The 57,671-nt window shown below is 31.9% G+C and carries 57 protein-coding genes and 1 tRNA gene (2 of these 58 running past the window's edge); 42 read left to right on the plus strand and 16 right to left on the minus strand.

The genetic code is table 11. The features are described 5' to 3' along the window. Positions 1–244, plus strand: partial view of a GAF domain-containing protein gene (locus tag DIS18_RS07470; protein WP_109352368.1) — the 3' portion only. Its footprint begins 215 nt before the window's first position; 244 of the gene's 459 nt are visible here — the last part of the coding sequence; its start codon lies off the left edge, out of view; the stop codon is at positions 242–244. A gap of 238 nt (positions 245–482) precedes the next feature. After that, positions 483–2,015, plus strand: a complete 1,533-nt coding sequence (gene purH / locus DIS18_RS07475) for a bifunctional phosphoribosylaminoimidazolecarboxamide formyltransferase/IMP cyclohydrolase (protein WP_109352369.1) — start codon at positions 483–485, stop codon at positions 2,013–2,015. A gap of 192 nt (positions 2,016–2,207) precedes the next feature. Here the strand turns inward: purH and DIS18_RS14930 are convergent, their stop codons facing one another. The 4 genes from DIS18_RS14930 to DIS18_RS07490 form a co-directional block, all read right to left on the minus strand. After that, complete coding sequence (locus tag DIS18_RS14930) at positions 2,208–2,372, minus strand: hypothetical protein (protein ID WP_181363999.1); 165 nt, start codon at positions 2,370–2,372, stop codon at positions 2,208–2,210. A gap of 191 nt (positions 2,373–2,563) precedes the next feature. Next, complete coding sequence (locus DIS18_RS07480) at positions 2,564–3,310, minus strand: LytR/AlgR family response regulator transcription factor (RefSeq protein WP_109352370.1); 747 nt, start codon at positions 3,308–3,310, stop codon at positions 2,564–2,566. Between the two features lies 1 nt (position 3,311). After that, positions 3,312–5,033: an ATP-binding protein gene (locus DIS18_RS07485; RefSeq protein ID WP_245925605.1), complete on the minus strand. Its 1,722-nt coding sequence runs from the start codon at positions 5,031–5,033 to the stop codon at positions 3,312–3,314. 103 nt (positions 5,034–5,136) lie between these two features. Further along, on the minus strand, positions 5,137–5,583 hold the full coding sequence (locus DIS18_RS07490) for a hypothetical protein (RefSeq protein ID WP_109352372.1): 447 nt from the start codon (positions 5,581–5,583) through the stop codon (positions 5,137–5,139). A 307-nt stretch (positions 5,584–5,890) separates the two neighbouring features. Between DIS18_RS07490 and DIS18_RS07495 the strand changes: the two genes are divergently transcribed. Genes DIS18_RS07495 through DIS18_RS07530 form a run of 8 tightly spaced genes read left to right on the plus strand, consistent with a single transcriptional unit; the run spans position 5,891 to position 13,256 of the window. Then, positions 5,891–6,919, plus strand: coding sequence for a rod shape-determining protein (locus tag DIS18_RS07495; RefSeq protein WP_109352373.1), 1,029 nt, complete (start codon positions 5,891–5,893; stop codon positions 6,917–6,919). Positions 6,920–6,930: 11 nt separating this feature from the next. After that, a complete protein-coding gene (gene mreC, locus DIS18_RS07500; protein WP_109352374.1) occupies positions 6,931–7,746 on the plus strand; it encodes a rod shape-determining protein MreC in 816 nt (271 codons plus the stop codon). Further along, positions 7,747–8,253: a rod shape-determining protein MreD gene (locus DIS18_RS07505; protein WP_109352375.1), complete on the plus strand. Its 507-nt coding sequence runs from the start codon at positions 7,747–7,749 to the stop codon at positions 8,251–8,253. It begins immediately after the preceding gene. Continuing rightward, entirely contained in the window at positions 8,250–10,187 is a 1,938-nt protein-coding gene (gene mrdA, locus DIS18_RS07510) for a penicillin-binding protein 2 (RefSeq protein ID WP_109352376.1), read from the plus strand. Before DIS18_RS07505 ends, mrdA begins: the two co-directional genes overlap by 4 nt. After that, positions 10,187–11,464, plus strand: coding sequence for a rod shape-determining protein RodA (gene rodA / locus DIS18_RS07515; protein ID WP_109352377.1), 1,278 nt, complete (start codon positions 10,187–10,189; stop codon positions 11,462–11,464). Before mrdA ends, rodA begins: the two co-directional genes overlap by 1 nt. Before the next feature lie 31 nt (positions 11,465–11,495). Then, entirely contained in the window at positions 11,496–12,125 is a 630-nt protein-coding gene (def, locus tag DIS18_RS07520; RefSeq protein WP_109352378.1) for a peptide deformylase, read from the plus strand. Positions 12,126–12,182: 57 nt separating this feature from the next. Continuing rightward, positions 12,183–12,659, plus strand: coding sequence for a hypothetical protein (locus tag DIS18_RS07525; RefSeq protein WP_109352379.1), 477 nt, complete (start codon positions 12,183–12,185; stop codon positions 12,657–12,659). Positions 12,660–12,671: 12 nt separating this feature from the next. Then, positions 12,672–13,256: an outer membrane protein gene (locus DIS18_RS07530; protein ID WP_109352380.1), complete on the plus strand. Its 585-nt coding sequence runs from the start codon at positions 12,672–12,674 to the stop codon at positions 13,254–13,256. Positions 13,257–13,270: 14 nt separating this feature from the next. Here DIS18_RS07530 and gldC read toward each other — a convergent pair whose 3' ends face one another. After that, positions 13,271–13,606, minus strand: coding sequence for a gliding motility protein GldC (gene gldC, locus DIS18_RS07535; protein WP_109352381.1), 336 nt, complete (start codon positions 13,604–13,606; stop codon positions 13,271–13,273). 2 nt (positions 13,607–13,608) lie between these two features. Further along, positions 13,609–14,571 carry a gliding motility lipoprotein GldB gene (gene gldB / locus DIS18_RS07540; protein WP_109352382.1) on the minus strand — a complete coding sequence of 321 codons (963 nt, stop codon included), beginning with the start codon at positions 14,569–14,571 and terminating at the stop codon, positions 13,609–13,611. 92 nt (positions 14,572–14,663) lie between these two features. Between gldB and nadE the strand changes: the two genes are divergently transcribed. Together nadE and DIS18_RS07550 are read left to right on the plus strand one after the other, a co-directional pair. After that, the gene (gene nadE / locus DIS18_RS07545; protein ID WP_109352383.1) at positions 14,664–15,452 is read left to right on the plus strand and encodes an NAD(+) synthase; all 789 of its coding nucleotides are present in this window, start codon (positions 14,664–14,666) and stop codon (positions 15,450–15,452) included. Positions 15,453–15,548: 96 nt separating this feature from the next. Continuing rightward, positions 15,549–16,178 (plus strand): response regulator, encoded by a 630-nt coding sequence (locus DIS18_RS07550; RefSeq protein ID WP_109352384.1) that lies wholly within the window; start codon positions 15,549–15,551, stop codon positions 16,176–16,178. Between the two features lie 5 nt (positions 16,179–16,183). Here the strand turns inward: DIS18_RS07550 and dnaG are convergent, their stop codons facing one another. Next, entirely contained in the window at positions 16,184–18,142 is a 1,959-nt protein-coding gene (gene dnaG, locus DIS18_RS07555; protein WP_109352385.1) for a DNA primase, read from the minus strand. 169 nt (positions 18,143–18,311) lie between these two features. Here dnaG and DIS18_RS07560 point away from each other — a divergent pair, with 169 nt between their 5' ends. Continuing rightward, positions 18,312–18,662, plus strand: coding sequence for a ribose-5-phosphate isomerase (locus DIS18_RS07560; RefSeq protein WP_109352621.1), 351 nt, complete (start codon positions 18,312–18,314; stop codon positions 18,660–18,662). A 63-nt stretch (positions 18,663–18,725) separates the two neighbouring features. On the opposite strand, the gene groL is transcribed toward DIS18_RS07560, so the two are convergent. The 8 genes from groL to miaB all read right to left on the minus strand — a co-directional run bounded on the left by groL (position 18,726) and on the right by miaB (position 25,827). Beyond that, positions 18,726–20,360: a chaperonin GroEL gene (gene groL, locus DIS18_RS07565; protein WP_109352386.1), complete on the minus strand. Its 1,635-nt coding sequence runs from the start codon at positions 20,358–20,360 to the stop codon at positions 18,726–18,728. 97 nt (positions 20,361–20,457) lie between these two features. Then, on the minus strand, positions 20,458–20,733 hold the full coding sequence (locus DIS18_RS07570; protein ID WP_109352387.1) for a co-chaperone GroES: 276 nt from the start codon (positions 20,731–20,733) through the stop codon (positions 20,458–20,460). A 147-nt stretch (positions 20,734–20,880) separates the two neighbouring features. After that, complete coding sequence (gene secG, locus DIS18_RS07575) at positions 20,881–21,240, minus strand: preprotein translocase subunit SecG (protein WP_109352388.1); 360 nt, start codon at positions 21,238–21,240, stop codon at positions 20,881–20,883. Next, positions 21,240–22,181: a hypothetical protein gene (locus DIS18_RS07580; RefSeq protein ID WP_109352622.1), complete on the minus strand. Its 942-nt coding sequence runs from the start codon at positions 22,179–22,181 to the stop codon at positions 21,240–21,242. The genes secG and DIS18_RS07580 overlap by 1 nt, the downstream gene beginning before the upstream one ends. Before the next feature lie 2 nt (positions 22,182–22,183). Continuing rightward, positions 22,184–22,693, minus strand: coding sequence for an LPS assembly lipoprotein LptE (lptE, locus tag DIS18_RS07585; protein ID WP_109352389.1), 510 nt, complete (start codon positions 22,691–22,693; stop codon positions 22,184–22,186). 50 nt (positions 22,694–22,743) lie between these two features. Beyond that, positions 22,744–24,015: a sigma-54 interaction domain-containing protein gene (locus DIS18_RS07590; RefSeq protein ID WP_109352390.1), complete on the minus strand. Its 1,272-nt coding sequence runs from the start codon at positions 24,013–24,015 to the stop codon at positions 22,744–22,746. 15 nt (positions 24,016–24,030) lie between these two features. Next, positions 24,031–24,372, minus strand: a complete 342-nt coding sequence (locus tag DIS18_RS07595) for an avidin-fold protein (protein WP_109352391.1) — start codon at positions 24,370–24,372, stop codon at positions 24,031–24,033. 6 nt (positions 24,373–24,378) lie between these two features. Then, a complete protein-coding gene (gene miaB, locus DIS18_RS07600) occupies positions 24,379–25,827 on the minus strand; it encodes a tRNA (N6-isopentenyl adenosine(37)-C2)-methylthiotransferase MiaB (RefSeq protein ID WP_109352392.1) in 1,449 nt (482 codons plus the stop codon). A 166-nt stretch (positions 25,828–25,993) separates the two neighbouring features. On the opposite strand from miaB, the gene DIS18_RS07605 reads away from it, so the two are divergent. From DIS18_RS07605 to DIS18_RS07660, 12 genes are all read left to right on the plus strand, one after another. After that, positions 25,994–26,446, plus strand: a complete 453-nt coding sequence (locus tag DIS18_RS07605; protein WP_146191809.1) for a hypothetical protein — start codon at positions 25,994–25,996, stop codon at positions 26,444–26,446. Between the two features lie 32 nt (positions 26,447–26,478). Continuing rightward, positions 26,479–27,696, plus strand: a complete 1,218-nt coding sequence (locus DIS18_RS07610) for an LVIVD repeat-containing protein (protein ID WP_245925607.1) — start codon at positions 26,479–26,481, stop codon at positions 27,694–27,696. A 107-nt stretch (positions 27,697–27,803) separates the two neighbouring features. Next, positions 27,804–28,574 carry a hypothetical protein gene (locus DIS18_RS07615; protein WP_109352395.1) on the plus strand — a complete coding sequence of 257 codons (771 nt, stop codon included), beginning with the start codon at positions 27,804–27,806 and terminating at the stop codon, positions 28,572–28,574. An 18-nt stretch (positions 28,575–28,592) separates the two neighbouring features. Next, the gene (locus tag DIS18_RS07620) at positions 28,593–29,360 is read left to right on the plus strand and encodes a hypothetical protein (protein WP_109352396.1); all 768 of its coding nucleotides are present in this window, start codon (positions 28,593–28,595) and stop codon (positions 29,358–29,360) included. Positions 29,361–29,500: 140 nt separating this feature from the next. Next, on the plus strand, positions 29,501–30,442 hold the full coding sequence (locus tag DIS18_RS07625; RefSeq protein ID WP_109352397.1) for a lipid A-modifier LpxR family protein: 942 nt from the start codon (positions 29,501–29,503) through the stop codon (positions 30,440–30,442). A 110-nt stretch (positions 30,443–30,552) separates the two neighbouring features. Next, the gene (gene topA, locus DIS18_RS07630) at positions 30,553–33,060 is read left to right on the plus strand and encodes a type I DNA topoisomerase (RefSeq protein ID WP_109352398.1); all 2,508 of its coding nucleotides are present in this window, start codon (positions 30,553–30,555) and stop codon (positions 33,058–33,060) included. Positions 33,061–33,067: 7 nt separating this feature from the next. Beyond that, a complete protein-coding gene (locus DIS18_RS07635) occupies positions 33,068–34,234 on the plus strand; it encodes a formimidoylglutamase (RefSeq protein WP_109352399.1) in 1,167 nt (388 codons plus the stop codon). A 164-nt stretch (positions 34,235–34,398) separates the two neighbouring features. Then, on the plus strand, positions 34,399–35,763 hold the full coding sequence (porK, locus tag DIS18_RS07640; RefSeq protein WP_483860581.1) for a T9SS ring complex lipoprotein PorK/GldK: 1,365 nt from the start codon (positions 34,399–34,401) through the stop codon (positions 35,761–35,763). Between the two features lie 94 nt (positions 35,764–35,857). After that, positions 35,858–36,493 carry a type IX secretion system motor protein PorL/GldL gene (gene porL / locus DIS18_RS07645; RefSeq protein ID WP_109352400.1) on the plus strand — a complete coding sequence of 212 codons (636 nt, stop codon included), beginning with the start codon at positions 35,858–35,860 and terminating at the stop codon, positions 36,491–36,493. Between the two features lie 57 nt (positions 36,494–36,550). Beyond that, entirely contained in the window at positions 36,551–38,113 is a 1,563-nt protein-coding gene (gene porM / locus DIS18_RS07650; protein WP_109352401.1) for a type IX secretion system motor protein PorM/GldM, read from the plus strand. Positions 38,114–38,179: 66 nt separating this feature from the next. After that, positions 38,180–39,070 carry a type IX secretion system ring subunit PorN/GldN gene (gene porN / locus DIS18_RS07655; RefSeq protein WP_109352402.1) on the plus strand — a complete coding sequence of 297 codons (891 nt, stop codon included), beginning with the start codon at positions 38,180–38,182 and terminating at the stop codon, positions 39,068–39,070. 153 nt (positions 39,071–39,223) lie between these two features. After that, complete coding sequence (locus tag DIS18_RS07660; protein ID WP_109352403.1) at positions 39,224–40,261, plus strand: NAD(P)/FAD-dependent oxidoreductase; 1,038 nt, start codon at positions 39,224–39,226, stop codon at positions 40,259–40,261. 119 nt (positions 40,262–40,380) lie between these two features. Here the strand turns inward: DIS18_RS07660 and DIS18_RS07665 are convergent, their stop codons facing one another. Beyond that, positions 40,381–40,764: a DUF983 domain-containing protein gene (locus DIS18_RS07665; protein WP_109352404.1), complete on the minus strand. Its 384-nt coding sequence runs from the start codon at positions 40,762–40,764 to the stop codon at positions 40,381–40,383. A gap of 86 nt (positions 40,765–40,850) precedes the next feature. Between DIS18_RS07665 and DIS18_RS07670 the strand changes: the two genes are divergently transcribed. From DIS18_RS07670 to xylA, 17 genes are all read left to right on the plus strand, one after another. Next, positions 40,851–42,761, plus strand: a complete 1,911-nt coding sequence (locus DIS18_RS07670) for an ABC-F family ATP-binding cassette domain-containing protein (RefSeq protein WP_109352405.1) — start codon at positions 40,851–40,853, stop codon at positions 42,759–42,761. A 99-nt stretch (positions 42,762–42,860) separates the two neighbouring features. Further along, entirely contained in the window at positions 42,861–43,685 is an 825-nt protein-coding gene (locus tag DIS18_RS07675) for a leucine-rich repeat domain-containing protein (RefSeq protein ID WP_109352406.1), read from the plus strand. Positions 43,686–43,759: 74 nt separating this feature from the next. Then, complete coding sequence (locus DIS18_RS07680) at positions 43,760–43,942, plus strand: CPXCG motif-containing cysteine-rich protein (protein ID WP_109352407.1); 183 nt, start codon at positions 43,760–43,762, stop codon at positions 43,940–43,942. Positions 43,943–44,061: 119 nt separating this feature from the next. Then, a tRNA-Met gene (locus DIS18_RS07685) sits at positions 44,062–44,134 on the plus strand. Positions 44,135–44,511: 377 nt separating this feature from the next. After that, a complete protein-coding gene (locus DIS18_RS07690; RefSeq protein ID WP_181364000.1) occupies positions 44,512–45,345 on the plus strand; it encodes an SDR family oxidoreductase in 834 nt (277 codons plus the stop codon). 18 nt (positions 45,346–45,363) lie between these two features. After that, positions 45,364–46,332: a Gfo/Idh/MocA family protein gene (locus tag DIS18_RS07695; protein WP_109352408.1), complete on the plus strand. Its 969-nt coding sequence runs from the start codon at positions 45,364–45,366 to the stop codon at positions 46,330–46,332. A 9-nt stretch (positions 46,333–46,341) separates the two neighbouring features. Then, positions 46,342–47,517: a mannonate dehydratase gene (gene uxuA / locus DIS18_RS07700; protein WP_109352409.1), complete on the plus strand. Its 1,176-nt coding sequence runs from the start codon at positions 46,342–46,344 to the stop codon at positions 47,515–47,517. 20 nt (positions 47,518–47,537) lie between these two features. Continuing rightward, on the plus strand, positions 47,538–48,380 hold the full coding sequence (kduI, locus tag DIS18_RS07705; protein WP_109352410.1) for a 5-dehydro-4-deoxy-D-glucuronate isomerase: 843 nt from the start codon (positions 47,538–47,540) through the stop codon (positions 48,378–48,380). A gap of 3 nt (positions 48,381–48,383) precedes the next feature. After that, the gene (locus tag DIS18_RS07710; RefSeq protein ID WP_181364001.1) at positions 48,384–49,178 is read left to right on the plus strand and encodes a gluconate 5-dehydrogenase; all 795 of its coding nucleotides are present in this window, start codon (positions 48,384–48,386) and stop codon (positions 49,176–49,178) included. Positions 49,179–49,180: 2 nt separating this feature from the next. After that, entirely contained in the window at positions 49,181–50,359 is a 1,179-nt protein-coding gene (locus DIS18_RS07715; protein WP_245925609.1) for a DUF4861 domain-containing protein, read from the plus strand. Positions 50,360–50,368: 9 nt separating this feature from the next. Beyond that, positions 50,369–51,778, plus strand: coding sequence for a glucuronate isomerase (gene uxaC, locus DIS18_RS07720; protein ID WP_109352412.1), 1,410 nt, complete (start codon positions 50,369–50,371; stop codon positions 51,776–51,778). Between the two features lie 2 nt (positions 51,779–51,780). After that, the gene (locus DIS18_RS07725; protein WP_109352413.1) at positions 51,781–52,752 is read left to right on the plus strand and encodes a TRAP transporter substrate-binding protein; all 972 of its coding nucleotides are present in this window, start codon (positions 51,781–51,783) and stop codon (positions 52,750–52,752) included. 2 nt (positions 52,753–52,754) lie between these two features. After that, positions 52,755–53,246 (plus strand): TRAP transporter small permease, encoded by a 492-nt coding sequence (locus DIS18_RS07730; RefSeq protein ID WP_109352414.1) that lies wholly within the window; start codon positions 52,755–52,757, stop codon positions 53,244–53,246. Positions 53,247–53,248: 2 nt separating this feature from the next. Next, a complete protein-coding gene (locus DIS18_RS07735) occupies positions 53,249–54,553 on the plus strand; it encodes a TRAP transporter large permease (RefSeq protein WP_181364002.1) in 1,305 nt (434 codons plus the stop codon). Between the two features lie 10 nt (positions 54,554–54,563). Then, the gene (locus DIS18_RS07740) at positions 54,564–55,565 is read left to right on the plus strand and encodes a Kelch repeat-containing protein (RefSeq protein ID WP_109352415.1); all 1,002 of its coding nucleotides are present in this window, start codon (positions 54,564–54,566) and stop codon (positions 55,563–55,565) included. A gap of 314 nt (positions 55,566–55,879) precedes the next feature. Next, entirely contained in the window at positions 55,880–57,367 is a 1,488-nt protein-coding gene (locus DIS18_RS07745; protein WP_109352416.1) for a xylulokinase, read from the plus strand. A 146-nt stretch (positions 57,368–57,513) separates the two neighbouring features. Beyond that, positions 57,514–57,671 carry the 5' portion of a xylose isomerase gene (gene xylA, locus DIS18_RS07750; protein WP_109352417.1) on the plus strand. Its footprint extends 1,159 nt past the window's final position, so only the first 158 of its 1,317 coding nucleotides appear in the window; the start codon lies at positions 57,514–57,516; the stop codon falls past the right edge of the window.

Here is a 57,671-nt window from a genome sequence, read left to right on the forward strand (position 1 = left end):
AAAAGGAATTTGTGGGCAAGTGGCTGTTAGTAATGAAAACTTTGTAGTACCAGATGTAGCTGCTCAAGATAATTATATTGCTTGTAGTATTGATGTTAAGGCAGAAATTGTGGTGCCTATTTTTGTTAACGGAGAAAATATAGGACAGATAGATATAGATTCTAATACACCAGATCCGTTCACTGAAGCTGATGAACGTTTTTTGGAATTTGTTTGTGCTGAAATTGCTGGAATACTTTCTTAAAACTTCTTTAACACTCCTGAATTCTCTCAGGTAGGCAAAGATACTTTTGAAAAAGTAAACACTAGCAAGCCTATTTTTTTGAAATTAAATTTTCTTGTTAACAACTTCGCTTTTTAGTTAAAAAAACACCTTCTTTTTTGAGAATTCCTAAGCTTATTTTTTAAAAGGAATAACTACTTTTGCATTTATTAAAAGTTTAAGCTAAACGTATTTATATTTCTTTAAAGAACACAACAAGATGAGCAACGAAAAAACTATTAAATCGGCATTAATATCTGTATTTAGTAAAGATGGTTTAGAGCCTATTGTAAAAGAACTTGACAAACAAGGTGTAACCATTTATTCTACTGGTGGTACAGAAAAATTTATTAACGATTTAGGTGTTAATGTTGTTCCTGTCGAGGATGTTACTTCGTATCCTTCTATTCTTGGAGGTCGTGTAAAAACATTACACCCAAAAGTATTTGGTGGTATTTTAAATAGACAAAACCATGACGGTGATGTTGCTGAATTAGCAGAATATGACATTCCACAAATTGATGTGGTAATTGTTGATCTATATCCGTTTGAAAAAACAGTAGCTTCTGGAGCTAGTAATCAAGATATTATTGAAAAAATTGATATTGGAGGTATTTCTTTAATTAGAGCTGCTGCTAAAAATTATGCAGATGTTATTTGTGTATCTTCTGTTGATGATTATGCAGAGTTTTTAGAATTGATTTCTGAAAACAATGGGGTTATTTCTGAGGAAAACAGAAAACGTTTTGCTGGTAAAGCTTTTAATGTATCATCTCATTATGATACGGCTATTTTCAACTATTTTAATACAGACCACAATGAAGCTGTTTTGAAAATTAGCGAAACTAATGGAAAAGTTTTACGTTATGGCGAAAATCCACATCAGAAAGGATTTTTCTTTGGAAATTTTGATGAACTGTTTACGAAACTTCATGGTAAAGAATTAAGTTATAACAACCTTTTAGATGTTGATGCTGCTGTAAACTTAATGTTAGAATTTAAAAACGATGCACCAACCTTTGCAATTTTAAAACACAACAATGCTTGTGGGTTAGCGCAACGTAACACATTACACGAAGCTTATGTAGATGCTTTAGCTGGCGATCCTGTTTCGGCTTTTGGTGGCGTTTTAATAAGTAACAAAGAAATTGATATAGCCACTGCTCAAGAAATTCACAAGTTGTTTTGTGAAGTGGTTATTGCACCTTCTTTTTCAGCAGAAGCTTTGGAAGTATTAAAAGGCAAAAAGAATCGTATTTTATTAGTAATTCATGATATAGACATGCCAAAAACAAATGTAAGAAGTTGTTTAAATGGTGTTTTGGTTCAAGACAGAAATAGCATTACTGATAAAGCTGAAGATTTAAAGAATGTAACTAACATAGCACCTACTCAGGCTCAAATTGATGATTTAATTTTTGCTTCTAAAATTTGTAAGCATACAAAATCCAATACGATTGTTTTAGCTAAAAACAAGCAATTATGTGCTAGTGGAACTGGACAAACAAGTCGTGTTGATGCTTTAGAGCAAGCCATCCATAAAGCAGGTACTTTTAAATTTGATTTAAACGGCGCAGTTATGGCAAGTGATGCCTTTTTTCCGTTTCCTGACTGTGTAGAAATTGCTAACAATGCTGGGATAGCAGCAGTGATTCAACCAGGAGGTTCTATAAAAGACCAATTAAGTATTGATTATTGTAATGATAATGATGTGGCTATGGTAATGACAGGTACACGTCATTTTAAGCATTAAACTTTACTTACATATTATAAAAATAAAAGAGCACTAATAAAATAGTGCTCTTTTTTTTGGAAAGGTTCATTAATCCCAAAACTAACAATCTTCCCTCATCTCAACTGAATTCTATGGTTGGTTAATTAGCAGACAATCCAAAAATTAAATTACAAATCCCTTAATTGTGTAATTCAATTTTATATATAGAAATTATAATTGAGCCAAACGGTACACAAGTAATCCTAATTGAATGACTACTGCTATAACTAGTATGAATATGAAATAATCTGATACTTTTTTTCTAGTGCTTTCTAAATCCATTTTTGAATCATTTTTAGAATTTGTTTTATCTGTGTCTTTTTCTTCAGAATGCATACTTTTTTATATTGAAGCGTTCTTTATTCTGATATAAAACTATAACCAAATGCATGGATTTTTTAAGAAATAGGCATGAAACAGGAATTTTTAGGTACGAAAGCCGAAAAAGCAGACATAAGCTTTTTTCAATAATAATTTTTGTCATTTTGATGACAAATGAAACTATGATTTAAAATGAACTATAGAAATTATTTAAGTGTACGTACATTTTTTAAGATGTCTTTATAAGTATCACTTAATGTAGCTTGATGATTTCCTGACAACAGTATTAAATTATCTGCAGGAATAATTTCTATTATTTTTTCAGTATTTACAATGAAGTTTCTATGCGTTTTACTAAAAAGGGTGGCATCTAATAATTTTGAAATTTTTGTTAATGATATAAGAATAACAAATTTTTCTTTTTCAGTAATGATGTTACAGTATTTCTCTTCAACTTCAATATAGATAATATCTGTAATAAGTACCTTTTTTAATGATTTACCTTTTTTTATAAATAAGTATTCTGAACTTATAATGGTGTCTTCCTCTTCGCCTAAAAACACATCGGGTTGCGCATAAAACTTTTCAACAGCCATTTCTAAAGCATAAAGAATTTCGAGGGCATTAAAAGGTTTCATTAAATAGCTAAAAGGTTGTGTAAGTTTAGCGCGCTCAAAAATTTTACGATCTGTAGAACTGGTTAAAAACACAAAAGGTTTTGAGGCGTTTGGGGTAATACTTATTGTTTCAGCAAAGGCAATACCATCTGGATTTCCGTTTAAAAAAATATCTAAAACAACAATATCAATTGCTTTGTTGTAAAAAATGTCTAGTGCAGATTTAAAAGTAGTTGCAACATCTACAACATTATAATTATTTTCTTCTAGTACTTTTATTAAAGCATCACTTTCCTCTGGTGTATCTTCAACTATAAGTACATTTACGTTTTCCATTTTATGCTTTTAAAGGTAAAGATACAATCATTTTTGTACCCTTTCCTAATTCACTTTCAATATCAAATTTGCCTTTATTTTTTTTAATCATGGATTTACATAACTGCAAACCTAATCCTGTTCCAATGCTATTTTTGTTTTCTTTCTTAGAGAGTGAAATGGTATCTTCTAGAAGTTCCAATCGTGTGCTTTCTTGCATTCCAATACCAGAGTCTTCAATGATTAAATCGCAATATTTTTCATTTGTAGATTGTGTATAAACTTTTATGATACCGTTAGGCTCAGAAAATTTAATGGCATTATCCAACAAATTTCTTAAAATGATTTTTAGAGATTCTTGATCTGCAAAAATTGAAACACTTTTTAAAACATCATTTTTAAAATCTATATTGTTTTCCAGCATTAAAGGTTTATAATTATAAGCCGTTTGCTCTACTATAGAAAACAAACGAATGGAAGCAATCTCAAAATAAGATTGGTCGGTTTGCAACAAAGCCCAGTGTAATAAATTATCTAATAAATTATAGGCACCATTTACAATAGCGCTATTATTCTGTAACTGCTCATCTAGAGCATCTAGATTTTTTGCTTCTAGATTATCTAATAATTTATTATTACTAGTTTTTAATGCGTTTACAGAAGAACGCAGATCATGACTTACAATAGAAAAAAGTTTGTCTTTAGTAGCGTTTAGGGCATCTAAATCTTCTTTTTGAGCCACTATAATTTTATTGGCTTTACTTTTTTCTTTATAATAATATAAGGCAACTCCAAGCAAAATAAGAAGTGTTAATGCAGAATATAATAAGCCATTACGCTCTCTAATTTTTGATTTGTTCTCAGCTTCAAGCAGATTAACTTCTTGTTGTTTTTGTTTTACAGCAAATTCTTTTTCTATTTGTGCTACTTCGTAAATTTTATTTTGATCGTTTAGAGAGTCTTTCCACTTTTCATATTCTTTTCTGTATTCTAGTGCTTTTCTTAAGTCTTTACGATTTTCTTCAACAACAGCCATATTAAGCGTTGCAATCCTTTTTGCATCGAAATCTTTTGTGTTTTTTGAAAGTTGGTAAGCTTTTTCAAAATAAGGAATTGCTAAATCATCTTTATACTGCACATAATATAAGTTAGCAATACTTCCATAAGCTGTAATCAAATCTAAAGTATCTTTTAATTGTTCATTAAACTCAACATTTTTAACTAAATAAGATTCAGCTTGGTTAAATTCTTTTAAATGAAGATAGCACAAGCCTAAATTTTGAAAAACTTCGCTTTTTTTGAAATATTTATACTTCTCTAGGGATAATTTTGTTAAAGGCTCTAGATAAGAAACTGCTTTTTTGAATTCATTTTTTTCTAAGGCAATTTCGGCTAAACGTTTTTTAACAATAAAATCAAATTCAAATTCAGGAGATATTTTATTAAATTCATTATTTGCTTCTTGATACAGTTTTTTTTCGTTAAAACTATACCCCCTCATATAATGGGCGTAATTAGCTAAATCAATATTTTGCTTAATAGTATTAAGATGCTGCATTGAATACACCAAAGTAGAATCCCAATTATTTTCTATAAAAAATAATCCAGCCTTAGAAAAATGGGAATAAGATTTATTTAGATTTATCTTTTCTTGAACTTCTAAATCAAATAAATCAGTTTTATGCTTTTCTTGTGAAAAAAGAAGATAACTAGTAAGCATTACTGCTAAAATGATATTTTTCACAATGATTTTGCTTAAATAAAAATGCATAAAAACAAATATATCTAAAAAAAATAACCATTAGTAATTACTAATGGTTATTTCGTTTTTATTTAGATGAAAACTTCTAATCTCCACCTCCTCCAACAGGGGTAACAGTACCTCTAGAAGTCACAGGATCACTATCCCATAGAAAAGTTTCAATTTGCACTAAATCTGCAGGTGGGTTTTCAATAATAAAATCTACGCGATAAGCACTAAAATTTTGGTAGCTTACTTCTGGAGCATCATAGATTATAAAAAAGTCTAATTGCGTTTCTCCTGAATCTGATATTACAGATTCTTGATTTACAGCAGATAAACTTGGTGTTTCTGATGATGCAATAAATACTACTGCACTAACTTGTAAATCACCTTCTGGACTATAACTTACTTGCACAAGTGGTGATAAAGGTTTTAAGCTAGAAGAATTAAAGTTAAACGTAATTTCAGAATTTAAAGGTTTTACCGATACATTACTTGGATCGATAGCTTGTCCCGGAGGTGTAGTAACCTCTAATGTGTTTATACTCATAATTAATTAGGTATTAGGTTAATAGATTTGGTTAAAAATAATTTCCTTGATGAAAATTAAGCAATCAATATTATAAAAATAATCGATAAAATGCAAATAAATAAGATTAAATGTATTATTTTTGTTCCATAAACGAAATTATTATGCAGTAAAAATAATTTTTGTAGAAGAGATTTAGATTTGATTTTTATAGTATAATTTACATTGAAAATTATTTTTTAACTATAAATAATAAACATCTATTTTTTTCTTTACTTTTAGTACTTTTACTGGCATTCAATAATAACTTCATAAATATTATTAATACATGGGATTTTTTGATTTCTTAACTGAAGAAATTGCAATAGATTTAGGTACTGCAAATACGCTTATAATTCATAACGACAAAGTTGTGGTTGATGCTCCTTCTATAGTAGCACGTGACAGGATTTCTGGAAAAATCATAGCTGTTGGACAAGAAGCTAGTTTAATGCAAGGAAAAACTCATGAGAACATAAAAACCATTCGTCCTCTCAAGGATGGTGTTATTGCAGATTTTGATGCTTCTGAGCAAATGATTAGTATGTTTATTAAAAACATACCAGCTCTAAAAAAGAAGTTTTTTACGCCTGCATTACGTATGGTAATTTGTATTCCTTCTGGTATTACAGAAGTAGAGATGCGTGCGGTAAAAGAGAGTGCTGAGCGTGTAAATGGAAAAGAGGTTTATTTAATACACGAGCCAATGGCTGCGGCAATTGGTATTGGTGTAGACATTATGCAACCAAAAGGAAATATGGTGGTTGATATAGGTGGTGGTACTACCGAAATTGCTGTAATTGCGCTTGGTGGTATTGTTTGCGATAAATCTGTTAAAATTGCAGGTGATGTTTTTACTAACGATATTGTTTATTACATGCGAACGCAACATAATCTTTATGTGGGTGAGCGTACTGCTGAAAAAATAAAAATACAAATTGGAGCAGCTACTGAAGATTTAGAGTTGCCGCCAGAAGATATGAGTGTTCAAGGTCGTGATTTATTAACTGGTAAGCCTAAGCAGGTTTCTATTTCTTACAGAGAAATTGCTAAGGCTCTTGATAAATCTATTCTTCGTATTGAGGATGCGGTAATGGAAACATTAGGACAAACGCCTCCAGAGTTAGCTGCAGATATTTACAATACAGGTATTTATTTAGCTGGTGGTGGATCTATGTTACGTGGTTTAGACAAGCGTTTATCTCAGAAAACAGATTTACCTGTTTATATTGCTGAAGATCCTTTACGTGCTGTAGTTAGAGGTACAGGTATTACACTTAAAAATTTACCTAAATACAAAAGTGTATTGATAAAATAGGCAAATAACCCATGCAACAGATTATTAATTTTATAATAAGGAACAAAAACTTTTTGTTGTTCTTGTTGCTGTTTGGTTTTTCGCTTTTATTTACTATCCAATCACATTCTTATCATCGTAGTAAGTTTATAAATTCAGCTAATTTTTTAACAGGTGGTGTTTATAATTCTATAAATAATATTAATAATTATTTCGATTTAAAAACTCAAAACCAATTACTTACAGAAGAAAATAAAAGATTGCGTTCGCTTTTAAGCAACAGTGCTATAGCATTGGATTCTGTGTTTACAGATAGCCTGATGTTTGGTAAATCGTATAATTTTTATACTTCTAATGTTATAAAGAATAGTTACTCGTTACACAACAATATTTTAACGCTTAACAAAGGTAGAAACGATAGTATTAAGCAAGATTTTGGTGTTATTTCTCAAAAAGGTATTATTGGTATTGTAGATAAAACAAGTGCTAATTATGCCACAGTTATTTCTATTTTAAATACCACTAGTAGAATTAGTGCACAGCTAAAAAAAACCAACCACTTTGGTACTTTAACTTGGAATGGGACATCACCTGAATTTAATCAGCTTATTGATATTCCAAAAATTGCACCTGTAGTTAAAGGTGATACCATTATAACTTCAGGGAGATCCTCAATTTTTCCAAAAGGGGTGCCAATTGGTATTGTTGAAGATTTTAAATTAGACCAAGCTGAAAATTATTATGAAATTAATGTGAGACTTTTTAATGATATGACTAGTGTTGAACATGTTTATATCATTGAAAACGCAAATAAAGAGGAAATTAAAAATCTACTAAGCGATAATTAAATGAATAGTATTTTTTCTATACATACCATACGCTTTGTTGCTCTAGTATTTGTTCAGGTTTTAATATTTAATCACATTAACTTCCTAGGCTATATAAACCCATATATTTATATACTTTTTATAGCGCTATTTCCTGTTAGTAATAATCGTGTTATACTTATTATGCTAAGTTTTCTTTTGGGTATAACAATAGATATGTTTTTAGATACTGGAGGTATACATGCAGGAGCATCAGTTTTTATAGCTTATATACGTCCTATAGTTTTAAAATCTTCATTTGGAATGATATATGAACACCAAACCATGAAATTTAATGCGGTAGATTTTGGCTCGAAACTTACCTATTTTACACTACTAACCGTATTACATCATATCGTTTTATTTTCATTGGAAATTTTTAGCATTTCTAAGATACTTTTAATCTTACAAAAAACGTTATTCTCAAGTATATTCACTATTTTATTAAGTGTTGTTATAACAATAATTTTTAGTAGAAAATCTAAATGAGACAATTTTTACTTTTCATTTCCATAATAGCTGTAGGTCTTTTATTTCTTTCAAGATTATTCTATTTGCAAGTCTACGATTCTAATAACTATAGTCTTTTTGAAGATAATGCGATTAGAAAAGTATATGACTATCCTAAGCGTGGTTTTGTTTATGATAGAAACGGGAAATTACTAGTAGCAAATCAACCATCTTATGATGTGATGGTTATTCCGCGAGAAGTGGAACCTTTAGATACTATAGAGTTTTGTTCATTATTAAAAATAGATAAAGAGCAATTCAAAAAAAAGTATAAGAAAGCAAGACGCTATTCACCAAGGTTACCATCTGTATTTGTGTCTCATCTATCCAAAGAAGATTATGCTGTTTTACAGGAAAAAATGCGAAAATATGATGGCTTTTATATTCAAAAGCGTTCATTAAGAAGTTATGAAACTACAATTGGAGCCAATGTTTTAGGAGATATAGGAGAAGTAAATAACGCAATTATTAGAAAAGACCCTTATTATAAAATGGGAGATTTAATAGGGAAACAAGGTGTTGAAGCTTCTTATGAAAAAATACTCAGGGGTGTTAAAGGCATTAAGTTTATTCAAAAAGATAGATTTAATAGAAATATTGGCCCTTATAAAGAAGGGAAGTTTGATACCATTCCTGAACAAGGAAAAGATATTACCATAACCATTGATGCGGAACTTCAAGCTTATGGTGAGTTATTAATGCAAAATAAAAGAGGAGGAGTAATTGCTATTGAACCCTCATCGGGTGAAATTTTAGCTATGGTGGCTGCACCTACTTACGACCCAAATATTTTGGTAGGTAGGGGGCGCTCAAAAAATTTCACTAAACTTTACAACGATTCTATTGCTAAACCTTTATTTAATAGAAGTTTACAAGGTGTTTACGAACCCGGTTCACCTTTTAAACTTATGAATGCTTTAATAGCACTTCAAGAAAATGTTTTAACTCCTGAAGAAACCGTCACTTGTTATGCAGGGTACAAATACGGTAATAGATTTATGAAGTGTCATTGCAATAGAGGTACTAGAAATAATATGACTGGTGGTATACAACGTTCATGTAATGCCTATTTTGCAACTACTTACAGAAAAATTTTAGACAAAAGTGGAAGCGCTTCAGAAGGTATTGATACTTGGAGCAAACATGCTAAAAGTTTTGGTTTAGGTAATTTTTTAGGTTACGATTTAAAGGTAGGTCAAAAAGGAAGAATTCCTGATAGAGCATATTACAAACGTATTTATCCAAGAACATTCTACTCAACATATACCATTTCTAATGCTATTGGACAAGGTGAAGTTGCTACAACACCTATTCAATTAGCCAATATGATAGCTGCTATTGCAAATAGAGGGTATTATTTTACACCACATATTATAAAAAATATTAAAGGCGAAACGCTACCAGAACAATTTACAAAACCAAAGTACACCTCCATTGATAAAGCAAATTTTGAACCTGTAATAGAAGGAATGCTACAGGTTTACAAAAAAGGAACTGCATCATCGTTACAAGTTAAAGACATCGAAATTTGTGGAAAAACAGGAACCGTTGAAAATTTTGTAAAAATAGATAGCGTAAAAACTCAATTAACAGATCATTCCATTTTTGTAGCTTTTGCTCCTAAAGACAATCCTAAAATTGCTATCGCTGTATTTGTTGAAAACGGTTATTGGGGAAGCCGATTTGCAGGTAAAGTAGCAAGTTTAATGATTGAACGTCATATTAAAGGGCATACAACAAGGAAAGATTTAGAAGAATGGCTTTTAAAGCATACACTTGAAAACGAATATGCAAAACCATATTCTGGAGAACCTTTTAAAATTAATGGATATACTACTTTACAAATAGTTGAAGAGCAAGAATATTATCGATTAAAAAAGGAATTAAACCGAATTAATAATACAGAAAATTAATGGTTAGGGATACTAACAAGCATTTTAAATTTGATTGGATTACCATTATCCTATTCTTTTTGTTAGTTGGTTTTGGCTGGTTGAATATTATGTCTGCTTCTCATACGGGTACAGATTTAAACTATTTTGATTTCTCTCAACCATTTGGAAAGCAACTTGTTTTTATTTTTTTAACCTTCGGATTAGTTATTCTATTACTAGCTATTGATGCTAAGTTTTACGAACGCTTTTCTAGTGTTATTTATATTGTTTCCATGCTGTCTTTAGTTGGACTTTTTCTGTTCGGGAAAACTGTAAATGGAGCTACATCTTGGTATGCCATTGGCGGTATGACTCTACAACCCAGTGAATTTGCAAAAACAGCAACAGCTCTTGCTGTAGCAAAATATGTTAGTGATTTAAATACTAATATCAATTCATTTAAAGATCAAATTCGCACCTTTGTAATTATTTTAATACCTGCCTTATTAGTGCTTCTTCAAAACGACACAGGGAGTACTATTGTTTATGGTGCATTCTTTTTTGTTTTATATCGTGAAGGTTTACCAAAATACTATTTATCTATTGGTGTTTCAATTATTTTGCTATCTGTACTGTCGTTAAAATTTGGAGCTATAAAAACATCTATTATTGCTTTGTTATTTTTAATAGGTTTTCATTTTTTAAGTAAAAAAAGATTACGGATTTTTCAATCTATATTTATTCTTTTAGTTTCAATTGCTATTTCGTTTGGTGTAAAATTCTTTTATCAAAGTATTTTAAAGCCTCATCAGCAAGACAGGATAAGCCTTTGGTTACGTTTGGAAAAAGATCCTCAAAAGCTAGAGCAAATGAAACGTACTTTTGCTTATAATTTAAATGAATCTGAAAAAGCAATTAGTTCTGGAGGTTTTACAGGGAAAGGTTTTATGGAAGGCACCAGAACAACTGGTAAGTTTGTCCCAGAGCAACACACAGATTATATTTTTAGTACAGTTGGAGAAGAATGGGGGTTTTTAGGAAGTGCTTTTGTTGTCATTGTTTTTGTTTTACTCTTATTGCGGATTCTACATCTTGCAGAATTACAAAAATCACAGTTTAGTAGAGTTTATGGTTATGGTGTTGCATCCATCATTTTTATTCACTTTTTCATCAATATAGGAATGGTAATGGGACTTATTCCTACGATTGGAATTCCATTACCTATGTTTAGTTATGGAGGATCTGGGCTTTGGGCATTTACTATTCTCATTTTTATTTTTGTTAAATTAGATTCCAATAGAATAAACGAATGGTAACCGATAAACGGTATTTAATTATCTCACTCATATGGGGAAACAATTAATTTTAGTTTTTGGATTGGTTTTAGTTTTTGGATGTTCTAGTTCTAAAAATATTTCTAAAGAATCTTTTTCTATTGAAGAAACTAAACTGATTATGAATGCAGATAGCCTGATGCCTATGCGTGTTTATAAGATTAATAACAAAAAGGATTCCTTATTGTTAAGAACAAAAAGCAGTTATATAAAACCTAATCCAAAAGATCCTATTTTGCAAAATTTTGTGAAGCGTTTATATACTACTGTAAGAGACAGCATGTCTTTAGGTGTTGGTATTGCAGCACCACAAGTAGGTGTTTTGAAGAACATTATTTGGGTACAACGCTTTGATAAAGAGAACTTCCCTTTTGAAGTGTATTTAAATCCAAAAATCACAAAGTATTCTCAAGATTTACAATCGGTTAGAGAAGGTTGTTTGTCTATTCCTGATAGAAGTGATATGTTGAATAGTCGTTCTAAAGAGATTCTTATTGAATATGATACTATGGATGGAGAACATAAATCTGAACGTGTTGAACGATTTACAGCAGTAATATTTCAGCATGAAATAGACCATTTAAATGGTATTTTGTATTTAGACCATTTAGAGAAAGAAATTAACATGGGTAAATCTAAATAGAGTTATTTTTATCTTTGTTTAAGAACGCTTAAGAAGTATAATCCAAATTTGATAAATATGAAAACCAAAATCTTAACCTTAATTATTGTAATTACTACAACTTGTGTCGTTAATGCTCAAAAAATCAATACTGAAAAAGTATTTGGTGGTTATAAATACACACAAAATAATGAGCTCATTTCTATAGGTGATTTAGTATCTATTATGGAAAATAATACAAAAGCTCTTGAAATACTGAAAAAAGGAAGGACAAACCGCAGTTTGTCTGGAGTTCTAGGATTTGCTGGAGGTGCTTTAATTGGATGGCCTATTGGAACCTCAATAGGTGGTGGTGATGCCAACTGGACATTAGCAGGAATAGGTGCAGGACTAGTGGTTGTTGCAATTCCAATATCATCTAGTTCTAACAAAAAAATAAACCAAGCCGTGGAAATGTATAATGCTTCTTTAAGCGGAACTTCCTACAATAACTTTAAACCTGAATTTAAAATTATAGCTAATACTAGCGGTGTTGGATTATCTATGAATTTTTAAGATTATAGTCTCATGACTTCTTTTAAACAAAGCATTATAATTGTACTAATATTATTTTATAGTGCTAACGTGTTCACTCAAGACTCAAGATTAAATCTAGAAGTTAATTACCCAATTCCTATTGATGATAATTTTATTGGAAGAAGCTTTAAAGGTTTTATAGATTTAGGATTAAAATATCATTTCTCTAAAGTGAAACCAATAAACCTTGGTGTTTCTATAAATGCTGGGTTGTTAAAAAATAATAAAGATGATAGAATTCAACCATTTGATGTCAATATGACTATTTTGCAACCTAGACTATTTGCAGAGTTTAGTATAAAATCATTAACAAAGTTTCATCCCTCTGTAGGATTTGGATATAGCTTTATAAGCGCTAAAGCTAGAAATTTTGACAATTTTAACACACAAATTAATACAAGTGAAAACGTAAATGGATTTAACTTAAATTTAGGTATAGCACTTGATGTTTCAGAAAAATTATTTACCCAATTTCAATATGATTTTATAAAAATTAATCTTGATAAAGGTGTCCCAAAAAATAAATACAACTCTAATGTCAATATTCTTAAAATTGGTTTAGGATATCGATTTTAAAACAAGAGTTGGTATTATTTTTTTAACTCTAATTTCTCTGCAAAATAATCGCAAAAATCTTTCATAGTTGCACTCATTTTATCATCTTGAGTTGCTCTGTAAAATGTATCACTCATGGCCACTAAAGTTTGATGAAAAAATACTTTCATTTCATCCACCGGCATATCTTTAGTCCATAAATCTATACGTAAAGCTTCTTGTGTTTTAGAATCCCATACCGCCAACATCATAGCTTTTGCTTCTTCATTTGTAATGCCTCCATCTTGCGCTGTCCAATGTAGTTTTTCTGGAATGCGATTTTCATCCAATTCTATATTGAGCTCTATTTTTGAAGTTTTAGTGTCTGCCATTTCTATTTTCGTGGTTTAAACTTTGAATTGTTAAAAATATCTTCAGTGCTTTTTATAAGCATATCTTTTAAAGTTACATCGTTCTGTTTCATATAAGCGCGTACAATTTGCCAACCTATATATTGTCCAATTCGCCCAGGAGAATCAGCATCAATTTCTTCTAAATAAAATTTAGAAAAAGGAGCAGGGTTTATAAATCTACTTGGTAATTTAGAATCTGTGCTAAATAGTAATTCTTTACTTATAAAAAACCGCCAAATTTGACTTTCGTTTGCTTTAGCCCAATCAAATTTTGCTTCAGTGAAACCTATTCGTTCTGCTTCAGTTTTAAAGGGAATCATTACATCTTTAAAATATAATAGTTTTCCAAAATAAATCATTTCGTCAAGTAATGTTTTACGGTTTGGATGGTAAGTGTATTTTTCAGCATAAGCATTAGCTAGGTCAACTACAATTTGTTCTTTATTTAAATTAGCTTTTAAAAAATTAGCAATCCCTCCATAGAACTCATGATTACTTCCTAAATAAGAATCTAATGCTATTAATGAGATAGTATCAGTTACTATTATTCTGTTTCTAAAATCAACATCACTTGTTGTGGTAATAATCCTTGGGGGGTTAAATTCTGGATAGATGTATTTTAAATGATTGAATAATGATTCAATTTCAGATTCAATGTTCTCAAAGTTTGAAAAAGTTTTATTGACTTCATTAAAAAGTTCAATCTGTAAAGTGTCTTCTTTTTTTGCTAACCAAAATGAATCATCATATTTCTCAGAAAACATAAATGGATATGCCTTTTTTAAGTCTGAGAGTTTTTCTGGTGTAATTTTGGCAAATAACTTATCAAAACGTTCAATTTTTACATCAGTATTTATGTTTGCTATCTCTTGTTCTAAAGCTTTTTCTTTTTTACAAGAAATAACAATTGTTGCAATAAATAAAAACAATAGTATATACTTCATTGAAAACTTAAACGACATAAATTTTTATAAATTGAGTGTATAGGTTATTTTTGTTTGCAAAGGTACTACTATTACATATAAATTCATTTAAAATGCAAACAGAAAAAGTTGTCAATCATATTGTAAATTGGTTAAAAGATTATGCTACAAATGCTGGTGTAAATGGATTTGTTGTAGGAGTCTCTGGCGGAATAGATTCAGCAGTTACATCAACTCTATGTGCAAAAACTGGACTTGGAGTTTTATGTGTAGAGATGCCTATACATCAAGCAGCAAGTCATGTTAGTAGAGCACATGAGCACATAGCACAATTGAAAGAACGTTTTGAAAATGTTGATGATACAAGAGCCGATTTAACACCCGTTTTTGAAGAGTTTAAAACGGAAGTGTTTATGGACGGTGAACAAGCCACAATAGATATGGCTTTAGCTAATACGCGTGCCAGATTGAGAATGACAACACTATATTACTATGCTGGACTATATGGATTATTAGTTGCAGGAACAGGAAATAAAGTAGAAGATTTTGGAGTTGGTTTTTATACAAAATATGGAGATGGAGGTGTGGATTTAAGCCCAATTGCAGATTTAATGAAGTCTGAAGTATACAAGATTGGCGAGTTTTTAGAAGTGCCTGAATCTATTATGAAAGCAGCACCTAGTGATGGTTTATTTGGTGATGCTAGGAGTGATGAAGATCAAATTGGGGCCTCTTATCCTGAATTAGAATGGGCTATGAAAATGGATGATGAAGGAAAGACAATTAATGACTTTTCTGGAAGGGAACAAGATGTATTTAAAATTTACAAACGTTATAATAATAATAACAAACATAAGATGATTCCTATTCCAATTTGCGAAATTCCTAGTGAATTGATGTAACTATTGCAGATTATTTAAAAAAGTCTTACATTTACAGCAAGCTTAATCTCTCAACCTAACTATCTCTCAAATAGTTATTAAAAAAAGCTTCTCATTATGATAAAATTATTAATAGCAGACAATCACCCTATTGCGAGAAAAGGACTAGAAGTTCTATTTTCAGCATCTTCCGACATAAAAATTGTTGGTAGTGTAGACGATGGCGAAGCCATCTTGGATTTTGTAAAGAAAAATCCTGTAGACATTATTTTAACGGAAACTGATTTTCCTAAATTAAATGGATTAACAGTATTACGTCATTTAAAAAATGACCATCCGGACATTAAAACTATTATTTTTAGTGCTCAACCAGAAGAAGTTTATGCCATAAATGCCATTAAAGCTGGTGCTCAAGGCTACTTAAACAAATCTGTTAACGTTATTACTATTAATGAAGCCATCTTGAAAGTGCACGATGGTGGTATTCATTTAAGTAATGATTTAACACAACAACTTGCTTTTGGAACAAGAGTTAATAAAGGCGGTACATTTTACAAAAAGCTTTCTACCCGAGAAGCTGAAGTATTAAAGCTTCTTACCATTGGTAGAAAAAATAAAGAAATTTCTAAGGAATTAGATATAAACGAAAAAACAGTTAGTACGTATAAGGCGAGACTAATGAGAAAACTTAAAGTGACTAATTTAGTTGATTTAGTTAATCAGGCTAAACTTAGCCAACAAGTATAGAGTTTTTAAAGAACTCTGTTTAATTTTCTAGACAACAACATTTTTAGACCCGAATAGTCTTTTACTTCTTCAAGTATATTTCTATTCGAGTCTATTTTATTTTGGAGTGTTTCCTGCTGGAATTCTTTTACCTTTTGGTCAATTAAAAAACACCTTAGACTTAGTATTGTTTCACTCACCAATTGTGCTATAGTATGTTTTTTTTCTTTTGGAAAAATATTCATTCGATTCCAATCATCAAGTGAATAACGTTCATCTTCCATTAAAATAGTTGTAATTTCATTGGCCATATCTTGGTCAACAGAATTCACAAAAGTTTTTAATTCAAACTCTTGGTCTTGATTTAATTTATCTATTATAGTGTAATAAAGCGCTTTAAACCTTTCATTTGTAAATTGCATCTCGTCATCTTGCAAGTCTAAAAACACCTTTTCAAATACTTTAGCTTCATGAATAACAGGTTCTAAAACCAATTCGCTTTTATCATTTTCTTTTAAAACTAAATCTTCAAAATTTTCAATTTTGTTCCCGTAAAGCAATAATATCTCTATTATTTTTCGTTCTAAAACATATTGAATATCAACTTTTTCAACAGGTTGTTGGTGCTTAATAACCTCAAAAGCTTTCTGTTCAGTTTTAAATTTCTTATTCTCCTCTTGAGATTCTTTTTTATTGATTTGTGCCAAAGTACTAAAAAGGACTTCCTCACTTATATCCATAATTCTTGCACATTCTTGGATATATATCTCTTTTTTAATACGGTCTGGGATTTTAGAGATACTGTTTACAATATCTCTTACAGTATCCGCTTTTTTTATAGGATCATTTTTAGATTCTTCAAACAAAACAGAAGCTTTAAATTGGATAAAGTCTTTAGCATTTTCTTCTAAATATTTAGCAAGTTCTTCTAAAGTGTTTTGCTTTGCAAAACTATCAGGGTCTTCTCCTTCTGGAAATGTACATACCTTAACATTCATTCCCTGTTCTAAAATCAAATCAATACCTCTAAGAGAGGCTCTCATTCCAGCAGCATCACCATCAAAAAGTACTGTTATATTTTTTGTAAGTCTGTTAATTAACCTTATTTGCTCTGAAGTTAATGCTGTTCCTGACGAAGACACAACATTTTTTATTCCTGTTTGATGAAACTGAATAACATCTGTATATCCTTCAACTAAGTAACAATTGTCTTCTTTTGCTATGCTTTGTTTTGCATGATAAATACCATACAAAACTTTGCTTTTATGGTAAATATCACTCTCTGGGGAGTTTACATATTTAGCTGCTTTTTTATCAGTGATAAGAATACGTCCGCCAAAACCTAAAACACGCCCACTCATACTTTTAATAGGGAACATAACCCGTCCTTTAAACCTATCAAAACGTTTGTCTTCTTTTACAATGGTTAGTCCTGTTTTTGCTAAATAATCAATGTTATAGCCTTGTTTTAGAGCTTCATCTGTAAAGGCTTGCCATTCATTTAAAGAATATCCTAAATCGAATTTTTTAATAGTCTCTTCAGTAAAACCTCGTTCTTTAAAATAACTTAAGCCTATTGATTTTCCTTGATCTGTTTTATGAAGCACTTTTTGAAAATAGGTGTTTGCAAATTCACTAACTAGATATAAGCTTTCACGTTCGTTTGCTTTTTCTTTTTGCTCATTAGATTGCTCTGTTTCTTCTATTTCAATATTGTATTTTTTGGCTAAGTATTTTATAGCTTCAGGATATGTAAAATGTTCATGTTCCATTAAAAAGGATACAGCTGTACCACCTTTTCCTGTAGAAAAATCTTTCCAAATTTGTTTAACTGGTGATACCATAAAACTTGGAGAACGTTCGTCACTAAAAGGGCTTAAACCTTTAAAATTACTTCCAGCTTTTTTTAACTGAACAAAATCACCAATGACCTCCTCTACTCGGGCGGTGTCAAATACTTGATCTATGGATGATTGAGATATCAATTTGAATTGTTTTTGTAGAATGTAAAAATAAGATAAAATAATACATTAATATATAGCTTTTTGTCTTTGCGAAAGATTTTAATTAATTTAGAAGTAATATATTGGTACGAATAGTATAAAACTATTTTTAATGAAAGTCTTTTTTTAGAGAGATAACTTGGTTTAAATGATGCGTAAAGTGCAATATCAAATTTATGTTATTGAATTATCGAAACGTGTATTTACTGAAAATGCAAAGTTTAGAGCAGCTAATCCTCAATTTAATGGCGTTTTAGAATGTCTTTATGTTGGTATGACGAGTAAGACGCCTAAAGAACGATTCATTCAGCATAAAACAGGTCATAGAAATAAGAAAGGATATAAAATTTCCTCCAGTATAGTAGAAAAGTATGGTTCTTATTTAAGGCCCAGTTTGTATAATCATATCGATCCTGTAAATTCAAGGCAAGAAGCTCTAAAAATAGAAAAACTCTTAGCATTGGAATTAAGAAGAAAGCGCTATGCCGTTTGGTTTAATTGAATAAAAAAACGCTCCAAAATTAATTGAAGCGTTTTAATAATTTATCTATGATGTGATTTATCATTACATCATACCTGGCATACCACCACCCATTGGAGGATGAGCATGACCAGCATCTGCTTCTTTAATGTCTATTAAAGCACACTCTGTAGTAAGAATCATTCCAGCAACAGACGCCGCATTTTCTAATGCAATACGTGTTACTTTTTTAGGATCGATAATACCAGCTTTAAGCATATCAACATATTCTTCAGATTTAGCATTGTAGCCAAAATCTTTTTTGCCTTCTAAAACTTTATTTATAACAACTGAACCTTCGCCACCAGCATTTTCAACAATAGTTCTTAAAGGTGCTTCAATAGCTTTGTTTACGATTTGTACACCAGTTGTTTCGTCTAAATTTGTAGTTTCTAATTTAGCTAAAACAGATTTTGCTCTAACTAAAGCAACACCACCACCAGCAACAATACCTTCTTCTACAGCAGCTCTTGTTGCATGTAAAGCATCGTCAACACGGTCTTTCTTTTCTTTCATTTCAACTTCACTAGCAGCACCTACGTATAGTACAGCAACACCACCAGCTAATTTAGCTAAACGTTCTTGAAGCTTTTCTTTATCGTAATCTGAAGTCGTCGTTTCAATTTGAGATTTAATCTGGTTTACTCTTGCTTTAATATCAGAAGCTTTTCCTGCTCCATTAACAATTGTAGTATTGTCTTTATCAACAGTTACAGTTTCAGCAGTTCCTAACATGCTTAAATCGGCATTTTCAAGAGTGAATCCTCTTTCTTCAGAAATTACAGTTCCACCTGTTAAAATAGCTATGTCCTCAAGCATTGCTTTACGTCTATCTCCAAATCCAGGAGCTTTAACAGCAGCAATTTTAAGTCCGCCACGTAATTTGTTAACTACTAAAGTAGCTAAAGCTTGTCCGTCTACATCTTCTGCGATAATTAATAAAGGGCGACCAGATTGCGCAACCGGTTCTAATATTGGAAGAATTTCTTGTAAGTTAGAAATCTTCTTGTCAAATAATAAAATGTATGGATTTTCTAAATCGGCAATCATTTTGTCAGCATCAGTTACAAAGTAAGGTGATAAATATCCTCTGTCAAATTGCATACCTTCTACAACATCAACATAAGTTTCCATACCTTTTGCTTCTTCAACAGTAATCACACCTTCTTTACCAACTTTAGTAAAAGCTTGAGCAATTAACTCACCAATCGTATCATCATTGTTTGCTGAAATAGCGGCAACCTGTTTTATTTTTTCAGAAGAATTACCTACCTGTTTAGATTGCTTTTCAAGATCAGCAGTAATAGCTTCAACAGCTTTGTCTATACCACGTTTTAAATCCATTGGATTCGCTCCTGAAGCAACATTTTTCAAACCTTCTTTTACGATAGCTTGTGCTAAAACGGTAGCGGTAGTAGTACCATCACCAGCTAAGTCATTAGTCTTACTAGCTACTTCTTTCACCATTTGAGCACCCATATTTTCGTGCTCGTTTTCTAACTCAATTTCTTTTGCAACAGAAACACCATCTTTTGTAACTTGAGGTGCACCAAAACTTTTAGAAATAATAACGTTACGTCCTTTAGGACCTAAAGTTACTTTTACTGCATTGGCTAATGCATCTACACCGCGCTTTAAACCATCGCGAGCTTCAATATCAAATTTTATATCTTTTGCCATAATATGTTATATTTTTTATTCCCGTGAAGCAGGGAAACTGTTTTAATAGTATTTTAATTTTTGTTTGATAAGATTCCTACCTGTGGAGGAATGATAATTATATTATTGCCAATATATCACTCTCACGCATGATTAAATAATCATTACCCTCAAGTTTTAAATCAGTTCCAGCGTATTTTCCATATAATACTGAATCACCAACTTTTACTGTTATTGGCTCGTCTTTGGTTCCAGGTCCAGCTGCTACAACAGTACCTTTTTGTGGTTTTTCTTTAGCATTATCTGGAATAATAATTCCTGATGCTGTTTTAGTTTCAGCTGCAGCAGGTTCAATAAGAACTCTGTCTGCTAATGGTTTAATGTTTAATGCCATTGTTTATATGTTTTTTAATTTTAAATTATATGTTTAACGCTTAAGCGTTATGCTAAAAATGTGCCATGACTTGGTAACTGACAAACTTGCAGAAACAAAAAATGCCAACTGTTAAAGTTGACATTTTTTGTTTCATTTATTTTATGCTTAGTTACCTGTTGAATCTGCTGGTGTAGCAGTATTATTTGTAGCAGGTAAAGGTGTAGCTTCTGGTAATGGTTGTGTTACTTGCGTATCTGGGTCTAAAGCTTTAGAATCTGCACTAGCACCACCTCTATCAATTGCAACATTAGATATTAGGATTAAGACTAACAATAATGTAGCTAATGTCCATGTGCTTTTATCTAAAAAGTCGGTTGTCTTTTTTACACCACCTAATTGTTGTGTTCCGCCACCTCCGAAAGATGAAGATAATCCACCACCTTTAGGGTTTTGTACCATGATTACTACTACTAGCAAAAATGCTACAACTACTATAAGGATTAAAAATATTGTAAACGTACTCATTATTCTTTATTATTTTGTTCTTGTAATTGCTCTACTGCTTTAATTTGGTTTGCAAAGAAACTACTTTTTTCTGGATATTTCAAACTTAAAATTTTATAAGATTGAATTGCTTTTTTATAGTTTTTTTGCTCTACGTAAATACGCGCTAAAGTCTCTGTCATTAAAGCTTCAGGTTGTATCATTTGTGCTTTAGCTAAATTTACTTTTTTCGTATTTGATTTTACAGGACCTATTTTAGGATTTTCAGAAATAAATTTATCAATAAGCTCAAACTTTTTTTCTTTATCAGAAGTGCTTATTGGTTCTGCTTTAATAGGCGTTTCTTCTTTAGCTTTTCTGTCAATAGGTTTAAAACGAGTAAGTTTTAGCCATTCGTTAAAAGAGTGTGTTTCCTTTCTATCAAATTGAAGTGGTTCTCCAAGTTTTAATATGTCTTCGGCTGTAGCTTCTTGAGTTTTAGTTTCAGAAGTTACGTGTTCTATAGCTTCAGATTCATCTAGAACAAAACTTGATATTTTCTTAGGACGCGCTTCTTTAGGTTGAAATAAAGCAGGGTCTAAAACACCATCAGTTTCTTTTATTTGTTGTTTTAACTTATCATCAATTGTAACACTTTTTAAAACTGAAATATCTTCAATATCTACATTAAGGCCTTTCAAATTTTCAGTATTCTTTTTGATGAATTTTGAAATTTCATTTTGAATAAAAGCTTCAGAAGTTATAAAATCAAATAGAATACTTCTATCGGTTGTATAAGCTGCAGTTGTTTTGAGCTCTTGATTGTATTCAATGCTTCCTTGGTCTTTTAGTCCTTTTAGGTAAATAGCACGAGCAGGTTGAAAATATGGAAATTCTTCAATAATAGATTTTACGCCCTCGGTTTGCTCATACGAAATGGCTTGAGGGTTTTGTAATATGGATGTAAAATCAGTTTGATGCATTTCTACCATTTTGCTAATGTAGCATTAAAAATATCTTGAGTTATACGTTCGAAAATTTCTTCGTGCGCTGTTGTTTTTTGAGAACCTGTTAATACACCACTTGCTGGGTAATCATAAAAAAACGAAAAACTTTTTTCTAAATTATCTTCCTCTTTTTTTCTGTTGAAAAATCGAAGCTTTACATTAATAGTTAACCTATTTTGCGCTGCTCTGTTATCTGATGTTGCGGTTGTTGGAGAAATTCGATATTCAGTTATTTCACCTTCATAAACTAAATCGCCTTTTGAAGGAACAAGCGTTAAGTTAGTTTGATTCTGGATTAAATCTTCAAGAGCTATTTTAAAATCACGTTCTAAACCAGGTTCAATTAATAATGCTGTGTTTTCGAAACGATTAACTTGATAAGTTTCTGTTCCTGCAGGGATTGAAGCCCCAGTGAAAGAGTATGCACCACAGCCTAAAAGGATAAAACTAAAAGCTAAAAGTGAAAAGTGAATGATGTATTTTTTCATATGTGTTAAATTCCTTTAGTTAAGAATATGTCTCTAATTAAACGTGATGGTTATAAATCATATTGTTTAATCTTCCTGTATAACGTTCGCTCGCTAATTCCTAACTCAGCTGCTGCTAATTTACGTTTTCCGTTGTGACGCTCAAGTGATTTTTTAATTAATTCTAATTCTTTATCGTGTAATGATAAGGTTTCTTCTTCTTCAATTTCTTCAGCAAAATAGTATTTGTCTTGAATTGGAGTTGTTTCTTCTTCCATAGGCGAATGCTCTGGAATTGCTATAATGTCATTGTTTTCAATAGGTTCTTCATAGTTCAAAGTTTCGTCATCATCGTTTCCGTAAATTTTCTGAATCAGACTCTCGTTGTTTTTTTCAACATCTTTTACATTGCCATTTTTCATTAATTCCATAGTTAACTTTTTCAAGTCGTTAAGGTCTGCTTTCATATCAAAAAGCACCTTATAAAGAATTTCTCTTTCACTACTAAAATCACTTTCGGATTTTGATGTTTTTACAACTGCGGGTAAATTTGTATTAGCTGTTGCTGGTAGATACCCACGAAGTGTTTCGGCATTAATTGTTCTATTTTGTTCTAGAACTGATAGCTGTTCAGCAATATTTCTTAATTGACGAATATTACCACCCCAACGATGCTTTACTAAAACATGAATGGCGTTATCCGTTAATTTTACAGTTGGCATTTTATATTTTAATGCAAAATCGCTGGCAAATTTTCTAAACAATAAATGAATGTCTTCTTGACGCTCCCTTAGTGGAGGTAAATTAATATCTACAGTGCTTAATCTGTAAAATAAATCTTCACGGAATTTTTCTTTTTGAATAGCGTCAAACATATTTACGTTTGTAGCCGCTACAATGCGCACATTGGTTTTTTGTACCTTACTTGATCCTACTTTTAAAAACTCGCCGTTTTCTAAAACACGTAATAAGCGTACTTGAGTGGTTAGGGGAAGCTCTCCAACTTCATCTAAAAAAATGGTTCCGCCATCGGCTACTTCAAAATAGCCTGCACGGGTTTGGGTAGCGCCTGTAAAAGCACCTTTTTCGTGCCCGAATAATTCACTATCAATAGTGCCTTCTGGAATAGCACCACAGTTTACGGCAATATATTTATTGTGTTTTCTATGGGATAATTGATGGATGATTTTAGGGATACTTTCTTTACCAACACCACTTTCACCAGTTACTAAAACTGAAATATCAGTTGGCGCAACCTGAATCGCTTTTTCAATAGCACGATTTAGTGATGGGGTATTACCAATAATACCAAAACGTTGTTTTATAGCTTGAACTGATTCCATTTAATTTTTCAAATTTTAATTCTCAATATATTCAGAAATTCCGCTTTCATTTTTGTTTCCTAGCCATTCCCAATTTAGCGTTAACTTTATTTTATGGTTGTTAGTTAAACTAATTTGCGCAATAGCTTTTCCTGCTTTTAATTCATTTTCTGTGGTTATACACTGGTATAACATATTAAGTGTATTGTTACTTAAGTTGGCAATTATTTTTCCATATTTAATAGTGCCTCCATAATAATCAGCGGTAACTAAATTGCCTTCTTGCTTATATTTAAATACTGTTTCAGAATTCACTTTTCCGTTTTCAGAGTTTTCTAAAAGCGAAAATGTTTTGTTATTAAAGTTGAATTCTGACATTGCTTTTTAATTATTATCCGAATACCCAACAGCTTCACCAATTAAGGTGGCACTGGTACAATTTTTAACTTTAACGTTTACAAATTCTCCCACTTTATAATTTACTTTAGGAAATACGCAAACTATACTTTGTGGTGTGCGACCAGACCATTGCGTATTTGATTTTTTTGATTCTTTTTCAATCAAAACTTCTACGGTTTTATCAAGCCATTCTTTGGTTTTTATTTCGCTGTGAAGCCTTTGTAAATCAACAATATCTTGTAGTCTTCGTTTTTTAGTTTCTTCAGGGACATCATCTTCCATATTTCTTCCTGCCATGGTTCCTGGGCGTTCAGAATATTTATACATGTATCCAAAGTTGTATTTTACATATTCCATTAGTGATACGGTGTCTTGAAAATCGGTTTCGTTTTCAGTTGGAAAACCAACAATCATATCTTGACTTATGGAGCAATCTGGAATAATTTTTCTGATGTTATCAATTAAATCCATGTACTCTTTTCGTGTGTGCAAACGGTTCATTTCTTTTAAAATACGATTACTACCACTTTGCACTGGTAAATGGATGTGATTACAAATATTATTGTATTTAGCCATAGTTTCAACAACATCTAAAGTTAAATCTTGTGGGTTTGATGTTGAAAAACGAATACGCATTTTTGGTTGTGCTTTGGCACATAGCTCTAATAAATTTGAAAAATTAACTGATGTTGCTTTTTGCATATCGGTTGCTTTTACAAAATCTTTTTTAAGACCGCCACCATACCATAAATAACTATCTACGTTTTGACCAAGTAATGTAATTTCTTTATAGCCCTTGTTCCATAAATCGTTTACTTCTTCAATGATACTCTGCGGATCTCTACTGCGCTCTCTCCCTCTAGTAAAAGGCACTACACAAAAGGTGCACATATTATCGCAACCACGAGTAATAGATACAAAAGCAGTTACGCCGTTAGTGTTTAATCTTACTGGTGAAACATCTCCATAAGTTTCCTCTTTTGAAAGAATAACGTTTATAGCGTCTCTACCTTCATCAACTTCAGCAAGTAAATTTGGTAAATCTTTGTAGGCATCTGGTCCAACAACTAAATCGACAATTTTTTCTTCTTCAAGAAATTTTGTTTTTAAACGTTCTGCCATACAACCCAATACACCAACTTTCATTTTCGGGTTGTGGTCACGTTTTACGGCATTATATTTTTGAAGACGTTTACGAACGGTTTGTTCTGCTTTATCTCTAATGGAGCAGGTGTTTACTAAAACTAAATCTGCTTCTTCTAGTTTTTGAGTAGTATTGAAACCTTGATTTGTTAAGATTGAAGCCACAATTTCACTATCGCTAAAATTCATAGCACAACCGTAACTTTCAATAAAAAGCTTACGTTTATTACCTGCTTTTGGGTCTAAAGCTAAAGATTCACCTTGTTTATTTTCGTCTATTATTTTTTCCATAAATTGATTGATACTTCTATCGGTCAATAAGCATGCAAAGATACAATTTATTTATATTTTATGACAAAGTGGCAGTTTGATTTTGTAGTGTTTTCTTAATATTTTCACACAATTCACGCAACCATAATTGAGTTTATGTATCTATTGTATAACAAACTTACCTCAAATGAGAACCCTACTTAAAAAAATGTCTTTTACAATAGCTATCATGTTTTGTTCAATGAACATATTGTGTGAAGATTTAGATGAGCCAGATGTTTCAGGTAATTTATGTGATTATCAAGTTATTATTGATGAAGATTTGTATGGAAATTTAGAATCCTCATCTTTCGAATTTGTAAATGCTGAAATAATTGATGATTGCTTAAATATTGAATTAGGCGCTTCTGGTTGTGATGGGGCTAATTGGGAATTTAAATTAGTCGATTCTGGTTCAATTACTGAATCTTCACCAGAGCAACGTTTTTTAAAGTTGCAACTTATAAATATTGAGTTGTGTGACGCTTTTTTTCAAACATCTATATCTTTCGATCTTAAACCTATCAGAATTGAAAATGGGATAAATGAAATTATTCTTAATATTGATGGTCTGCAATCAGCATTAAATTATACCTATTAAAAAAATAAAATATGAAAATAAAATATCTTTTTTTGTCCCTAGTATTTTTAGTTGCTTTTTCTTGTGACGATAATGATGATGACTATGAATTTGTGCAAGTAGCAACACCAGAGTTAATGAGTAAAACGGCTTTTAGAAATTCAGTAGAAGTTACAGTTCCAAAAACCATTGAAGAACCTGGTAAAATTTATGTGTATAACAATTATATTTTTGTTGGCGATGTAGATTCTGGAATACATGTTATAGATAATTCTAATCCTGAATCTCCTCAAGCAATTAAATTTATAGAAATTCCTGGTAACGAAGATATTTCTGTAAAAGATAATTTTTTATATGCGGATAGTGCCACAGATTTAGTGGTCTTTGATATTTCGGATATTAATAATGTGTCTATGGTTGAACGATTGAATGATGTTTTTAATGTTTATGATTATGATATTCCTGTTGAAGCTGATGATGTAGATTTTGGGAAGTTTGATTTTGAAGAAGACATTATAGTGGGATGGACATTAACTACAGAGCGTCGTAAAAAAGTTGATGATCGTCAAATAGATATTGCTCTTGAAGGAGATGTTTTAAACTCTAGTGCGGAGTCTACGACAGGAACGGGAGGTTCTTTAGCAAGATTTCAGATTGTAGATAATTATATGTATGCCGTTGGTAATTACGAGATGGCTATTTTTAATATTCAAAATTTAAAAGAACCAGTACTTGCTAATACGCAGTATGCAGGTTGGAATATAGAAACGATGTTTCAAGCCGACGGATATCTATACCTTGGTAGTACTAATGGTATGTATATTTATGATTTGGTTAATCCGTCTTCGCCAGAATTTGTTTCAGAGTTTGTGCATTGGGAAGGTTGTGATCCTGTGGTTGTAGATGGTGATTATGCATATTTAACTTTACGAGGTGGTAATATTTGTGGTCAGTTAGAGAGTGTATTAGAAGTTATTGATATTAGTGATAAAGCAAACCCAGTGTTAGCTGAAAGGTACGAATTGGAAAACCCTTATGGCTTAGGTTTTAAAAATAACATGCTTTACGTTTGTGATGGTACTGCTGGTTTAAAGTTGTTTGAGCGAGAAACACCAAAAGATTTAAAACTAGTAAATACATTAAAAGATATTCAAGCAAAAGATGTAATTCCGTTGGAGAATAGCTTGATAATGATTGGTGGTAATACCTTGTATCAATACGAATATATGGAAAACAACATTGGGCTAATAAGCTCATTCAAACTAAATTAAACTAAACAAATGTTGTTTTAAAAATCTGCTTTCGGGCAGATTTTTTTGTTTATAATTGTAACTAATTTAGTGAAGTAATTACTTGTTAGATAACCAATCAATTGAAAATGAATACATTTGAAAGTTTAGTAAAGAAGATAGAAAATGCTAAAGATTTAGAGTTTAGTAACCTTTTTGATAGCGTTATTGAATTGTTTAAAAAAGTATGGCTTAAAGGATTTTTAACCGTTTTGTTAATTGCAATTGTTGCTTTTTGTGCAAACATTTTGTTTTCTTTATTAGGCTTAGCATCAAATCAAACGCTTCTTTATGATGGTTTTGATTTAGAATTCTTTTTTAAATCTTATTCCGAGACAATAATCTATAACATACCGCAAGCGATTATTGTAAGTACTATGACGATGGCTTTTGTTGCAGCTTTTTACAGGATATGCAGACAACATGTTTTGGGAGAGGATGCTGTAGATGATTATTTTTATTTTTTAAAAAAAGGATACTTCTCTAAATTACTTATGCTGGGTCTAATACATACAGGTATTTCTGTATTGGCGCAATTTTTATTTATTCTACCAGCTATTTATGTATTTGTACCATTGGCATATTTTACTATTATTTTTGCTAACAATCCTAACTTAAGTGAAAGCGAAATTGTTAAAGCTAGTTTTAGGCTTGGAAATAAAAAATGGCTTATTACTTTTGGGACTATGTTTGTTGCAGGACTTTTGGGGATGCTAGGAATTATAGGTTGTGGAATCGGGCTTTTATTTACTATTTCAATTGTGTATTTACCAGTATTTTTTATTTACAAAGAAGTAGTTGGTTTTGAAGATACAAGTGAAATTGAACAAATTGGTGTTAGAGATGATTCAGATTATTAATATTTAAGCAAATTTATAATGAATACTTTGGAAACTTTATCAAGCAAAATTGAAAGTGCTAAAGAGTTGGACTTTGGCGATATTTTTAATAAGTCGATTGAACTTTTTAAAAAGGTTTGGTTGCAAGGATTAGTAACTTTATTATTAACTATTGTATTAATGATTCCTTTTTATATCATTATGTATTTACCTTTAATAGCTTTCGGTTTTATGGATCCGGAATCTTTTCAACAAGGGGGAGAGCCAGATATGGCATTTTTAATTCCTTTCTATTTGTTTATGCTTGTATTTATGTTTTTCGCAATGATTATTGGTTTTGGCTTAAAGTCTGCATTTTACAGGATATGTAAATCTAAAGATTTGAATGAAGCGTCTTCTGATGACTATTTTTATTTCTTTAAAAAACCATATTTAGGAAAAACTATAAAATTAGCGGCTATGACTTTTGGAATTAGTTTAGTTGCAGCATTGCTCTGCTTTTTTCCTATCATTTATGTTATGGTGCCTATTGCATTAATAAATGTAATTTATGCTTTTAATCCTGATATGGAAGCTTCAGATATTGTAAAAGTAGGGTTTAAATTAGGTAACAAAAAATGGCTAATAACCTTTGGTTTAATGTTTGTAGCAGGTCTTCTGGCGCAAATAGTAGGGATGGTAATGTGTTTTATTGGTGTGTTTGTTACAGCCTCATTTGCAGCAATACCCTTATATTACATCTATAAGGAATCAATTGGATTGAATGAACAAAATGCAATTGACGAAATAGGTACAGTTTCTGAATAATATTTAGCATTTTTTAAAGTTTAAAGAGTCATGTCTTATTGAGATTATGACTCTTCGTTCTTTAATTAATAGAGTAAGATAGTTGTGCTAATATAATACGACAAAAACATACTGATTTTAATTGAAATTAGTTTTTACATATGCCAAAATTAATTCAAAAACTAAATGAAGCTCTATTTGTAAAGAATAGTATTTTTTTAGTTTTTCTATTGTATTCCAATTTTATAGAATCGCAAAATCAACAAATAGATTTAACAATAAGTAATGATAAATTTGTTTTTATAGATCGTTATTATACAAGTGGTTTACATCTTTCTTATCGAAAGGGATTGAAGCAAAATTTTATATTCACAAAACAAGAAGACAATAAATTACAATTAAATATTACTGTTGGAAATGAAACATATACGCCAACAAATCTTAATTCTTTTGATAATAGAGATTTTGATCGTCCTTATGCTGGTTGGCTTTTTGGTAAACTAGAGCTGGGTAGAATAAAGAAAAAATCAGCTTTATTTTTTGCAGTTGAATCTGGTGTTACTGGAGAAGAATCTTTGGCAGGTAAACTACAAATTAGGCTTCATGAGTTTTTAAACATAGGGAGTAGACCTACTTGGGCAGACGAAATAGCTTATAAATGGCTTTTTAATTTTAAAGCTTCAAAAATATATGATTTTCAACTTAACAATAAAAACAGCATTCAAAATCAAATTGAAGCAAGCTTAGGTAGTAAAGACACTTATATTATGAATAATCTTGTTTACTTCTTTGGAAAATTTAATGATTTACAAAACTCATCTCGTTTAAACTTAGTTGATAATAGTCAGAACAAAGAATTTTATGGGTTTATTTTAGCAGGTTATAAATATGTATTGTTAAACACTTTAATACAAGGAAGTCCTTTTGATGATGATGATCCTTTTACATCCATATCAACACAAAGTGTTTTTAAACTAAGTGCAGGAGCTGTTTTAAAAACGAAAAAGAACATTATTAAATTAGGATACTATTTTAATACTAAAGAGACACCGTTGTCTACTTCGCATACTTATGGTGCATTAACTTTTGGATTTAGTTTTTAAGTTAAAAGGAAGCTTTTATAGATATAATAGTCAAAATATTGGTTAAAACGCATTCAAATTAGTGAGATAAACTTTTTTTGATATACATTTGTAGCTTCAAAAAATGAAGTATGGCGAAGAATTTAGTAATAGTAGAGTCACCTGCTAAGGCAAAAACCATTGAAAAATTTCTAGGAAAAGATTTTAAAGTAGAATCTAGTTTTGGGCATATTGCCGATTTACCTTCTAAGGAATTGGGTGTAGATGTTGATGGTGATTTTAAACCTAAGTACGAAGTTTCAAAAGATAAAAAGGCAGTTGTAAAAAAGCTGAGAGATCTTGCAAAAAAAGCTGAAATGGTTTGGTTAGCAAGTGATGAGGATCGAGAAGGAGAGGCTATTGCGTGGCATTTAGCAGAAACTTTAAAATTAGATAAAGACAAAACAAAACGTATTGTTTTTCATGAGATTACTAAAGGTGCTATTTTAAAAGCTATTGAAAACCCAAGAGGTATTGATTATGATTTAGTAGATGCGCAACAGGCACGTCGTGTATTAGATAGAATTGTAGGGTATGAATTGTCTCCGGTACTTTGGAGAAAAGTAAAAGGAGGTTTATCTGCAGGTCGTGTACAATCGGTTTCTGTGCGATTAATTGTTGAGAAGGAAAGAGAAATTCAAGGGTTTAAACCTGTTGCATCTTATAGAATTGATGCGGAATTTTCAAATGAAGATGGGCAAACGTTTAAAGCGAAACTTCCAAAGAATTTTTCAACTAAAGCAGAAGCACAAAAATTTTTAGAGCAAAATGCTTCAGCAGATTTTAAAGTTGCAGATTTAACAAAAAAACCTGCAAAAAAATCCCCAGCTGCACCATTTACAACATCAACATTACAACAAGAAGCATCTCGTAAATTATATTTTTCAGTAAGTAAAACCATGACTATGGCACAACGCCTTTATGAAGCAGGTTTAATTACTTATATGAGAACCGATAGTGTAAACTTATCTGATGAGGCAAAAAAAGGAGCGGAGGCAGAAATAAAAAATGCCTATGGAGAAGAATATAGCGAGCCAAGAAACTATAAAGGAAAATCTAAAGGTGCTCAAGAAGCGCATGAGGCTATACGTCCAACAAATTTTGCAACGCACTCAGTAACTATTGATAGAGATCAAGCGCGTTTGTATGATTTAATCTGGAAACGTGCAATTGCATCACAAATGAGCGAAGCAGAATTAGAGCGTACTAATGTAAAAATAAGTGCTTCAACACATAACGAAAATTTCACTGCTAACGGAGAGGTTATCACGTTTGACGGATTCTTGAAGGTGTATTTAGAAGGAACCGATGATGAGGATGTTGAGCAAGATGGAATGTTGCCAGCAATGAGAACTAATGAGACATTGCTAAATAATTATATTACTGCAACAGAACGTTATACACGTCCACCAGCTCGATTTACTGAAGCATCATTAGTTAAGAAATTAGAAGAATTGGGTATTGGTCGTCCGTCTACTTATGCGCCAACCATTTCAACCATTCAAAACAGGAATTATATTGAAAAAGGTACTGTTGAAGGTGTAGAACGAAATTATTCTCAACTCACTTTACAGTTAGGAGAAGTAAAAGATAAAACGCTTTCTGAAAAAGTAGGATCAGATAAAGGAAAACTTGTTCCTACTGATATTGGAATGATTGTAACTGACTTTTTAGTAAATCATTTTGATGCTATTTTAGATTATAACTTCACTGCTAAAGTTGAAGCCGATTTTGATGAGATTGCAGAAGGAAAGGAAGATTGGACTAAAATGATGAAATCGTTTTATAAAGAATTTCATCCTGTAGTTGAAGATGTAAAAGAAAATGCAGATAGAGAATCAGGAGAGCGTATTTTAGGTGAAGACCCAAAAACTGGACGTCGTGTAAGTGTGCGTTTAGGCAAGTTTGGACCTATGGTACAAATAGGAACTGTTGATGATGAAGAAAAACCTCAATTTGCAAGTTTAAGCCCAGACCAACAATTAGGTAGCATTACCTATGAAGAAGCTATGGATTTATTTCAGCTTCCTAAAACCTTAGGTAATTATGAGGGCGAAGAAGTACAAGTAAATAATGGTCGTTTTGGGCCTTATGTCAAGTTTGGTAGCGCTTTTGTTTCGCTTCCTAAAGGTGTAGATCCATTAAGTGTAGAGCTAGATGATGCTATTGTTTTAATTAAAGAAAAACAAAAAGCAGATGCGCCAATATATATGTATAAAGATTTACCAGTACAAAAAGGTAAAGGACGTTTTGGACCATTTATTAAGTGGAATAATATGTTTATTAACGTTAACAAAAAATATGATTGGGATAATTTATCTGATGATGATATTGTTGAGTTAATAGAAGTTAAAATCCAAAAAGAAATAGATAAGGTTATACATAATTGGGAAGATGAAGGTATTCGTGTTGAAAAAGCCCGTTGGGGAAGACATAACGTTATCAAAGGAAAAGTAAAAGTAGAACTTGCTAAAACGGTTGATGTTTCAGAAATGACTTTGGAGGAAGCAAAAGGTATTATTGAAGCCAATGCTCCAAAAAAGAAAGCTACTAAAAGAAAAACCACAGCAAAAAAGAAAGCACCAGCAAAAAAGAAATAAATAGTACATGAACTTTAATTTTTTATCTCCAGTCTCTGATTCAGTTTTAGCACACAACGAGCTACTATCTGCTCAAGCTCTAGGGAGGAAACTTAAAATTCACTCAGAGCAACATGGTATGCCAGATTTAGAAGGTGTTAATATTGCAATTATTGGCGTTCTTGAAAACAGAAACGATATTAATTATATAGGAGAAGAGTTTCAACTTAATGAAATTAGAAAATCGTTTTACGGGCTTTTCCCAGGAAGTTGGAATACTACAGTAGCAGATTTAGGCGATATTAATAGAGGAGAAAGTGTTGAAGATACTTACTTTGCTTTAAAGGAAGCCATAACTATTTTAGTCAAAAAAAATATAATTCCTGTCATACTGGGAGGTTCGCAAGATCTTACATATGCTAATTATAGAGCGTATGATGCTTTAATTCCTATGGTTAATATAGTTAATGTTGATGCTCAATTTAATTTAGGAGATTCAACCAAACCTATTAAAAATACTAGCTTTGTTGGAAAAATTATTTTAGATGAACCCTATAATTTGTTTAATTACGCAACTATTGGGTATCAAACTTATTTTAACTCGCAGGAGGAAATAGATTTGATGGACAACTTATATTTTGAATCTTATCGATTAGGAGAAGTTTCAAAAGATGTTACTATAGTTGAGCCTGTTTTAAGAGATGCCAATATTGTTAGTTTAGATTTAACTTCGATAAAAGGGTCTGAAGTAAGTTCAAAACAAAAATACTCGCCAAATGGTTTAGATGGGAAAGAAGTTTGTGCCATTGCAAGATATGCAGGTATAAGTAATAAGGTAACTTCATTCGGTATTTATGAATATAAGCAATCGAAAGATGATGAACTTACATCTATGTTGGTTGCTCAAATACTATGGTATTTTATTGAGGGCGTAAACTTTAGAGTAAAGGATGATGATTTTTCAAATGATAGAAATTATCAAAAGTATATTACCTTAGTAGAATCTCAAGAATTAACTTTTTATAAGAGTAATAAAACAGGGCGTTGGTGGATTGAAATTCCTTTTTTAGAAGAAGTTAATAATAAATTGAAAAGACATACGTTATTACCATGCATGCATCAAGATTATCTAGATGCTTGTAATAATAAGGTGCCAGAGCGCTGGTTTAAAGCGTTACAGAAGAATAGTGTGTAATAGACAAATCATGGTCAAACTACCTATTTCATCGGTGAAATGCTATTTTTCTACGATGAAATGTTATTTTTTTAGATAAAAAGTTGTTTTATTAAAAATATATAAATATGTTTACGCTCTCAAAAATGAAGCTTAAAATAATTAACCTCAAGTTTTCTATGGATATTAAGAAGTTTATATTACTAACCACAGTATTTGCAATGTTAGCAAGTTGCGGCTCTAAAGATAGAGGCGAGCTAGTTGGTGTTCAAGGAAAAAAATGGCATCCAGAAAAGCCTTATGGTATGGAACTTATTCCTGGAGGAGCATTTATAATGGGTAAAGCAGATGATGATTTAGCTGGTGTGCAAGATGCACCTTCTAAAACAGTTACTGTAAGAGCCATTTATATGGATGCGACTGAAATAACAAATAGCGAGTATCGTCAATTTGTTAATTGGGTAAGAGACTCAATTGTAAGAATGAAATTAGCTGTTTTAGCTGATGAGGTTGGTTTAACCCAAGCTGATGAAGGAACAATAGGCGAATTTGCTTTCAGTGATGCAGATCCTGAAAACATGTCGGTTTATGAAAAATACATGTATGATAACTATACAGGTTTAGGACCAACAGGTTACGAAGGAAGAAAAATCAATAAAGATGTTGATTTAATTTTTGATACCTCAGAATATCTTGATGAGTACTATGCTGAGGTAATGGATACTATGTATTTACCTTTAGAAGAGTCTTACAATGGTCAACGTACATGGGATGTAACGAAATTTAAATTTCAGTACAGCCACATGGATATCCAAGAAGCTGCAAGAAACAGAGGTGTTAAGCGTAAAGATGTTATTATAAAAGAAGAATTAGAAATTTATCCTGATACAACAGTTTGGATTAGAGATTTTGCTTATTCTTATAATGAGCCTATGCATAACGATTACTTCTGGCATGATGCTTATAGTGATTATCCAGTTGTAGGCGTTACTTGGAAACAAGCAAAAGCATTTTGTGAGTGGAGAACAATTAACAAAAACTCTTACCAAAAATCTAAAAAAGGTGCTCAAATGGTAAATACATTTAGATTACCATCTGAAGCAGAATGGGAATACTCTGCAAGAGGAGGTCTTCAAGCTGCAACTTACCCTTGGGGTGGTCCTTACACAAAAAGTGATAGAGGTTGTTTTATGGCAAACTTTAAACCTGTAAGAGGAGATTATGCTGCAGATCAGGCATTGTATACTGTTGAAGCAAAATCTTATGAGCCTAATGATTATAATTTATATAACATGGCTGGTAATGTATCAGAATGGGTGAATGCATCTTACGATCCTTCATCTTATGAATATACATCAAGTATAAATCCAAGTGTTAACGATTCTGATAATAAACGTAAAATCGTTAGAGGGGGATCTTGGAAAGATGTGGCTTACTTTTTACAAGTAAGTTCTAGAGACTACGAATATGCAGATTCTGCAAGAAGTTATATAGGTTTCAGAACCGTTCAAGATTACATGGGGACAACAGTAACAAAAAACGGGAAGTAAAACTTTAAACCAAATCAATAAATAATTATTAATACTATTAAATTAACCTACTTAAGTAAAAAAAAACCTACTTAAAAATTAAAAACCGAAAATTATGGCAAAGTCAAAAGCAAGTAAAAAATTCATGAATATGGCGTACGGATTAGGAGCAGCAATTGTAATCGTTGGTGCACTATTCAAAATTATTCATTTCGAAATAGGACCTTTAACAGGTAACGTTATGTTAACTATTGGTCTAGTAACAGAAGCAATTATATTCGCATTATCAGCGTTTGAACCTGTTGATGAAGATTTAGATTGGTCTTTAGTTTATCCTGAATTAGCTGGAGGACAATCAATGAGTAAAGATGGAAAAGAAGATGTTCAAGGTATGTTATCTCAAAAATTAGATAACTTATTAAAAGAAGCTAAGATTGATGGCGAATTAATCGAAAGTTTAGGAGAAAGCATCAGAGGTTTCGAAGGAGCAGCAAAAAACATGTCTTCTACAGTTGATTCAGTTGAAGCATCTAAGAAATATGGTGAGGAATTATCATTAGCTGCAGCTCAAATGGAGTCTTTAAATAGCTTATATAAAGTACAGTTAGATAATGCAACTAAGCAACAATCAATCAACGAAGAATCTGTTGAAAATGCTGCTAAATTAAAAGAACAAATGCAATCTTTAGCGTCTAACTTATCATCATTAAATGGTGTATATGGAGGTATGTTATCTGCAATGAATAAATAATTAGGAGAGTTAATAATCCCAAATTACTATTAATTAACCAAAAAAACCTAATTAAACATGGCAGGAAATAATTTATCACCAAGACAGAAGATGATTAATCTGATGTATTTAATATTTATAGCGATGCTAGCTTTAAATATGTCAAAAGAAGTGCTTTCGGCCTTCGGATTAATGAACGAGAAGCTTACAGAATCTAATCAAGCAACTGAATCTAGAAATGCTAGTTTTGTAGCAAGTTTAGAGGTAAAAGCTGCAGATCAACCAGACAAATACAAGCCTTTAAAAGCTAAAGCTGATCAAATTGATGCCCTAGCGCATAAATTTGATGGATATTTAGAAGAATTAAAAGGAAAAATGACCGCAAAACTGGATGATCCTACGGATTATGAAATTATGGATAAAGGAGATTACCTTGACCAAAATTTCTTTAAAGGAGACAAGCTAAAAGAAGATGGTCAAGAATTTCTAAGTCAAATCAATGGATTTAGAGATGGTGTTGTAAAAATCTTATCTGGTGAAAAGGGTATGGAAGGTATCATCAAAGAAGTTAAAGAAAAATTTAGTACAGATCAAGAAGTTAATCGAGATGGTATTAAAGTAGATTGGTTAGATTATCACTACAAAGGGTTTCCTTTAGTAGCGTCTTTAACTAAAATGACACAACTTCAATCTGATATCAAAACAACAGAATCTGAGATATTGTCGACAATGTTAGAAGGAGAGCTTTCTAAGCAAGTGTCAATGACAAACTATACAACTTTAATGGAAACGTCTAAATCAGCTTATTTTAATGGTGAGCAGTTTGATGGACAAATTGTGTTAGGGCGTAAAGATGCCTCTACAAAGCCAAAACGAGTTGAATTAACATTAGACGGTAGAAAACTTACTGAAAACCAATACGCAATCGAGGATGGTAAAGTGAAGTTAAAAATTGGAACAGGTGGTGTTGGTGAACACAAAATTGAAGGTAAATTAATCTTTGGAGAAGGTGGTGAAGAAATTGAAGTACCAGTAAAATCATCATTTGCTACGGTTGCAAAACCAAATGCAGCTACAATTTCAGCTGATAAGATGAATGTAGTTTATAGAGGTGTTAAAAACCCAATGACAATTTCATTCGCTGGTGTTCCAGATAACAAAGTTACTGCAAGTGCTCAAGGATTATCTAGAGCAGGAGGAAGTAAATATGTTATGGATGCTACAAGAATTCAAGGTAGAGAAGTTACTATTAATGTAACGGGTACTTTGCCAGATGGAGGAAAAGTAAGCGATAATGCTAAATTTAGAATTAAAGATTTACCAAAACCAACTGGTACAGTAAGAGGTGAAGACGGCGCTATTAAAATGCAACGTAACAGTCTTAAAATCTCTACTATTGGTGCTAAGTTTGATGACTTTGATTTTGAATTACCATTACGTGTAACAGGATTTAAATTTAAAGTTCCTGGTCAGCCTACAATAAATGTAAGAGGAAGTAAGTTAGATAGTAGAGCACAGAAAGCTTTAGCAAAAGCTAAACGTGGATCTGGAGTTCAAATATTTGACATCGAAGCAAAAGCTAGTGGTGTAAGTGTAATACTTAAAAAAGTATCGCCAGTTTTTGTTGAACTTACAAATTAGAATAACTATTAAAGATGGTCTATTTGTAGGCCATCTTTAATAATGATAATGTAAAATAGAATTGAAATGAATTTAAAACCTTTTTTATTAACCTTAGCAACTGTTTTAACAGCTTCTAGCATGTTTGCTCAAGCGAATATATTAAATGCTAAAAGCCCTGAGGAAATTGGTGTAAGAACTGAAGCTCAAAAAGCAGTAGACAATGATAAACCATTGGAATACGGATATGTTGATGATAGAGATATCCTGTTTTCTAAAATGGTTTGGGAAAAAGTGGTTCTTGATGAACGTGCGAACTTTCCACTTTATTATCCAATTGATACTAATAATATCGGTAGTGATAGAAGATCATTGTACGATGTACTTATGAAGAACATCAAGAATGGGAAAATAAAGAATATTTATGATGATTCTTATTTTACAACAAAACGTACTTTAAAAGATATTGAATCTGCATTAACCATGGTTGATACCACAGAGTTAGGTATTGAGCAGTTAAATGCTGGTGAAGAATTATCTGCCGAGTATATTAATAAAAGAGATATTACTTCTGCAGATATTAAAGAGTATCATATCAAAGGACTTTGGTATTTTGATAAGCGTCAAGCGGAAATGAAATACAGATTATTAGGTATTGCGCCTGTTGCTCCAGATGTTAACTTTATTGACGACTCTGAGCCAGATTTAGTGCCTTTATTTTGGGTGTTCTTCCCAGATGCTAGAGAGATACTTCATGAAGCAAAATCTTTTAACAATGAAAATAGTTCTATGCCGTTTTCTTTTGATCACGTGTTGAATGCAAGACGTTTTCAAGGATATATTTTCAGAGAAGAAAATGTACAAGGTGATAGAGCCATATCAGAATATGTGTCTCAAAATGCTTTAATGCAATTATTAGAATCTGAAAGGATTAAAGATAAGATTAGAGATTTTGAACTTGATATGTGGACTTATTAAGCCATAATAATCTATAAAATTAAAACGCTCACTTAAAAAGTGAGCGTTTTTTTTGTTTATATTTTTTGATAGGTTTAGCCTTTCGTCTCCGGTCAAAACAGACTAAAATTGAAACATTAAATAGCAATAATGTAACTATCTTAGTAACCAATTATGCAAGTAGATTATATAATAGTTGGTATCGGGATTGCTGGAATTTCTTTCTGCGAGCAATTAAGAGCACATGGGAAAACCTTTGTAATATACGATAATGCGTCTCAGCAATCATCAACGGTAGCTGGCGGTTTATATAACCCTGTAGTTTTAAAACGATTTACATCGGTTTGGAAAAGTACTGAACAGTTAGATATTGCTTTACCGCTTTATGCAAATATTGAAAAAAGGCTTAGTGTAAAACTGGATTATAAAATACCGGTGTATAGAAAATTTGCATCTCTTGAAGAACAAAATAATTGGTTTGCAGCTTCAGACAAACCGTTGCTTTCTAAATATCTTTCTCCTAAATTAGTGAAAAATGATAATGATTTTATTAACGCCCCTTTTGGTTTTGGTGAGGTTTTAGAAACTGGCAGGATTGATGTAAAATCTATGATTAAGGCGTATAAAGCAGATTTGCTAAAACAAGAAATTTTAATTGAAACGCCTTTTGATTATTTTGATTTGCAAATAGATGAAAATGGAGTTGCTTACAAAAAAGTGAATGCAAAACATGTTGTTTTTGCTGAAGGGTTTGGTATAAAGCAAAATCCTTTTTTTGAAAATTTACCATTAAACCCAGCTAAGGGAGAACTATTAATTATTGAAGCCCCTGATTTAAAAATGGATTATGTTTTAAAAGCGGGCGTATTTTTGATTCCGTTGGATAATGACTTGTATATTGTTGGAGCCACCTACGAATGGAAAGATTTAAGTCATAACACCTCTGAAAAGGCTAAAACAGAATTGTTAACGAAACTTGATAAGCTTATAAGTTGTGATTATAAAGTGGTTAATCAAGTAGCTGGTATAAGACCAACGGTAAAAGATAGAAGGCCATTAGTTGGTAAACATCAAGATTATAATAATGTATTTATTTTAAACGGTCTTGGTACGCGTGGCGTTATGATTGGACCTTATGTTGCAAAACAACTATACAATTTTATTGAGTACAAAACACCTCTAGAAAAGGAAATTGATATTTGTAGATTTTAAATCTTAATTAAAAAGTTGAGGTTGAGTTGCGTTAGGGATTGAACGGCATGTTTGAGCTCGCCGACGAAGGAGGAAGCGAGTAGTGAAAGCCCGACCCTTTTCGGGTAACGCCAAAAAAATTATTTTTTAGCAAGCGTTTTATCATAACTCATAAAAAAGTTAATCCAAATATTTCTTGAAAGTCTTAAGATAATTGGTAGACAAACAATAAGTGTTGCTACAATGGCAATAAAAACGCCCATTAAACTTACATTAAATACAAAAAAAGAAATAACGAAAGCGGCTGTGGCAAACGCAATACCTACTGGGTAGCTTACATACATAGAACCATAGAAAAATGAGGGTTCTATCTTGTATTTTGTACCGCAATTAGAGCAATTTTCGTTCATGCTTAACGCTTCAGAAAGTATATATGGGTTTTTGTTTTTAAACATAGATTCTTCGTGACACTTTGGACACGATCCAGTAAAAATGCTATATAATTTTGATCCTTTTTTAAACATTTTATTTGATGTATTTTTGCATGCGAAATTGCAGTGCAAAAATACCATTTTTAAAAAAATAATACTGTAATAAAAGTTACATTTCTATGATGAATATTCATAATTTATCGATTTCATTTCAAGGCGAATACCTATTTGAAGATATAACATTCAAGCTAGGTAATGGTGATAGAATCGGGCTTATTGGAAAGAATGGAGCTGGTAAATCTACAATGTTAAAAATCTTATCGAAAGAGATGGAGCCTGATACAGGCCAAATAGCTGCAGATAAAGAATTAAAGATTGGATTCTTAAAACAGGATATAGATTTTGTTTTTGGTAGAACTGTATTAGAAGAGTCGTACGAAGCATTTACTGAAATAAAAGCTTTAGAGGCTAAAATGGAAGAGGTAAATAATCAGTTGGCTGAACGGACGGACTATGAAAGTGAAAGTTATAATCAGTTAATGATTGATATAAATGAATTACAGCATCAATATGAAATTGAAGGCGGTTATAATTATCAAGGTGATACTGAAAAAATTCTTCAAGGTTTAGGATTTCAGCGTAAAGATTTTGATAAGTTGACGGATACATTTTCTGGTGGATGGCGTATGCGTATTGAGTTGGCTAAACTATTGCTTCAAAATAACGATATCTTACTTTTAGATGAGCCTACTAACCACTTAGATATAGAATCTATTATTTGGTTGGAAGGGTTTCTTAAGAATTATGCTGGAGCTGTAGTGATTGTGTCGCATGATAAAATGTTTTTGGATAATGTTACTAATAGAACTATCGAGATTTCTTTAGGGCGTATATATGATTATCCTAAACCTTATACCAAGTATTTAGTTTTACGAGAGGAATTAAGAACTCAGCAATTGGCTTCTCAAAAAAATCAACAAAAACAAATTGAACAAACAGAAAAACTTATTGAAAAGTTTCGTGCTAAAGCATCAAAAGCCACTATGGCGCAATCGCTTATAAAGAAGTTAGATAAAATTGATAGGATTGAGGTCGATGAAGATGATAATAGTGTAATGACACTTAATTTTCCTGTTTCTATTACACCAGGTAAGGTTGTTGTTGAGGCTGAAAAGGTTTCTAAAAATTATGGTGATAATCAAGTTTTAAAAGATATTGATTTACTTATTGAGCGCGATAGTAAAACTGCTTTTGTTGGACAAAACGGACAAGGTAAATCTACTTTAGCTAAAATGCTTGTAGGCGATATAAAGTATGATGGGCAATTAAAGCTAGGGCATAATGTACAGATAGGTTATTTTGCCCAAAATCAAGCGGAGTATCTAGATGGTAATAAAACAGTACATGATACAATGATTGATGCTGCTAATGAAACCAATAGAAGTAAAGTTCGTGATATATTAGGCTCTTTTTTATTTAGAGGAGATGAGGTTGATAAATATGTTAGGGTACTTTCTGGAGGTGAGCGTAACCGGTTAGCTTTAGCTAAGTTAATGTTACAGCCTTTTAACGTGCTTATAATGGATGAGCCAACGAATCATTTAGATATAAAATCTAAAAATGTTTTGAAAGAAGCCTTAAATAGGTTTGAAGGTACTCTGATTTTAGTATCACACGATCGTGATTTTCTGCAAGGATTAACCAATATTGTCTATGAGTTTAAAGACCATAAATTAAAAGAGTATTTAGGCGATATTGATTACTATCTTGAACAGCGTAAGGTTGATAACTTACGTGAGGTAGAAAAAAGAACTGTTATAAAGGAAAAACCAAAGCCTAAAAAACAGCAGTCCTACGAAGATCAGAAGAAAATAAAATCTTTAAATAATAAGTTGAGTAATGTAGAGTCAAAAATTAATCAACTTGAAAAAGATATTAAAGCTATAGATTTAGAACTCGAAATTAATTATGAAGAGGCTACATCTAAACCAAATTTCTTCGACGAGTATCAAAAAAAGAAAACTGATTTACAAGACTTGATGGATAAATGGGAGGTCATTCAGCTGGAAATTGAGCAGTTCGTCGATTAAAAAGTGTTAAAATTTTATGTATTTCGTCGATAAAAATAGTTTTTAATCTATTTCAGGCTTATATTCGTACAAGAATTAATCCCAAATTTGACCAAAAACATGAAGTCTTTAAAATTATTAGTCATTTGTTTCTTCGTTACAGCATACTCATTTGCTAACGTTTCTTCGACAGATAAAGATGCTTTAATCGCCTTATACAATGCCACTAACGGTGCAGAATGGAATTCCTCTTGGGATTTAAATGCATCAGTTGATAAATGGTACGGAGTAAAAATAGAGAATGATAAAGTTGTTGAAATTAATTTACAGTTTAATAACCTAAATGGAGAGTTACCACAGGAAATTGGTACGCTTTCTAGCTTAAAGGTATTAAACTTAGGTTTTAATAAATTACAAGGAACACTTCCTACTTCATTAAGTAATTTGAAAGCATTAAAAACTTTAGAGTTGTTTATGAATAGATTTGAAGGAGAAATCCCTTCTGAATTAGGAGAACTTAAAAATTTAGAATCTTTAAAGTTATATAGTAATAAATTTACAGGAGAAATCCCAAGCTCTTTAATGGGTTTAACTAACTTAAAAGAGTTATTATTAGGTAGTAATTTTTTAACAGGACAAATTCCAACTGAGATTTACGCTTTATCAAAATTACAAAAGTTAAGCTTGATGGATAATAAAATGGATGGTGAAATTCCTTCTGAAATTGCACAATTAAAAGATTTAGAAGAATTGTTATTATCAACAAATCAATTCACTGGTGATTTACCACAAGAGTTTATGAATTTAACTAAGTTAAATACTATGATGGTTAGTGATAATAACTTGAATCAAGAATACATTACAGTTTCTGGTAAAAACCCACCAACATTGATGCAATTAGAATTGCAAAATGCTACAGCAACAATGGACATTGAAAAAGAATAAATAGTGAAAATTTTATAAAAATAATTTTGTTTAAAGCCGTCAATATTGATGGCTTTTTTTAGTTTTATAATATTATGATTGAGCACTATTTTACTTGCCCTTATTGTTGGGAAACAATCTCGATGTTATTAGATAATTCTATTTCTAAACAAATTTATGTTGAAGATTGTGAAGTGTGTTGTAACCCAATTCAAATAACGATTCAATTTGAAAATACTGAATTGATTGCATTTCAGGCAGATAACATTGAGCAGTAATATTTTCTAATTTTCTTATTGTAGAAATTAAAAAGGATTGTATATTTGCAGTCCGAAATGATTTGGTCGGCATTATGAACCGAAAGTTAAAAACTAAGTAAATCATTTTATGATTATATCGCGGGATAGAGCAGTAGGTAGCTCGTCGGGCTCATAACCCGAAGGTCACTGGTTCGAGTCCAGTTCCCGCTACTAGGAATAAAAAAGGCTTCACATTTATGTGAAGCCTTTTTTATTGGTGTAAAATCATGGGTGAGTTTTACTATATTATCTTTTACCAAATAGTATTCTTATTTTAAACAAAAAATAGTTAACAATTTTTATTAAGGTAAGATATAATTAGGACATGACAGGACAGGATAGCTTAAGGAAGCATGTTTTCTATATTTGGCTTAGCATTTTTATTGAAATTTGTAAAGTATTAGAAAAGTAAAATAATGTATTGTATACTATATTATTTAAATAAATTCTTGTTAAGAATCAGCTAAAGTATTTTTCTTACTAATCATATTCCAAAACAATAATATCAAGAATTTTAGTAGATTTAAAAATATAATTAAATTAAATAAATGAAAATAAGTAAAACTATTGTGGTTACAGGAGCGGGAGGTGTACTTTGTAGCACTATTGCTGAAGCTTTGGCTAAAGAAGGTAATAAAATAGCATTGCTAGACTTAAACAAAGATGCTGCTGATAAAGTTGCTGACAAAATTAACAGTGAAGGCGGTCAAGCTATAGGTGTAAAAGCTAATGTATTAGAAAAAGAGTCTTTAGTTTTAGCAAAAGAAGAAGTTAATAAAGCTTTTGGAGCATGTGATATTTTGATTAATGGAGCAGGTGGAAATCATCCTTTAGGAACAACAAGTAACCCATTTTTACAAGTTGAAGATTTGCTTAATAAAACAGAGGGTTTCAAAACCTTTTTCGATTTAGATCCATCAGGTATTCAATTTGTATTTAATTTAAATTTTATAGGGACTTTATTGCCAACACAGATTTTTGCAGAAGACATGGTTGGAAAAGAAGGTTGTAGTATTCTTAACGTTTCGTCTATGAATGCCTTTACACCTTTAACTAAAATTCCAGCATATAGTGGAGCAAAAGCAGCTGTCTCTAACTTTACTCAATGGTTGGCTGTACACTTTTCTAAAGTGGGGATTCGTGTTAATGCTTTAGCGCCGGGTTTTTTCTTAACAGAACAAAACAGAGCATTATTGACTAATGCAGATGGGAGTTTAACCCCAAGAGGAAATCAAATTATTGAGCAAACACCAATGGGTAAGTTTGGAGAGCCTGAGCATTTGGTTGGTACAACATTATGGTTATGTAGTGAAGGAGCATCCTTTGTAACAGGTGTTGTTGTCCCAATTGATGGGGGTTTTAGTGCATATAGTGGAGTTTAAAAAAGTAAATTTTCAGATTTGAATAATACAACAATTAACTGGGGGATTATTGGTTGTGGAGACGTGGCCGAAGTTAAAAGCGGTCCTGCATTTCAGAAATGCAAAGATTCCAGTTTAGTTGCTGTTATGCGACGAAATGGAAGCTTAGCCAAGGATTTTGCAGATAGACATCAAGTGCCATTATGGTATGATAATGCTGATAAACTACTGAAAAATCCTGATATAAATGCGGTTTACATAGCAACCCCACCATCAACACATCTTGATTATGCTTTAAAAGCATTGAAATCAGGAAAAGATGTGTATCTTGAAAAACCTATGGTACTTTCGGATGGAGAGGCTTTACAGCTTAAAAAAGCAGTTAATAAGAGTAGTCAGAAACTAGTGGTTGCTCATTATCGTAGGTTTTTGCCAATGTACTTAAAGGTAAGAGATTTAATTGATGTCAATGCAATTGGGACTATAAAATTTGTTGATTTAAGGTTTTTGCAGCCTTTCGATTTTAATTCCAAAGCTTCTTGGAGGCTAGATGAAGAAGTGTCAGGAGGTGGTTACTTTCATGATATTGCGCCACATCAAATAGACTTAATGTATCACTTTTGTGGTGACTTTAAAAACGCTAAAGGTATTTCAGTTAATCAGTCAAATATAAATCAGGTTGATGATACTGTAAATGGTATAATTGATTTTCAAAATGGTATTCAATTTAGAGGTATGTGGTCTTTTGCAATACCTAATTGTTTGCAAGAAGACCGATGTGTAATTTATGGAGAGCATGGCACTATGGAATTTTCGTTTTACGAAAATCTATTACTGTTAAATTCAAGAGGTCATTCTAGATCTTTTGAATTTAAGAACCCAATTAATATTCAAGAGCCTATGATACAGGAAACGGTTAATTATTTTTTAGGAAAGCGAAGTAACCCTTGTCCTGTTGAAGATGGTGAGTTAGTAACTAACATAATGGAAGCATTTACAAAAGCATAATATTTTATAATGGAACAAACATGGAGATGGTACGGACCAAATGACCCCGTATCTTTATCAGATATAAAACAAGCTGGAGCAACAGGAGTTGTATCAGCGTTACATCATATTCCAAACGGAGAAGTATGGACAATTGATGAAATTACAAAGAGAAAAGAAACTATAGAACAAGCAGGTTTAACATGGAGTGTAGTAGAAAGTATTCCTGTTCATGAAACGATAAAAACCCGCTCTGGCGATTTTAAAACTTATATAGAACGCTATAAAGAAAGTATAGAAAACTTATCAAAATGTAACGTAAACATTGTGTGTTACAATTTTATGCCTGTTTTAGATTGGACACGTACAGATCTAAATTTTCAGGTTGAAGACGGCTCAAAAGCGTTACGTTTTGATGTTATAGCTTTTGCAGCTTTTGAGTTATTTTTGTTAAAACGACCAGGAGCGGAAGATAGTTATAATGAAGCTCAAAAAGCAGCGGCTAAAGTATATTTTGAAGGACTTAACGATGCCCAAAAAACAGAACTTGTAAATAATATTATCGCAGGTTTACCTGGTGCTGAAGAAGGTTATACCTTAGAGCAATTTCAAACTATTTTAGATACATATAAGGATGTTGATGCACAAACCTTGAGAGAAAACTTGGTGTCATTTCTAAAGGAAATTATCCCTGTAGCTTCTCAAAATGACGTGTTAATGTGTATTCATCCAGATGATCCGCCTTATCCAATATTAGGTTTACCAAGAGTAGTAAGTACAGAGTCTGATTATGCTTATTTATTTGATAACGTTCCAGAAAGAGCTAACGGCATTACATTTTGCACAGGATCTTTAGGTGTAAGAGCTGATAATGATTTGGTACAAATATTCAAACGTTTTGCAGATCGAGCACATTTCCTTCACTTAAGAAGTACAAAACGCGATGAGCAAGGTAATTTTTACGAAGCCAATCATTTGGAAGGAGATGTAGATATGTACGGTGTTGTAAAATCAATATTAATTGAAGAAAAAAGACGTAAAGCAGAAGGTTATACAGATTTTGAAATTCCTGTAAGACCAGATCATGGACATCAAATGCTTGACGATTTACATAAAAAAACCAATCCAGGATATTCTGGTATTGGACGATTACGTGGTCTAGCCGAATTAAGAGGATTAGAATACGGTATAAAACAAAATATATAAACAAAAAGCACTAGTTAATCATGAAGACAAATTATGAAACGCGTTACGCATCAAGCCCACAAGGCGTAAAAAAATATGATACAAATCAATTAAGAGAAGAGTTTTTAATTGAAAATTTATTTGAAGCTGATACAATCAATCTAGTTTATTCACATTATGATAGATTTATAACAGGTGGAGCAATGCCACTTTCTAATGCAATTGAGTTAGAGACAATAGATCCTTTAAAAGCGCCATATTTTTTAGAAAGAAGAGAACTTGGCATTATAAATATAGGCGAAACTGGTAGTGTATCGGTTGATGGTACCGAATATGTTTTAAACCATCGAGAAGCATTATATGTTGGTCAAGGAAATAAAAAAGTAGTATTTTCAAGTAATTCTGAAAAAAATCCAGCTCAGTTTTATTTAAATTCTACTCCTGCACATAAAGCATATCCTACTAAAAAAATAGGAACAAACGATGTTGAAGTTATAGAGTTAGGGGCTCCAGAAACAGCAAATGCTAGGACATTAAGGAAGTATATAGTAAATAGCGTTGTAGATGTTTGTCAATTACAAATGGGGATGACTACTTTAAAATCTGGTAGTAGTTGGAACACCATGCCAGCTCACGTTCATGATCGTAGAATGGAAGTGTATTTTTATTTTGAAGTTCCAGAAGATCAAGCCGTATGTCATTTTATAGGACAACCTCAAGAAACCCGTCATATTTGGATGCAAAATAATCAAGCTGTAATATCACCACCATGGTCAATTCATTCAGGTTCAGGAACTGCAAGTTATTCTTTTATCTGGGGTATGGCTGGAGAGAACTTAGATTATGGCGATATGGATGTTGCTAAAATAAATGAATTACGATAAACTATGAGCATGTCATTATTCGATATTAAAGGCAAAAATGCTTTAGTTACCGGTAGTACTCACGGATTGGGTATGGCTATGGCTAGAGGGTTGGGATTAGCAGGAGCAAACATTATTGTAAATGGTAATTCTTCTCAAGAAAAAATTGATAAAGCTGTTGCTGAATATAAAAGTGAAGGGATAAATGCAGTTGGTTTTAAATTTAATGTGACTAACGAGGATGAAGTTATTGCAGCTGTTGCAAAAATAGAAGCTGAAGTAGGGCAGATTGATATTTTAATTAACAATGCTGGTATTATTAAGCGTACACCGCTTATTGAAATGGAAGTTGAAGACTTTAAACAAGTTATTGATGTGGACTTGGTAAGTCCGTTCATTGTCTCAAAACATGTTGTACCTGGTATGATTAAGCGTAAAGCAGGTAAAGTGATTAATATTTGCTCTATGATGAGTGAGTTGGGTCGTAATAGTGTTGGTGCTTATGCGGCGGCAAAAGGAGGCTTAAAAATGTTAACGCAAAATATGGCAACTGAATGGGCAAAATATAACATTCAAGTAAACGGTATTGGTCCGGGGTATTTTGCAACATCACAAACGGCTCCAATTCGTGTTGATGGGCATCCTTTTAACGATTTTATTGTTAACAGAACACCTGCAGCTAAATGGGGAGATCCTAACGATTTAGCAGGAGCAGCAATCTTTTTGTCATCAAAGGCAAGTGATTTTGTAAATGGTCATGTAGTGTATGTAGACGGCGGGATTTTAGCGACTATAGGTAAACCTACAAACGAAGATTAATTATGAAAAAAGCAACTTTATTTTCAGTAGTCTGTGCTGGTTTGTTTATGTTGGGATGTAAAACAGCCAATCAGCACATCATTACAATTAATAATAGTTTAGATGAAGCACGAGCTTTTGAAACAGTGGAAATTAACGCTTCAGATTTAACATTAAATGCGGGTGAAGATTTTCAAAGTTTTTCGGTAAAAGACTTAAAGACTAATACTATTTTGGCATCTCAATTTGTAGATAACAATCAAGATGGAAAGGTAGATGTATTATTGTTTCAGCCTGAAATTGAAGCTAATAGTTCGAAGCAATATGAACTTCTTGTTGTTGATGAATCAAAAAAAGCTGAATCGATAGACTATTGTTACTCAAGATTTGTTCCTGAAAGAACAGATGATTACGCTTGGGAAAACAATAAAGTTGGCTTCAGAACTTTTGGGCCAACAGCTCAAAAAATGGTTGAAGATAAGGTTAAAGGAGGTACGCTTTCTAGCGGAATTGATGCATGGCTTAAGCGCGTTGAATATCCTATTATCAATAAATGGTATAAAAAAGATGAAACTGAAAAAGGTGCTTATCATAAAGATTATGGTGAAGGTTTAGATAATTTTCATGTAGGTGTTTCACGTGGTGTTGGCGGTATTGCAGTAAAATTAGATTCTGTGTATTATTTTTCAAAAAACTTTACAAGTTGGAAAACAATTACAACTGGCCCTATAAGAACGAGTTTTGTTTTAGAATATGCTGATTGGGATGCTAACGGAAAAACCATTTCTGAAACAAAACATATTACTTTAGATTATGGTAGTAATTTATCAAAATTTGAAATAGAACTTTCAGGAACCGAAAGTATACATACAGGCTTAACACTTCATGAAAAAGATGGAGAAGATACTCAAAATCAGGCTTCGGGTTGGGTCTCTTATTGGCAACCTCATGACGATTCTGAATTAGGTACAGGAGTTGTTGTTCCAAATGCAAATATGGTCTCATCAACATTATATAATACCTCTTTAAAAGACCGAAGTAACCTATTTACAGAAGTAAAAGTTAACGATGGAATAGCAATCTATTATGCAGGTTTTGGCTGGAAAAAAGCAGGTGAATTCAACTCTAAAAAGGAATGGAATGCTTATTTAGAAAGCTTTTCAAAAAAAATAGATAACCCTTTACAAATTACATTCAATTAGATATTATCTATGAATACTACTAATTTTATTACTGATAATTTTGTATTGCAATCTGATGTGGCCGAAACGTTATACCATAAGTATGCTAAAGATTTGCCAATTATAGATTATCATAACCATTTGTCACCTCAGTTAATAGCCGAAGATCAGCCTATAAAGAATATTACTGAAGCATGGCTTAATGGCGATCATTACAAATGGCGCGCTATGAGAGCAAATGGAATTGATGAAATTTTTATAACAAGTTCGGCAACTTCTCATAAAGAAAAGTTTTTAAAATGGGCCGAAACAGTGCCACATACATTAAGAAATCCTTTATTTCATTGGACGCATTTAGAGCTTAAGCGTTATTTCGATATTGATGAATTACTTCAACCTAGTACTGCAGAAGCAATTTACGAAAAAGCAAATGCTATTTTAGAAAATAAAACTCCAGCACAACTTTTAGAAGATTTAAAAGTAGAAGTGATTTGTACTACTGATGATCCGATAGACGATTTAAAATACCATCAAGAAATAGCTGAAAAAGGATTTTTTACAAAAGTGTTTCCAACATTCAGACCAGATGTGTTATTAATGATATCAAAGCCTTCTTTTTCAGTTTATATTGAAAAGTTAGCTAAATGTGTTGGATTTCCGATTACTTGTTTAGAAGATCTATTAAAAGCTGTAAAATCGCGTATTGAATATTTTGATGCCTTAGGTTGCAGACTTTCTGATTATGGTTTAGAAAAAATATATGCTGATGACTTCACTGAGGATCAAGTAAATGCTATTTTCAAAAAAAGCATTTCAGGGGAAGAAATATTAACTGAAGAAGCAAATGCATATGCATCGTGTATGCTTGTGAAATTATGTGAGATGTATCACGAAAAAGGTTGGACTCAGCAAATGCATGTTGGAGCAATACGAAACAATAATAGTAGGTTATTAGAGCAAATTGGTTTAGATGCTGGCGTGGATTCTATAGGAGAATTTCCAGTAGCTCAGTCTATGTCTAAATTATTAAACACATTAAATCTAAATAATAAGCTTGCAAAAACTATAACTTATAATCTTAATCCATCACAAAATGAAGTCTTTGCTACCATGATGGGAAATTTTCAAAACTCCGATTACCCAGGGAAAATGCAATGGGGTTCAGGTTGGTGGTTTTTAGATCAAAAAGATGGTATGGAAAAGCAAATTAATTGCCTTTCTAATATGGGCTTGTTAAGCAAGTTTGTAGGTATGCTTACTGACAGTCGTAGCTTTTTATCATTTCCAAGACATGAGTATTTCAGACGCATTTTATGTAACATTTTAGGAGAAGATGTAAAGCAAGGTCTTGTACCCAACGACATTGAGTTTTTAGGTAAAATGGTTCAAGATATTTGCTACTATAATGCCAAAAATTATTTCGGCTTTAAAACAAAATAATTATGAAACAATTTATTTTAGTGTGTATTCTAGCTATTGCATTTACGTCATGCAAAAAGGAATCGGATACACAAACATTATACCTAGCACACACTTTACCTCAAGGACACCCTGTTCATAAAGGAATTTTGGAGTTTAAAAAAGCACTAAACGAAAAGTCTGGTGGTAAAATGAATGTTAAGGTATTTCCTGATGGTCAGTTAGGTTCAGAGCGTGAGGTTCTTGAGCTTCTACAAATAGGAAGCGTAGCTATTACTAAAGTTAGTGCAGCAACATTGTCTAATTTTGTGCCAGAATATCATGTATTAGGAATCCCTTATTTATTCAGAGATAAACAGCATCAGTTTGATGTTTTAGAAGGTGATGTAGGTAAATCTATTTTAGAAAAAGGAAGTAAATTTTGGTTAAGAGGCTTAGGTTATTATGATGCTGGGAGTAGAAGTTTTTATACCTCTAACAAAGCAATAAGAACTCCGGAAGATTTAAAAGGCTTAAAAATTAGAGTGATGAATAATCAAATGGCTATTAATATGGTGAATGCTTTGGGAGGATCGGCAACACCAATGGCTTATGGAGAGTTATATACAGCTATACAACAAGGCGTTGTTGATGGTGCTGAGAACAATCCACCATCATTTGTATCATCTAACCATTATGAAGTTAGTAAATATTATACGCTAGATCAACATTCTTCTGTGCCCGATGTTTTATTAATCGGAACTAAGTATTGGGATAAACTTACGGAAGAAGAGAAGCAATGGGTTCAAGAGGCTATGGATGAATCTGTACAAGCTCAAAAAAAATTCTGGAATGAATCAGTTGAGGAGTCTATGACTATCGCAAAAAAGGCAGGTGTTGAAGTTATTATTCCTGAAAAATCATTATTTCAAGAGCAATCAAAATCTGTTTTAGAGGCTTTTATGAAAGAGCATCCAGAAATGAATGATCTAATTAGTAAAATTAAAAATCAATAATTATGAAAACAGCAGATATTATTTTTAATAAGACATGTAAGGTTATGGAAATTATCCTAGTTTTTATTTTTGGATTATTGGTTATAGATGTTTTAGGGCAAGTATTCTCAAGATATATTTTAAATACGTCTTTTGCCTTTACAGAAGAATTAGCACGTTTTTCACTAATATGGATGTCAATCTTAGGTGCGGCTTATTTAAATGCAAAACGTCTCCATTTATCAATGGATTTTTTATATCAAAAGTTTTCACCTAAAACAAGAAAAAAGGCGTTGATTTTTATTGAAATATGCATTTTTGCCTTTGCACTTATTGTTATGGTTATAGGTGGTTTTAATCTTGTTTATACAACGTTACATTTAGGGCAGTTATCTGGTACACTTCGTATACCTTTAGGATATATTTATGCTATTTTGCCTATAAGTGGATTATTGATTATGTGGTTCTCTGTTTATCATATGTTTAAAATTAATGCTAACGAAATAACTGAATAATCATGAGTATAGAAGTGATAAGTATTATAGTATTATTTGCCAGTTTTTTTACTTTATTAATGCTTAAAGTACCAGTGGCATATAGTATTGGTATCTCAACAACGATAAGTTTATTATTAAATATTGATAAATTACCAGGGTTAACGACTGTTGCCCAACGAATGACCACGGGTATTGATAGTTTTGCGCTTTTAGCCATACCATTTTTTGTTTTGGCTGGTGAAATTATGAAACGCGGTGGAATAGCAAACCGATTGATAAATTTTGCAAAATCATTAGTGGCAAGTTTACCAGGAGGTTTGGCTTATGTAAATGTATTAGCATCGATGTTATTCGGAGCTATTTCAGGTTCAGCAATTGCAGCAACATCTGCAATAGGTAGTATTATGACAGATAGGATGGAAGAGGAAGGTTATCCAAGAGAATTTAGCGCTTCAGTAAATATTACTTCATCTACAACAGGGTTATTAATTCCGCCGAGTAATATTTTAATAGTTTATGCTTTAGCAAGTGGAGGTACTGCATCTGTAGCGGCATTATTTATAGCAGGCTATTTACCAGGTATCTTACTTGGAGTTGCTATTATGAGTTATATAGCATTTGTTGCCATAACACGAAAGTTTGCAAAAGGAAGTCGTGTGCCATTAGCATTAATTTGGACTTATTTTAGAAAAGCCTTTTTTAGTCTCTTATTATTAGTTATTGTTGTTGGTGGTATTGTGGCTGGTATTTTTACAGCTACTGAAGCATCAGCTATAGCGGTTTTATACGCTGCTGTTTTGGCTTTAGTTTATGGAGATATCACTACTAAAGATTTTCCAGATATACTATTAACAAGTGCTAAAACAACTGCTGTGGTGATGTTTTTAATTTGTACATCTATGGCTATGTCTTGGTTGTTTTCTTTTGAAGGTATTCCAGAACTTATAAGCGGGTTTTTATTAGAACAATTCAGTAATAAAATTGTAATATTTCTAGTGATTAATTTAGTTTTATTAATCATCGGAACCTTTATGGATATGACACCTGCTGTTTTAATATTTACACCAATATTTTTACCAGTAGTTGTTGCTTTAGGTATGCACCCTGTACATTTTGGTATTGTTCTAGTATTAAATCTATGTATAGGTTTATGTACACCACCTGTTGGAACTATTCTATTTGTAGGTAGTGGTATTGCTAATGTTTCAGTATCTCAAGTTGTTAAACCATTATTACCGTTTTTACTAATTATGGTTATTGTACTATTACTAATAACTTATATTCCAGAAATTTCTATGTATTTACCAAGGTTGTTTGATTTGTAAATATTATTAGATGAAATTGCAACAAATAATAATTATATGTTGCCTGTTTTTGCAACCAGAATTAACGTTTTCTCAAGATTCTTCATTGCAAGGGAAATGGGAAACGATTAATACTGTTAACACTCCTGAAGCTCGTCACGAAAATAGTTTTGTGCGTGTAAAACATAAGTTTTACTTACTTGGTGGTCGTGGTATTAAACCAGTTTCAATTTATAATACAAGAACTAATACTTGGAGTAAGGGTGCAAAACCACCAATAGAAATTCATCATTTTCAAGCTGTAATGTATAAGGGTAATGTCTATGTTTTTGGAGCTATGACTGGTAAATATCCATACGAAACACCGCTGTCCAATATTTTAATCTATAATCCTAAAAATAATATTTGGACTGAAGGTGTAGAAATCCCAAAAGAAAGACGAAGGGGGTCTGCAGGTGTCGTTATTCAAAAAAACAAAGCCTATATTGTTAGTGGTATAGTTGATGGTCATAATAGTAAGCATGTACCTTGGTTAGATGTCTATGATTTTAAAACAGAACAATGGACAGTCTTAAAAGATGCACCAAGATCAAGAGATCATTTTCATGCAGCTATTATAAAAGGTGAAATTTATGCAGCTGGAGGTAGAAACTCTTCCTATGCTACAAAGCAAACTTTTCATTTAACAATTCCTGAAGTTGATGTTTATAATATAAAAACGGGTAATTGGTATACTTTACCACTAAAAAATAATATAAAAACGCAACGAGCTGGAGCATCATGTGTTGTTCTTGGAGGTGATTTGATTTTTATTGGAGGAGAAAGTTTTTTACAAAAACACGCTCATAGTGAAGTTGATGCTTATAATATAAAAAATAAAGCATGGAGAAAGCTTACTAATTTAAATAGAGGGAGACATGGTTCTCAGGCAATAGTCTACAAAAATAGTATATACATTGTTGCTGGAAGTGGAAATAGAGGTGGTAAACCTGAATTAGATTCTATGGAAAAGTTTACTTTTTTAGATCATTAAAATCTATAAGAAAAAGAATTTTCTTGATACCATTTCGCTATAAAGTATAAGGAGTGTTATTTAAATAATTAAATCAGCACAGTACAGGATATGATATACTTTTTAAAAAGTTAACATTGTTCTTCAAAATATTTTAATGTCCCTTAAAAAGTTAATTTATTTAATTATAGTTGTATTTTTCCTTTGATGGTTTGCATGCGGTATCAAATACAGAAAAGGAAAGGTCTTGGTTTAAAGAAATAATTGGAGCTAGATTTAAAGACCAACTTAAAGTTTAAAAAACAAACAAAATAATATTAAGAGTTTATCTATAAATGAATTATTACTTAGGATTAGATATAGGAAGTTCATCTATTAAAGCAGCTTTAGTAGAAGTTGAATCTGGTAAAAGTTTAGGCGTTGTTCAAGAACCTAAAGAAGAAATGGGTATGTATGCGGCAAAGAATGGATGGGCAGAACAAAATCCAAATGATTGGTGGCAGTATATATGTAATGCCATAAGAGTTTTGAAAACAAAATACAACGTTAACAAAAACCAAATAAAAGGTATTGGTATTTCATATCAAATGCATGGGTTGGTTGTTATAGATAAAGACGGAAATCCTTTGCGCAAAAGTATTATTTGGTGTGATAGTAGAGCTGTAGGAATAGGCAGTACAGCTTTTAATGAGATTGGAAATGATACCTGTGCCACTAGCCTTTTAAATTCTCCAGCAAATTTTACAGCTTCAAAGTTAAAATGGGTAAAAGACAACGAACCAGATATTTACAACAAGATTTATAAATTTATGCTACCTGGAGACTATGTAGCGTATAAGTTTTCAAACACAATAAACACGACTATTTCGGGACTTTCAGAAGGTGTTTTCTGGGATTTTAAAGAAGATAGCGTTGCCGATTTTCTTTTAGAACATTACGGTATAGATAAAGCCTTGGTGCCAGACATTGTTGAAACATTTGGCGTACAATCTATTGTTGATGAAAAAGGAGAATCAGAAAGTGGTATTGCTGTTGGAACGCCTATTTTTTACAGAGCAGGTGATCAACCAAATAATGCCCTGTCATTAAACGTTTTTAATCCAGGCGAAGTTGCTGCAACAGGAGGTACATCAGGTGTGGTTTATGCGGTAACAGAAAGTTTATCAGCCAAAGAAAGTTCTCGAGTAAATAATTTTGCACACGTAAATTATCAAAAAGGAACAGACCCAAGAATTGGCAAATTATTATGTGTTAATGGCGCAGGTATTCAGTACCGCTGGTTGCTTAATAATTTAGCCGTAAGTTCTTATGAAGAGATGAATAATTTAGCTTCAGAAATTCCAGTTGGGTCAGATGGGGTGTGTTTAATTCCTTTCGGCAATGGCGCAGAGCGTATGCTAAATAATAAAGAAATAGGAACTCGTATCGTAAACATGAATTTAAACAACCACCACAAAGGCCACATGTGTAGAGCAGCCCTGGAAGGCATCGCGTTTTCATTTGTGTACGGTATGGAAATCATGACGTCCGATGGCATAAAACCAAGCGTCATTCGTGCAGGAAACGACAATCTATTTCGTTCAGAGATTTTCGCAAACACCGTAGCCACTTTAATCGAGCAAGAAATAGAAATTTATAACACCACAGGTGCCATAGGGGCAGCAAGAGCAGCAAATTTGCACAACGGCGATTTTGAAGCCTTCGGAAAAGTGATTATGGATAATGATCACGTTATGACATTCATGCCGTTTAAAGACAAGAATCCTTATTTAAAAGCATATAATAATTGGAAAAAAGAACTGGAACTCATATTAAATAAATAGTATTTGGGCGTTACCACAGGGGTCGGGCTTTCACTACTCGCTCCCTCCTAAAAAGTCGGGGAGCTCAAACAGACCGTTCAATCCCTAACGCACAACAGAACTAAAAACAAACAAATAAACAATTAAACGAATAAACACATTTCAAAATGGCAGCAAAAGAATACTTTAAAGGAATAAATAAAATAAAATTTGAAGGTAAAGAGTCAGATAATCCATTAGCATTTAAATACTACAATCCAGATCAGGTAGTTGCAGGAAAAAAAATGAGCGAATGGTTTAAGTTTTCAATAGCATATTGGCATAC

Origin of the sequence: Algibacter marinivivus (assembly GCF_003143755.1) — a bacterium.
GTDB lineage: Bacteria > Bacteroidota > Bacteroidia > Flavobacteriales > Flavobacteriaceae > Algibacter_B > Algibacter_B marinivivus.

Coding starts and splice junctions, on each gene's coding strand:
- DIS18_RS07735 (WP_181364002.1), top strand. CDS start 53,249: ATGAGTATAGAAGTGATAAGTATTATAGTATTATTTGCCAGTTTTTTT.
- DIS18_RS07525 (WP_109352379.1), top strand. CDS start 12,183: ATGAAAACCAAAATCTTAACCTTAATTATTGTAATTACTACAACTTGT.
- DIS18_RS07635 (WP_109352399.1), top strand. CDS start 33,068: ATGAACTTTAATTTTTTATCTCCAGTCTCTGATTCAGTTTTAGCACAC.
- DIS18_RS07490 (WP_109352372.1), bottom strand. CDS start 5,583: ATGAGTATAAACACATTAGAGGTTACTACACCTCCGGGACAAGCTATC.
- DIS18_RS07625 (WP_109352397.1), top strand. CDS start 29,501: ATGCCAAAATTAATTCAAAAACTAAATGAAGCTCTATTTGTAAAGAAT.
- uxuA (WP_109352409.1), top strand. CDS start 46,342: ATGGAACAAACATGGAGATGGTACGGACCAAATGACCCCGTATCTTTA.
- DIS18_RS07550 (WP_109352384.1), top strand. CDS start 15,549: ATGATAAAATTATTAATAGCAGACAATCACCCTATTGCGAGAAAAGGA.
- DIS18_RS14930 (WP_181363999.1), bottom strand. CDS start 2,372: ATGCATTCTGAAGAAAAAGACACAGATAAAACAAATTCTAAAAATGAT.
- kduI (WP_109352410.1), top strand. CDS start 47,538: ATGAAGACAAATTATGAAACGCGTTACGCATCAAGCCCACAAGGCGTA.
- gldB (WP_109352382.1), bottom strand. CDS start 14,571: ATGAAGTATATACTATTGTTTTTATTTATTGCAACAATTGTTATTTCT.
- mrdA (WP_109352376.1), top strand. CDS start 8,250: ATGAGACAATTTTTACTTTTCATTTCCATAATAGCTGTAGGTCTTTTA.
- DIS18_RS07715 (WP_245925609.1), top strand. CDS start 49,181: ATGAAAAAAGCAACTTTATTTTCAGTAGTCTGTGCTGGTTTGTTTATG.
- groL (WP_109352386.1), bottom strand. CDS start 20,360: ATGGCAAAAGATATAAAATTTGATATTGAAGCTCGCGATGGTTTAAAG.
- DIS18_RS07725 (WP_109352413.1), top strand. CDS start 51,781: ATGAAACAATTTATTTTAGTGTGTATTCTAGCTATTGCATTTACGTCA.
- DIS18_RS07570 (WP_109352387.1), bottom strand. CDS start 20,733: ATGGCATTAAACATTAAACCATTAGCAGACAGAGTTCTTATTGAACCT.
- DIS18_RS07745 (WP_109352416.1), top strand. CDS start 55,880: ATGAATTATTACTTAGGATTAGATATAGGAAGTTCATCTATTAAAGCA.
- purH (WP_109352369.1), top strand. CDS start 483: ATGAGCAACGAAAAAACTATTAAATCGGCATTAATATCTGTATTTAGT.
- porN (WP_109352402.1), top strand. CDS start 38,180: ATGAATTTAAAACCTTTTTTATTAACCTTAGCAACTGTTTTAACAGCT.
- DIS18_RS07590 (WP_109352390.1), bottom strand. CDS start 24,015: ATGGAATCAGTTCAAGCTATAAAACAACGTTTTGGTATTATTGGTAAT.
- DIS18_RS07740 (WP_109352415.1), top strand. CDS start 54,564: ATGAAATTGCAACAAATAATAATTATATGTTGCCTGTTTTTGCAACCA.
- DIS18_RS07595 (WP_109352391.1), bottom strand. CDS start 24,372: ATGTCAGAATTCAACTTTAATAACAAAACATTTTCGCTTTTAGAAAAC.
- DIS18_RS07680 (WP_109352407.1), top strand. CDS start 43,760: ATGATTGAGCACTATTTTACTTGCCCTTATTGTTGGGAAACAATCTCG.
- def (WP_109352378.1), top strand. CDS start 11,496: ATGGGGAAACAATTAATTTTAGTTTTTGGATTGGTTTTAGTTTTTGGA.
- DIS18_RS07670 (WP_109352405.1), top strand. CDS start 40,851: ATGATGAATATTCATAATTTATCGATTTCATTTCAAGGCGAATACCTA.
- porL (WP_109352400.1), top strand. CDS start 35,858: ATGGCAAAGTCAAAAGCAAGTAAAAAATTCATGAATATGGCGTACGGA.
- DIS18_RS07480 (WP_109352370.1), bottom strand. CDS start 3,310: ATGGAAAACGTAAATGTACTTATAGTTGAAGATACACCAGAGGAAAGT.
- DIS18_RS07580 (WP_109352622.1), bottom strand. CDS start 22,181: ATGCATCAAACTGATTTTACATCCATATTACAAAACCCTCAAGCCATT.
- DIS18_RS07560 (WP_109352621.1), top strand. CDS start 18,312: ATGCGTAAAGTGCAATATCAAATTTATGTTATTGAATTATCGAAACGT.
- DIS18_RS07660 (WP_109352403.1), top strand. CDS start 39,224: ATGCAAGTAGATTATATAATAGTTGGTATCGGGATTGCTGGAATTTCT.
- DIS18_RS07620 (WP_109352396.1), top strand. CDS start 28,593: ATGAATACTTTGGAAACTTTATCAAGCAAAATTGAAAGTGCTAAAGAG.
- DIS18_RS07530 (WP_109352380.1), top strand. CDS start 12,672: ATGACTTCTTTTAAACAAAGCATTATAATTGTACTAATATTATTTTAT.
- porM (WP_109352401.1), top strand. CDS start 36,551: ATGGCAGGAAATAATTTATCACCAAGACAGAAGATGATTAATCTGATG.
- DIS18_RS07665 (WP_109352404.1), bottom strand. CDS start 40,764: ATGTTTAAAAAAGGATCAAAATTATATAGCATTTTTACTGGATCGTGT.
- gldC (WP_109352381.1), bottom strand. CDS start 13,606: ATGGCAGACACTAAAACTTCAAAAATAGAGCTCAATATAGAATTGGAT.
- uxaC (WP_109352412.1), top strand. CDS start 50,369: ATGAATACTACTAATTTTATTACTGATAATTTTGTATTGCAATCTGAT.
- nadE (WP_109352383.1), top strand. CDS start 14,664: ATGCAAACAGAAAAAGTTGTCAATCATATTGTAAATTGGTTAAAAGAT.
- mreC (WP_109352374.1), top strand. CDS start 6,931: ATGCAACAGATTATTAATTTTATAATAAGGAACAAAAACTTTTTGTTG.
- DIS18_RS07675 (WP_109352406.1), top strand. CDS start 42,861: ATGAAGTCTTTAAAATTATTAGTCATTTGTTTCTTCGTTACAGCATAC.
- rodA (WP_109352377.1), top strand. CDS start 10,187: ATGGTTAGGGATACTAACAAGCATTTTAAATTTGATTGGATTACCATT.
- lptE (WP_109352389.1), bottom strand. CDS start 22,693: ATGAAAAAATACATCATTCACTTTTCACTTTTAGCTTTTAGTTTTATC.
- secG (WP_109352388.1), bottom strand. CDS start 21,240: ATGAGTACGTTTACAATATTTTTAATCCTTATAGTAGTTGTAGCATTT.
- DIS18_RS07605 (WP_146191809.1), top strand. CDS start 25,994: ATGAGAACCCTACTTAAAAAAATGTCTTTTACAATAGCTATCATGTTT.
- DIS18_RS07505 (WP_109352375.1), top strand. CDS start 7,747: ATGAATAGTATTTTTTCTATACATACCATACGCTTTGTTGCTCTAGTA.
- DIS18_RS07730 (WP_109352414.1), top strand. CDS start 52,755: ATGAAAACAGCAGATATTATTTTTAATAAGACATGTAAGGTTATGGAA.
- DIS18_RS07495 (WP_109352373.1), top strand. CDS start 5,891: ATGGGATTTTTTGATTTCTTAACTGAAGAAATTGCAATAGATTTAGGT.
- miaB (WP_109352392.1), bottom strand. CDS start 25,827: ATGGAAAAAATAATAGACGAAAATAAACAAGGTGAATCTTTAGCTTTA.
- topA (WP_109352398.1), top strand. CDS start 30,553: ATGGCGAAGAATTTAGTAATAGTAGAGTCACCTGCTAAGGCAAAAACC.
- DIS18_RS07690 (WP_181364000.1), top strand. CDS start 44,512: ATGAAAATAAGTAAAACTATTGTGGTTACAGGAGCGGGAGGTGTACTT.
- DIS18_RS07615 (WP_109352395.1), top strand. CDS start 27,804: ATGAATACATTTGAAAGTTTAGTAAAGAAGATAGAAAATGCTAAAGAT.
- DIS18_RS07710 (WP_181364001.1), top strand. CDS start 48,384: ATGAGCATGTCATTATTCGATATTAAAGGCAAAAATGCTTTAGTTACC.